The 49223-nt window shown below is 41.5% G+C and carries 34 protein-coding genes and 1 pseudogene; 17 read left to right on the forward strand and 18 right to left on the reverse strand.

All coding sequences use genetic code 11. The annotated features are described in order from the left end of the window. Window positions 1-104 precede the first annotated feature (104 nt). From ACZM60_RS05970 to ACZM60_RS05985, 4 genes are all read left to right on the forward strand, one after another. Entirely contained in the window at window positions 105-1739 is a 1635-nt protein-coding gene (locus tag ACZM60_RS05970) for a DUF6377 domain-containing protein (RefSeq protein ID WP_489521039.1), read from the forward strand. Window positions 1740-2243: 504 nt separating this feature from the next. Beyond that, a complete protein-coding gene (locus ACZM60_RS05975; protein WP_340318744.1) occupies window positions 2244-5216 on the forward strand; it encodes a SusC/RagA family TonB-linked outer membrane protein in 2973 nt (990 codons plus the stop codon). Window positions 5217-5233: 17 nt separating this feature from the next. Next, window positions 5234-6913, forward strand: coding sequence for a RagB/SusD family nutrient uptake outer membrane protein (locus ACZM60_RS05980; RefSeq protein ID WP_489521040.1), 1680 nt, complete (start codon window positions 5234-5236; stop codon window positions 6911-6913). A gap of 2 nt (window positions 6914-6915) precedes the next feature. Beyond that, a complete protein-coding gene (locus ACZM60_RS05985; protein ID WP_489521041.1) occupies window positions 6916-8193 on the forward strand; it encodes a histidine phosphatase family protein in 1278 nt (425 codons plus the stop codon). 60 nt (window positions 8194-8253) lie between these two features. Here ACZM60_RS05985 and ACZM60_RS05990 read toward each other — a convergent pair whose 3' ends face one another. Then, window positions 8254-8958, reverse strand: a complete 705-nt coding sequence (locus ACZM60_RS05990; protein ID WP_489521056.1) for a M48 family metallopeptidase — start codon at window positions 8956-8958, stop codon at window positions 8254-8256. A gap of 307 nt (window positions 8959-9265) precedes the next feature. Here ACZM60_RS05990 and ACZM60_RS05995 point away from each other — a divergent pair, with 307 nt between their 5' ends. Beyond that, a complete protein-coding gene (locus ACZM60_RS05995) occupies window positions 9266-9574 on the forward strand; it encodes a hypothetical protein (protein ID WP_340318741.1) in 309 nt (102 codons plus the stop codon). Between the two features lie 184 nt (window positions 9575-9758). On the opposite strand, the gene ACZM60_RS06000 is transcribed toward ACZM60_RS05995, so the two are convergent. The 9 genes from ACZM60_RS06000 to ACZM60_RS06040 form a co-directional block, all read right to left on the reverse strand. Further along, window positions 9759-10223 carry a hypothetical protein gene (locus ACZM60_RS06000; protein ID WP_021970899.1) on the reverse strand — a complete coding sequence of 155 codons (465 nt, stop codon included), beginning with the start codon at window positions 10221-10223 and terminating at the stop codon, window positions 9759-9761. Beyond that, window positions 10213-10722 (reverse strand): RNA polymerase sigma factor, encoded by a 510-nt coding sequence (locus tag ACZM60_RS06005; RefSeq protein WP_340318740.1) that lies wholly within the window; start codon window positions 10720-10722, stop codon window positions 10213-10215. Before ACZM60_RS06005 ends, ACZM60_RS06000 begins: the two co-directional genes overlap by 11 nt. Before the next feature lie 64 nt (window positions 10723-10786). Further along, complete coding sequence (gene argB, locus ACZM60_RS06010; protein ID WP_340318739.1) at window positions 10787-11560, reverse strand: acetylglutamate kinase; 774 nt, start codon at window positions 11558-11560, stop codon at window positions 10787-10789. A 20-nt stretch (window positions 11561-11580) separates the two neighbouring features. Continuing rightward, on the reverse strand, window positions 11581-13473 hold the full coding sequence (gene speA / locus ACZM60_RS06015) for a biosynthetic arginine decarboxylase (protein ID WP_340318738.1): 1893 nt from the start codon (window positions 13471-13473) through the stop codon (window positions 11581-11583). A 28-nt stretch (window positions 13474-13501) separates the two neighbouring features. Continuing rightward, entirely contained in the window at window positions 13502-14029 is a 528-nt protein-coding gene (locus ACZM60_RS06020; protein WP_021971635.1) for a shikimate kinase, read from the reverse strand. Then, window positions 14029-16359, reverse strand: a complete 2331-nt coding sequence (gene topA, locus ACZM60_RS06025) for a type I DNA topoisomerase (RefSeq protein WP_489521042.1) — start codon at window positions 16357-16359, stop codon at window positions 14029-14031. The genes ACZM60_RS06020 and topA overlap by 1 nt, the downstream gene beginning before the upstream one ends. A 227-nt stretch (window positions 16360-16586) precedes the next feature. Next, a complete protein-coding gene (locus tag ACZM60_RS06030) occupies window positions 16587-18251 on the reverse strand; it encodes a TonB-dependent receptor (RefSeq protein ID WP_489521043.1) in 1665 nt (554 codons plus the stop codon). Beyond that, window positions 18248-21271: a tetratricopeptide repeat protein gene (locus tag ACZM60_RS06035; RefSeq protein WP_489521044.1), complete on the reverse strand. Its 3024-nt coding sequence runs from the start codon at window positions 21269-21271 to the stop codon at window positions 18248-18250. The genes ACZM60_RS06030 and ACZM60_RS06035 overlap by 4 nt, the downstream gene beginning before the upstream one ends. A gap of 29 nt (window positions 21272-21300) precedes the next feature. Further along, the gene (locus ACZM60_RS06040) at window positions 21301-21828 is read right to left on the reverse strand and encodes an NUDIX hydrolase (RefSeq protein ID WP_021971639.1); all 528 of its coding nucleotides are present in this window, start codon (window positions 21826-21828) and stop codon (window positions 21301-21303) included. A 197-nt stretch (window positions 21829-22025) separates the two neighbouring features. On the opposite strand from ACZM60_RS06040, the gene ACZM60_RS06045 reads away from it, so the two are divergent. From ACZM60_RS06045 to ACZM60_RS06055, 3 genes are all read left to right on the forward strand, one after another. After that, window positions 22026-22433 (forward strand): hypothetical protein, encoded by a 408-nt coding sequence (locus tag ACZM60_RS06045; protein ID WP_489521045.1) that lies wholly within the window; start codon window positions 22026-22028, stop codon window positions 22431-22433. 114 nt (window positions 22434-22547) lie between these two features. Further along, window positions 22548-23006, forward strand: a complete 459-nt coding sequence (locus ACZM60_RS06050) for an Lrp/AsnC family transcriptional regulator (RefSeq protein ID WP_021971641.1) — start codon at window positions 22548-22550, stop codon at window positions 23004-23006. 7 nt (window positions 23007-23013) lie between these two features. After that, on the forward strand, window positions 23014-23331 hold the full coding sequence (locus ACZM60_RS06055; protein WP_340318733.1) for a DUF4491 family protein: 318 nt from the start codon (window positions 23014-23016) through the stop codon (window positions 23329-23331). Window positions 23332-23439: 108 nt separating this feature from the next. Here the strand turns inward: ACZM60_RS06055 and buk are convergent, their stop codons facing one another. Together buk and ACZM60_RS06065 are read right to left on the reverse strand one after the other, a co-directional pair. Then, window positions 23440-24501, reverse strand: a complete 1062-nt coding sequence (gene buk, locus ACZM60_RS06060) for a butyrate kinase (RefSeq protein ID WP_489521046.1) — start codon at window positions 24499-24501, stop codon at window positions 23440-23442. A gap of 12 nt (window positions 24502-24513) precedes the next feature. After that, window positions 24514-25434 carry a phosphate acyltransferase gene (locus ACZM60_RS06065; RefSeq protein WP_021971644.1) on the reverse strand — a complete coding sequence of 307 codons (921 nt, stop codon included), beginning with the start codon at window positions 25432-25434 and terminating at the stop codon, window positions 24514-24516. Window positions 25435-25514: 80 nt separating this feature from the next. Here ACZM60_RS06065 and ACZM60_RS06070 point away from each other — a divergent pair, with 80 nt between their 5' ends. Both ACZM60_RS06070 and ACZM60_RS06075 read left to right on the forward strand, forming a co-directional pair. Next, a complete protein-coding gene (locus ACZM60_RS06070; protein ID WP_489521047.1) occupies window positions 25515-27269 on the forward strand; it encodes a membrane dipeptidase in 1755 nt (584 codons plus the stop codon). 231 nt (window positions 27270-27500) lie between these two features. Continuing rightward, window positions 27501-28880, forward strand: a complete 1380-nt coding sequence (locus tag ACZM60_RS06075; protein WP_489521048.1) for a FimB/Mfa2 family fimbrial subunit — start codon at window positions 27501-27503, stop codon at window positions 28878-28880. An 82-nt stretch (window positions 28881-28962) separates the two neighbouring features. On the opposite strand, the gene ACZM60_RS06080 is transcribed toward ACZM60_RS06075, so the two are convergent. From ACZM60_RS06080 to rnhB, 6 genes are all read right to left on the reverse strand, one after another. Then, on the reverse strand, window positions 28963-29544 hold the full coding sequence (locus tag ACZM60_RS06080; protein WP_489521049.1) for a DUF3109 family protein: 582 nt from the start codon (window positions 29542-29544) through the stop codon (window positions 28963-28965). A 210-nt stretch (window positions 29545-29754) separates the two neighbouring features. Beyond that, window positions 29755-31260: a PH domain-containing protein gene (locus ACZM60_RS06085; RefSeq protein ID WP_489521050.1), complete on the reverse strand. Its 1506-nt coding sequence runs from the start codon at window positions 31258-31260 to the stop codon at window positions 29755-29757. Continuing rightward, window positions 31244-31762, reverse strand: coding sequence for a PH domain-containing protein (locus ACZM60_RS06090; RefSeq protein ID WP_489521051.1), 519 nt, complete (start codon window positions 31760-31762; stop codon window positions 31244-31246). Before ACZM60_RS06090 ends, ACZM60_RS06085 begins: the two co-directional genes overlap by 17 nt. A 316-nt stretch (window positions 31763-32078) precedes the next feature. Continuing rightward, on the reverse strand, window positions 32079-33593 hold the full coding sequence (gene gpmI / locus ACZM60_RS06095; protein ID WP_489521052.1) for a 2,3-bisphosphoglycerate-independent phosphoglycerate mutase: 1515 nt from the start codon (window positions 33591-33593) through the stop codon (window positions 32079-32081). A 219-nt stretch (window positions 33594-33812) separates the two neighbouring features. Then, window positions 33813-35246, reverse strand: a complete 1434-nt coding sequence (locus ACZM60_RS06100; protein ID WP_489521053.1) for a calcineurin-like phosphoesterase C-terminal domain-containing protein — start codon at window positions 35244-35246, stop codon at window positions 33813-33815. A 196-nt stretch (window positions 35247-35442) separates the two neighbouring features. Beyond that, entirely contained in the window at window positions 35443-36045 is a 603-nt protein-coding gene (gene rnhB / locus ACZM60_RS06105; protein WP_340318727.1) for a ribonuclease HII, read from the reverse strand. 174 nt (window positions 36046-36219) lie between these two features. Here rnhB and ACZM60_RS06110 point away from each other — a divergent pair. The 7 genes and pseudogenes from ACZM60_RS06110 (at window position 36220) to ACZM60_RS06140 (ending at window position 48931) form a co-directional block, all read left to right on the forward strand. After that, window positions 36220-37835 (forward strand): annotated as a pseudogene (locus tag ACZM60_RS06110) (tetratricopeptide repeat protein). A 309-nt stretch (window positions 37836-38144) separates the two neighbouring features. Then, window positions 38145-41270: a SusC/RagA family TonB-linked outer membrane protein gene (locus ACZM60_RS06115; protein WP_340318725.1), complete on the forward strand. Its 3126-nt coding sequence runs from the start codon at window positions 38145-38147 to the stop codon at window positions 41268-41270. A gap of 30 nt (window positions 41271-41300) precedes the next feature. Next, window positions 41301-42818, forward strand: a complete 1518-nt coding sequence (locus tag ACZM60_RS06120) for a RagB/SusD family nutrient uptake outer membrane protein (protein WP_021971656.1) — start codon at window positions 41301-41303, stop codon at window positions 42816-42818. A gap of 90 nt (window positions 42819-42908) precedes the next feature. Further along, window positions 42909-43187, forward strand: coding sequence for a LysO family transporter (locus tag ACZM60_RS06125; protein ID WP_021971657.1), 279 nt, complete (start codon window positions 42909-42911; stop codon window positions 43185-43187). Then, entirely contained in the window at window positions 43184-43786 is a 603-nt protein-coding gene (locus ACZM60_RS06130; RefSeq protein ID WP_340318723.1) for a LysO family transporter, read from the forward strand. The genes ACZM60_RS06125 and ACZM60_RS06130 overlap by 4 nt, the downstream gene beginning before the upstream one ends. A gap of 19 nt (window positions 43787-43805) precedes the next feature. Continuing rightward, on the forward strand, window positions 43806-46988 hold the full coding sequence (gene lacZ, locus ACZM60_RS06135; protein WP_489521054.1) for a beta-galactosidase, LacZ type: 3183 nt from the start codon (window positions 43806-43808) through the stop codon (window positions 46986-46988). Window positions 46989-47008: 20 nt separating this feature from the next. Then, a complete protein-coding gene (locus ACZM60_RS06140) occupies window positions 47009-48931 on the forward strand; it encodes an MGH1-like glycoside hydrolase domain-containing protein (protein WP_489521055.1) in 1923 nt (640 codons plus the stop codon). Window positions 48932-49223: the final 292 nt, after the last annotated feature.

Below are 49223 nucleotides of genomic sequence, written 5' to 3' on the forward strand. Positions count from 1 at the left end.
TGTTAATTTGTAATTAATTGTTTGTCAGACTTAAATATACAAAATAATTCGGTGATTACCAACTTTTAAAGATACTTTCTTATCCCGAACTCACGTCTTATTGAATGATGAAAAATATTTTTTCCTTTATACTGATAAGCATTATATGTTTTTTTCAGTCTGGATGTTCAAAACATCAAACTGATGATGAAGATCTATTAAAAGAATTGGATTCAGTAATAAAGGAACGTACCCAATATAATCAGGCAATAGAAGAAAAAATAGATAACCTAAATAAAATATTAGATTATTCATCAGATAAGAATCCACAAGCCCAATTTGAATTATTAGGCAAGCTTTTTAACATTTACCGTTCATATAAAGTTGACAAAGCTAAGGAAGTTGCCCAAAAACGTCTACAAGTAGCTAAACAACTGGATAGTGCATGTATAAAAGAAGCATTGATGAATAATGCTGACGCATTATACAAACTGGGCAATTATCACAAAGCCTCCGAAATGTTGAATGAAATTCATCCAGATTCAACGATTTACAGTAATAGCTATTTCCATTATCTACGACAAGCTATACCTCTATCTATTTCAAATGAAATACACCCAAAGAATAATAACAATATTTCCAACAATAAACAATTAACCTATTGTAAAGACGCCATACAAGCCAATAGACCCGGCACGTATGGATATATATCTAATTTATATAAACAAACCTTATCAGAAAAAGATACCATAGGAGCGATACAATTGCTGGAGAAATTTTATACGGAAACAAATCCAGACAGCCTTAAACCCAATAAAGCCAGCATAGAATATGAAATAGCCAATCTTTATCTTCTACATAAAGATACGGTTAAAGCTAAACATTACTTAATATTATCTTCTCTGACAGATATTAAAAATGCCAAGAAAGTATATATGTCTTTACAAGATCTGGCTATGCTCTTATTTTATCAGGGCGACATAGAACGAGCATACAGTTATATATTATGTGCACTGGAAGATATAAACTTCGGACACGCCAGATATCGATTTACAGATATTTTAGCTTATCTCCCCATTATCAGTGCTGCCAATGAAATGAGAGTCCAAAAGAACGAAACGCAATTTGTTATTTTTATATCTGTACTCTCTATTCTTATTCTGTTATTAATTACAGCGTTTATCTTATTAAAGAAAAAAACAGATAAATTGGAAGATACGAAAAATATACTAAAGGAACAAAATCAACACTTAACAGAATTATCTGATAATTTGAGATTAATGAATGAACAGATAAAAGAAAAAGAGCATATACAAGAAGAATACATCGGACTTTTGTTTAACGTTTGTTCAGAACACCTCAAGAAGCAAAATATGCTCTATAAAGGTCTGAATCGTATCACCAGCAATGGACGCATAGCAGACCTGTCAAAATTTATCAGTGAACAACAAAGCAGTTCTGATGATTTCAAGGAATTCATCCACAAGTTTGATAATATATTTCTTAACATTTTCCCAAATTTCATAGAAGATTTTAACCAGTTGCTTCGTCCGGAAGAACGTATACGCCCTAAAGAAGGTGAATTATTAACACCGGAACTGCGTATTTATGCATTAATGCGGTTAGGTATCCATGATAATGCTAAGATTGCCAGTTTTCTGCATTATTCGCTTCAAACCGTATACAACTACAGAATGAAAATGAGAAATAAGGCAATTCCTGAAAAGAGAGATCTTATTTCTCAAGTTCAATCGCTCTAAACACCAGTTACTCACATATTACTTCCGGCCTTTTCACTAAAGGTTATAGTACATTATATATCAACGCATTAGCCTTGACCGTTTTTCATATATACTTACTCTTCTCTTCAAGCCAGAACGAATAAAAACGTTCCAGCTAATTTTGTATGTGTCCAATGGATATAATACCATTCGATTCAACTATTAAAAAACTACCATTATGAAAAACCAGTCAACCTTAAAAAAATGCAATCGGCTTAAAACCTTTACTTTTCCTCGTCAAAAGGATTATCCATTAAAGAGATCTTCTCTCTCATTACTCTTTTCCTCATATTATTTAGCTCAAATCAATGTAAATAACTTATAAAAAAGTTACTTAAAACGCGCTAAGAAGATACGCTAACATTCTATTTACCTGTGCATTACATTTCAGCACATGTTACTTTACAGTTGTAAAAGACACATTGTAAAACCAATGAAATATTCAGACCATACTTTTGTACCAAAAATTTAAAACATCGCATTATGAAAAAAGCAAAGACACGCAGTAATTTGTTAAGGCTGATAGGAACTCTACTGTCTGCCTTATTGCTTTGCGTAAATATACACGCGCAGGGCTTGATTGTAAAAGGCCACATAACTGATGGCAATGGCGAACCTGTTATCGGAGCCAATATAGTTGTAAAAGGAACGACAATTGGTACCATAACTGATTACGATGGAAATTTTACTTTAGAGGCTCCTGATAAAAAATCAATTCTCCATATCGGATATATAGGCTATAAAGAATTAGAAATCCCAGTATCCTCAACTCCCCTGAATATCATTTTGCAAGAAGATACAGAATTATTGGATGAGGTAGTAGTCATCGGCTATGGTACTGTAAAGAAATCTGATGCTACCGGTTCTGTTACAGCAATAAAACCTGATGAATTTAACAAAGGATTACAAACGACAGCACAAGATGCCTTAGTTGGTAAAATGTCTGGAGTAAATGTTGTATCCGGATCAGGTGCACCAGGTTCCAGCGCAACAATACGTATCCGTAGCGGGGCCTCACTTTCCGCTTCTAATGATCCGCTTATCGTTATCGATGGAGTACCCGTAGATAATTCGACAATAGAAGGTGGAGGTAACATTATTGGTGCAATAAACCCCAATGATATCGAAACATTCACAATATTAAAAGATGCCTCTGCTACAGCCATTTATGGATCACGTGCTTCCAATGGTGTCATAGTTATTACAACTAAAAAAGGGACAAGTAATAAACCTCAAATAAACTATTCATTGAATCTGGCAATGAGTGCTACAGCCAAACGTCTAGAAGTACTCAATGCCGAAGAATTCAAAAGTTTTGTTCCTACAGTAACCGGTGTACCTGCCAACCCATCATTTGGAACAGCTTCCACCGATTGGCAAGATGAAATTTACCGTACAGCTTTTTCACAAGAGCACAACTTATCTGTCTCAGGAAAAATAAAGGAAAAAACTCCTTTCCGTGCTTCTGTTGGCTACACAAACCAAGCAGGTGTTATCCGAAACAATGACTACCAACGTGTAACATTTAATGGAGGTGCATCACCCAAATTCTTTGATAATCACTTGACAATTGACTTAAATCTAAAATTATCATATGAAAGCAATGATAAAGTGGACGACAGTGTTGTAAGCAACGCGTTGAGATATGACCCAACACGTCCTGTAAAAACAGGTAGTGCTACTGCTGCAACTGACCCAGGATTAGGCTATTTCATTTGGATGAATGGGAACTCCCCAATGGCTATCCAGACAGATAATCCAATAGCACAACTTGAACTACAGAAAGACAACACAGCTATTCTTCGTTCTATCGGTAACGCAAATATCAATTACCAAGTACATGGCTTTGAAGATTTGCAATTTACCCTTAACATGGGCTACGATATCCTTTCCAGTAAAGAAAACAAGGACGTCCCAGCACTGGCAGGTATGATGTATACTTCTAACATGAAAGATGGGACTGGTTTGGCATACGATGGTAAACAAGAGAAAAAGAATACACTACTCGACTTTTATGGTACCTACTCCCCTGATTTAGGCGAGAAGCATAGTTTCAGCTTTATGGGAGGCTACGGATGGCAACATTTTTGGAGAAAGTTTAATACAACAACCTTATCTCCTGATGGAGCAGAGCTCTTCTCACCTACACATTATGAAACAGAATACTACCTGCTATCTTTATATGGACGCTTGAACTATACATTCAATAACCGTTATATGATTACAGCTACATTACGTGCTGATGCATCATCACGCTTTGCCAAGGACAACCGCTGGGGATATTTTCCTTCCGTTGCATTAGGATGGAAAATCAGTGAAGAAGATTTCTTTAAGGAACAAGATGTGATGACAGATTTCAAGCTTCGTTTAAGTTATGGTCAAACAGGACAACAAGATATTTTGAATGATTATCCTTATATGACTACCTTCAATGTTTCTTATCCTGAATCGTCTTATCTTTTCGGAGATACCTGGTATCGTACTTACCGGCCTAATGGATATGATCCGGATATCAAATGGGAAACAACTACAACCTACAATGCAGGTATCGATTTTGGCTTTCTCAATAACCGGATATATGGCTCTATCGACTACTATAAACGACATACCAAGGACCTATTAAATACAATTAATGTTATTGCTGGAACCAATTATGCACCAGTCTTAACAACCAATATCGGGGCAATGGATAATCAAGGAGCCGAATTCTCTATAAATTTTGTTCCCATAAGTACCAAAGACTGGAACTGGAACGTAGGTTTCAACTATACTTGGAATGACTCTAAAATAACCAAACTGAATATGGTAGACTCCGAAAATAACTTTGTTCAAACTGGCTCAATTTCAGATACAGGGAAAACAGTACAAGTCTTCATGGTAGGTGAACGTCCATATACATTCTATCTCGCCAAACAAGCATATGATGAAGCCGGAAAGCCGATAGAAGGTAAATATATACAACCGGACGGAAGCATTTCTTCCACAGAAACACGTTATGCAACAGGTAAAAGTGCCTTGCCGACATCCTATCTCGGATTTAACACCCAACTGAGTTATAAAAATTGGGATTTCGCCATAAGCGGACACGGCTCATTTGGCAATTATATGTATAATTATGTAGCTGCCGACCAATATTTACAATCCGTATACAGTGACCAAGGAAGTTATTCGAATATCTTGAAAGTAACAAGAGACACCGGCTTCCAAACCCAACAACTTTATTCTGACTATTTTTTAGAGAATGCTTCATTCTTCCGTATAGACAATATTTCATTAGGTTATACTTTCAATAAACTTTGGAATAAATCAAGCTCATTACGACTTACTTTCGGAGTTCAAAATGTAGCAGTCTTTACTGGTTACTCTGGCTTAGACCCCGAAATATATAGTGGAATAGATCGTGAAGTATATCCACGTCCGAGAACTTACTCACTTAGCGCAAATCTTACCTTCTAAATTAAAAGATTATTATTATGAGAAAAATATTATATAGCTTATCTGTTCTATTCTGTCTAATCTTATCTTCCTGTTTTGGAGATTTAGATACCATGCCTTTGGATGAGAGTCAATTGGTTACTGAAAAAGTATATAGCACTGCCGAAGGTTATACCGGAGTACTTGCAAAATGTTATGCATCACTAATTCTAACCGGACAGCAAGGTGGTGATGGTGGTGACGGTGACCTTGAAGGAGCCAACGAAGGTTATTCTGGATACATCCGTTTACTATTTTATCTGGAAGAACTTGATACAGATAATTTTCTAATGCCTTCGACTTCAAATGGATTAAGACAATGCTTAAACCTCCAATGGGACGCAGCAAATGCATCTGTAGTTACATGGACTTATCAACGCCTGTACATGACTATCGCTTACACCAACGAAATTTTACGCGAATGCACTGAAAGCAAACTGCAAGAGAGAGGTGTATGGGATGCTCTGAAAGATGACTATATACACTACCGAGCAGAAGCTCGTTTTATACGTGCTTACTGTTATTCAATGTTATGTGATTTATTTGGCTCTGTCCCTTACATAGATGAAAATACAGGAGTAAAAGATATTCCACAACAATGGAGTAGAAAAGAGATTTTCAATTTTGCACTTACCGAATTACAACAAATAGAAAATGACTTGGCTGCACCAGGAGAGAATGAATACGGTAGGGTTGACAGAGTAGCCGACTGGTTCTTACAAGCACGTATGTATTTGAATGCTGAAGTCTGGACAGGAGAAGAAAATTATCAGAAAGCCTACGAATATGCAAAAAAAGTAATAGACGACGGACATTATCCGTTGGCATCAGACTACCGTCATATATTTCTTGCCGATAATGAAACATGTAGTGAAATCATTTGGCCTTTAGTACAAGATGGTCAACATGCACAGAGTTCAACTGGCACAAACTTTTTCGTAAAAGCTTTTGTTAATGGCCCGATGGATGAACTTTATCAGACTGGAGTCGGTTCACGAGGATGGGGCAACGTACGAGCTAAAACAACATTAGTAGATGCGTTTGATGCCGATGATGTAATATTCAACACAGAAGATACTTGGGGAAATCAAAAGAAAGACAAACGCGCACAATTCATGACAGCACTACCCGGACAAGTAAAAGAAACATGGGATGAAAACATGGCTATGACAAGTACTTTCACTTGCGGATATGGTTATATTAAATGGAGAAATGTAACCAAAGATGACCAGCTATGCGCTGCCGGAGATACATATACCTCAATTGATTTTCCATTATTTCGTACTGCCGATGCTTACCTAATGGCAGCAGAAGCAATTCTCAGAGGAGCTAATGCTCCCAGAAGTACAGCACTGGATTATGTAAATGAAATACGTGAACGTGCATATATGTCTGACAAATATGCTCAAGCAGGAATACGTTCGGATGTATCTGGTAAAATTAACGAATCGGAGCTTAATCTTGATTTCATCCTTGCAGAACGTCAACGTGAATTTGCCAGTGAACTTGTAAGAAGAACTGATTTAATTCGTTTTGGTAAATTCACTAAAAACAACAACTGGGACTGGAAAAATGGTGAACGTACGGGAACAGATGTCGATGATAAATATCTTTTATTCCCTATACCAGAAAGTGAATTAGTAAATAATCCTACTTTAAAACAAAACGAAGGATATTAACAATGAAATTACAAAATTATATTATCACAGCAATAATCCTGCTGACCGGTCTGCCCGCTTTAGGGCAGACTACCCAACAGGAAATGACTGATAACATCAATAAAACAGCAGGAGTATACTACGCGTATCCCATATCCGACCTGCAACCGCAAACTAAAGTTCCTCAAGGATACAAACCTTTCTATATCAGCCATTATGGACGTCATGGCTCAAGATACCTAATAGCTGATAACGACTATAAGTGGGTTATTGACCTTTTTCAACAAGCCAAGCAACAAAATGCACTGACAGAATTAGGGTATGATGCGCTAAAACGGCTTGAACTATTATGGAAAGAAGTTGAAGGCCACGGAAGCGATCTCACACCATTAGGGGTACGTCAGCATCAAGGTATCGCCGAAAGAATGTATCATTCGTACCCAGAAGTTTTCACTGATAATAAAAAGATTTCGGCCCGATCGACTATTGTATTGCGCTGTGCAATGAGTATGGTAGCTTTTGGTGACAAGCTAAAAGAACTTAACCCGAAACTCATCATTTCGTATGAAGCAAGTCCTAAATATATGAATTATCTGAATTATCATTCCGATGAATCTAATATGTTCACTTCTGACAAAACTGGGCCATGGGTAGAAGAATATCGCAAATTCGAATTAGAACATACTCACCCTGAACGTATAATAAACAGTTTATTCAATAACACTAATTTTATACGTAAACATGTAAATCCTCATAACTTGATGTGGGGTTTATATTGGATAGCCAGCGATATGCAAAATGTAGAAACAAAGGTCTCTTTTTATGATTTATTCGAAAAAGATGAATTATTTGACTTGTGGCAATGTATTAATTATCGTTTTTATGTATGTAATGCAAACCATGCAGACAGTAAAGGGATAGTAATAGCAAATGCAAAATCTCTTCTAAAAAATATCCTTGATAGTGCAGAAGAAGCCATCGCTGATCCCTCTATAGCCTCTACTTTACGTTTCGGACATGACGGTAATGTCATTCCGCTTGCAGCTATATTGCATCTGAATGATTGTGATGTATCTGTCAACAGGCCGGAAGATGTATATAAGGTTTGGTCAGATTATAAGGTAGTACCAATGGCAGGAAACATTCAAATTGTTTTTTACAAAAGAAACAATAACAATGAAGATATCCTTGTAAAATTTCTTCTCAATGAACAAGAAGCAAAAATTCCTCTGAACACAAATATATTTCCGTATTATAGATGGAAAGATGTCAAGAGCTACTATACCCAGCTGCTTATGTAATAATAAAATCCTCTTATACAAACCATAAGAGGATTTTTCATATCATTTTAAAATCACTTGCTAAAAAACAGGACGATATGCATGTAATTCCTTACGTAGTGCTAAAGCCTTGCCATCTGTCATCTGATTTAATAATTCCCAAAATCTCGGACCATGATTCATCTCACGAGTATGTGCCAGCTCATGCAAAATAACATAATCCATTAAGTGTACAGGCAAAAGCATCAGGTAAAACGACAGACTGATATCTTTTTTCGAAGAGCAACTTCCCCAGCAAGAACGAGCTTTCGAAATACTTACTTTATGATAAGGTAGTTCAAACTGACGGGACCAATATTGTACTAACGGAGGAAGATAATCTTGCGCTTTCTTTCTCATTGCACGCATCACTGCATTCTTCACTAAAGCCTGAACCCTGTCAGTCGTAAAATCAGCAGTAACGGGACAAGCTATGACGACCGTTTCGTCCTTTAGCTTTACCGTAAAATTCTTTAAAGGAGAAGCCTCTAATCTCAATCGGAAACATTCTGCTTCAATAGAAAAACTTAAATCAAAAGGTCGAGGCTTTATCTCTGCACATGCATGAAGCAATTTCTCGCGAAAAGGAGCAATAGCATTAAGTAAGGCTGTTATACTCCGATAAGGAGGAGTCGTTACATGTAATCCATTCTCCTTTACCCTCATTGTTATATTACGAGCTGAGCGGCGGACCATAAAATGAATCTGCCCAAAATCTTTATCGGGAATAGTTTGTTTCTTACTTATCATACAGCAAACTTACGGAAAAAACCTCATATATCCTCTATCGTCATACTGCTTTTAGCTTTCTACTGTCGCCTGGTATATATCTTTTCAATAGCTTCTTAACCTTTTCTCTGTAGATTTTTCGTGGCTTTCACATTTCAAGCTCTACATATTCGAGGAACAATTCCTCAATACGTTTCGGTACCATAAAAATTAATCATATAGCAAAGCCCATAAAATCAATTATTTAAGAAAAACTTTGCCTTTTGGCACGCTACTTGTCTTTACATTTACAGAAACAATTGTCTAACTATAAAAAATAACGATTATGAAAAAGATTTTTGTAGCAATAGCATTAATAGCAAGTTTAGGAACATCCGTTTCATTTGCAGCAACAGAAACAGCAAACGCAGTCAGCATCGAACTAAGTGCAACTGATTATACTCCGATTGAAGTCAAAGATTTACCACAGGCTATACAAGAAACTCTGGCGAAAAATCTCAGTGAATATACAGTTAAAAGTGCAGCTTATCAACAAGATGAAGATGGAGTGAAAACTTATCTGGTAACACTTGTTGATGCCGAAGGTTCAGAAGCCAATGTACTTTTTACAGAAAATGGTGAAATCATAGAATAAGGACATCGTCGTTCATTTCATACTATTAGTGGGTACACAAGAAAAGGATTACTGCTCACGCGGTAATCCTTTTTTATTGAGTTAGTAAATTTTAATGTGAGAGAATTGAAACTTCACAGCCTCATCAATGATTTTTCTTAAATAAGCACTAACTATTTATATAAAAGCAAATGAAAATGTCAATTTACTGTTTTTCCAAATCAGGCTGCTCTGAAACTTTCATCGGAGCCTTTACCGAATCAGCCTTATAAGCTACCTGCGGATCGTGTGTGTTATTTTCAAACTGATCGTAAACATACACGATACCACCTTTGGTTCCATCCATGGAATGTTTCACCACTCCGCCCACTGTAAATAAAAGAGCCATTACCGCAGCTGCCTTGAACAAAGGCATAAAACGTGTACGTAAAGTAAGGCGTTTAGCCTTCACTACCGGTCTTTCAATTTCAGCCAGAATACGTGAATCAAAGTCATCACCCAACTTTACTTCCTTTTCAGCTTCCTGATAAGCAAACAAAGGCTTATAACGAAGTAAATGTGCCGGAACTTCTTTCTGATGGAAGAAAGAACGAAGAATCTGCTCTTCTTCTATGGAAGTTTCGCAATTCCAGTACTTCTCTAAAAGTTGTTCAATGTACTTATAGTCCATAGTTGTCTATCTCGCTATATTTTAATTTAATCCGCTGCCTTGCTCTAAACAAATTTACCTTTACCTGTTCTTCTGTTAATTGCAAGACATCAGCAATTTCCTTATAACTTTTCCCTTCTACATCCCGAAGTTGTACGATAGTCCGTTGTTTCTCTGGAAGCTCGTTTATCAAACGATGTACCAGCTTGATTTGCTCGTCCTGTTCATATTTTCTATCGGGCGTCAATGCATCAGGCATTTCCTGCGTTTCTGGAGTCAACTCCATATTCTGAGCTTCCAGTTTCTGGCTGCGGTCGATTGCAAGATTTCTTGCGACAGTCAAGCAATATGCTTCAATCGAATCGAACTGCGACCATTCATCTCGCTTGTTCCACACCTTAATCATAGTATCCTGCACGATATCCTCTGCTTCGGCACTATCGAAAGTGATCCGGAGTGCCAGCCTGTAAAGTTTGTCTTTCAGCGGCAATATATCATTTCGGAAACTAATTTCTCGCATTGCTTTCTATAATAATGACGGGTGAGTTACACAAAAGTTACACCCACCCGCCTATTTTTTTGAATTATTTTTTTATTACTGTACCCGACTTACCGTCAATGGCTGATGCTAAGGTTATTACGACCTGGGAAACTCCGGCCTCAACCGCCGAAAAAGAGTTCTCAAGTTTAGGAATCATGCCTCCTTGTATCACCCCTTCTGACACATATTTTTTAAACAGCTCAGGAGTTATAACCGGAATGACACTATCATCGTCTTCGGCATCACGCAAAACACCCTTCTTCTCGAAGCAATAAATCAAAGTAACATCAAATGCTTCAGCCAGTGCCTTTGCTGTTTCACCCGCTATCGTATCAGCATTGGTATTGAGCATATTACCTTCGCCATCATGAGTAAGCGGAGCCATAACAGGCACTACTCCCCGGCTAATCAGAGATACAAGCACCTCAGCATTGACATGTTTTACATCTCCGACAAAACCATAATCTACCTCTTTAACAGGACGCTTTACCGAACGAATCACATCCATGTCTGCGCCTGTCAGTCCGACTGCATTTACGCCTTTCGCCTGGAGTCCGGCTACAATATTCTTGTTTACCAGTCCTCCATAAACCATCGTAACAACTTTCAATGTTTCGGCATCAGTAATTCGGCGTCCATCTACCATTTTACTTTCGATACCCAACTGCGCCGCGATTCTGGTAGCCGAACGTCCACCACCGTGCACCAGCAACTTATAACCGGGAATGGCCGAAAAATCGGAAAGCAACTGATTCAAAGTAGCAGCTTCCTCTACTATTTTTCCACCTACTTTTACAATAGTCAGTTTCTCTTTCATCGTATACTTATTTTGTATTATTATTCCAAATATGTATATCCGTACAACCCAGAACGATAGTTGGCCAAAAATTCTTTTCCTTCTTCCAACGAAATTTTACCCTCTTTTACAGATTTGGTAACCCATGTTTCGAGCGTACGAACCAGTTTTTTAGGATTATACTGTACATAGTCCAGCACTTCTGCCACAGTTTCACCATCAATAACCTGGTCTATCGTATAGCCTTTTTCATTGACAGTCACATGCACAGCATTCGTATCACCAAACAGGTTATGCATATCACCCAAGATTTCTTGATAAGCTCCTACAAGGAATACACCTATATAATAAGACTCTTTCGCCTTAATGGAATGTACCGGCAAATCATGCGATACATTACGCGTAGACACGAAATTGGCAATCTTGCCATCTGAATCACACGTAATATCTTGTAAGGTAGCCGTACGATCCGGACGTTCATCCAGACGCTGGATAGGCATAATCGGGAAAATCTGGTCTATCGCCCACGAATCCGGTAAAGACTGGAACAGAGAGAAGTTACAGAAATATTTATCTGCCAACAGTTTATCCACATTACGGAATTCATCAGGAGCGTGTTTCAAGCCGGATACAATATGATTGATTTCACGACAAACCGACCAATATAAACGCTCAATCTGTGCACGCGTCTTCAAATCAACAATACCATGGCTGAACAAATCCAGCGTTTCCTCACGAATCTGCTGTGCATCATGCCATGCTTCCAGCATCCTACTCTGGTTCAAGTTATCCCATATCTGATATAATTCCTGAACCAGTTCATGATCGTTAGGACTAACCTCAAAGTCTTCATCCATTTCTGGTAAAGAAGCCGTTTCGAGTACCTCAAAAATCAAGACAGAATGGTGTGCCGTCAATGAGCGTCCACTTTCAGTTATAATATTCGGATGTGGAATATTGTTCTTATTGCTGGCATCCACCATAATAGAAATTGAGTCGTTTACATATTCTTGAATGGAATAGTTTACGCTACTTTCACTATATGAAGAACGTGTTCCGTCATAATCAACACCCAGTCCGCCACCTATATCGACAAACTCCACCGGAAAGCCGAGCTGGTGCAACTGCACATAAAACTGAGAAGCCTCACGCAAGGCCGTCTTGATACGGCGAATCTTGGTTACCTGACTTCCAATATGGAAATGAATCAACTTAAGGCAATCTTTCAAATCTTTCTTTTCGATAAAGTCAAGCGCTTCGAGCAACTCGCTGGATGTCAACCCGAACTTACTTGCATCACCCCCACTTTCTTCCCATTTTCCACTTCCAGAAGAAGCCAGTTTAATGCGAATTCCTATATTAGGTCGTACATTCAACTGCTTGGCTATCTTGGCAATCAGACGGAGTTCATTCAGCTTTTCCACTACCAGGAAAATACGCTTACCCATTTTTTGCGCCAACAAAGCCAGTTCGATATAACTTTCATCCTTATATCCGTTACAAATGATCAGCGAATCAGAATCCGTATTAATGGCAATAACAGCATGCAATTCGGGCTTCGAACCAGCCTCCAGTCCCAGATTAAACTTCTTACCATGACTGATAATTTCTTCGACAACCGGTCGCATCTGATTCACCTTAATAGGATAAATAATAAAATTTTGAGCTTGATATCCATATTCCTCAGCAGCAATAGTGAAACAGTTGGATATCTTTTCGATACGGTTATCCAGAATATCAGGGAATCGGACAAGCATCGGAGCTGTGACATCCCTTAACTGAAGTTCGTCGACCAATTCTTTTAAGTCGACGGCCACACCGTCTTTACGCGGAGTTACTACTACATGACCTTTGTCATTAATACCAAAGTATGAAACACCCCACCCAGTAATGTTGTAGAGTTCTTCAGAATCTTCAATACGCCATTTTCTCATTTCACAACATAAAGTCTACGTTTATAATCTATTTATCTAATAATAATTTCAGTTGCGCTACTGATTCGCCAATTTGTTCATGGCTTTCCAGCCGTTCAGCATTAAACTTATATTTAGCTTGTTTATAGAAGCACATACGTTTCTGCAAAGCTGTATTTATGACATCCATCAATTCTCCATCTGTTTTATCAGCCAACAACGGCCGCTTTGCCTTAGCTATTTTCAGACGGCGGAATAATACTTCAGGACAAACATCCAGAAAGACAGTATCACCTGCACGATTCATATAATCCATATTATCGAAAAAGCACGGTGTACCCCCTCCGGCTGCAATCACAACATTTTCAAACTCTCCAGCTTCATGCAGCATATTCCTTTCCACCTCACGGAAACCACTTTCCCCCCGCTCGGCAAACAAGTCCTGCACTGTCTTATGAAAACGTTCCTCGATATACCAGTCCAGATCAATAAACTGGAGTTGCATGGCCCGGGCAAACGCTTTTCCCAATGTCGTCTTACCCGATCCCATATAACCAATCAAAAAGATTCTCTTCATTATTTCTTTTTTACACCGCCACGCACCTTGCGAACCTCAGCTTTTTCCTTCTGCAATTCAATTACCTTGAAACAAGCATCCAGTGTCAAATCGGCCGCCTCTACATTCTCAGGAATCTTATAATTCTTTTTCTGATATGCGATATACGGTCCATAACGTCCATTCAAAATCTGCATATCCGGATCGGCATCAAAAGTCTTGATAACTTTCTTGGCAGCTGCATCCTGTTTCTCACGAATCAACTTCTCTGCATCATCCAGTGTAACAGCCATCGGATCCATATTCTTAGGAATGGAAACGAATGTATTATTATAACGTATATACGGTCCGAAGCGTCCTGTACCAACGGTAACAACAGCTCCTTCCAACTCACCCAGTGTACGAGGAAGTTTAAACAAATCGAGAGCTTCCTCCAATGTTATAGTTTCCAGTGAATATTCTTTCTTCAACTGAGCAAAACGAGGCTTCTCCTCATCATCGGCAGTACCAATCTGAACAACCGGTCCATAACGTCCGATTTTCACCGAAACAGGTTTTCCGCTTACCGGGTCTACCCCCAGCATACGTTCACCCACCTTATGTTCCGACTTGGCAGCCATTGTATCTTCTACCAACGGGTGGAAACCATCATAGAAATGTTCCATCACATCCGTCCATTTCTTATCTCCTTCCGCAATCTCATCGAATTCCTTTTCCACGCTTGCCGTGAAATTATAATCCATAATTTGCGGGAAATATTCTTTCAGGAAGTCATTGACTACAATACCCACATCCGTAGGAATCAGCTTAGCCTTTTCGCTTCCCGTTATTTCAGTCTTGGTACTTTCTGTAATTTTATCATCCTTCAGCCGCAAAATTTCATAGCTGCGTTCCACTCCTTCACGATTACCCTTCTCAACATAACCTCGCTGCTGAATAGTAGAAATAGTAGGAGCATAGGTAGAAGGACGACCGATACCAAGTTCCTCCAACTTACGCACCAAACTGGCTTCCGTATAGCGCGGAGGAGCCTGTGTAAAACGTTCCATGGCGATAATCTCCTTGCAATCGAGTGACTGTCCTACCTCCAAAGCCGGAAGCAGACGACTTTCATCCTCCTGTTCCATATCTTCATCGAACGACTCCTTATATACACGCAAGAAACCGTCGAAAGTCACAACTTCTCCCACGGCTATAAACTTATCTTCATGTCCGCTTATCGCAATGGTGGCAGTCGTCTTTTCAAGTTCAGCATCAGCCATCTGTGAAGCCAATGTACGTTTCCATATCAAATCATACAAACGCTTTTCCTGAGAAGTTCCTTCTATTGTTTCGTTCGACATATACGTAGGACGAATAGCCTCGTGAGCTTCCTGCGCCCCCTTGGTTTTAGTCGTAAAATGGCGTGTATGTACATACTTTTCCCCCATCAGTGAAAGAATTGTATCACGGCTCGTGCTTAAAGCCAGATCCGATAAATTCACAGAGTCAGTACGCATATAAGTAATCTGTCCGTTTTCGTACAACCGCTGTGCCAACATCATAGTTTGTGCTACCGTATAGCCCAACTTACGTGCAGCCTCTTGCTGCAAGGTAGAAGTGGTAAACGGAGCAGCAGGCGATTTCTTTATCGGACGAGTAGTAATATCTTCTATTTTAAATCCGGCATTTTTACAACTCTCCAAAAATACCTTTGCTTCTTCCTTAGTTTTAAAACGCTTTCCTAAATCAGCCTTAATTTCAGCTCCCTTGTCATCGGTAAAAATAGCGGTAACTTTATAAGAAGCTTCACTTACAAACGCATGTACATCACGCTCACGTTCCACAATCAGACGTACAGCGACCGACTGTACACGTCCAGCCGACAAAGAAGGCTTGATTTTCTTCCACAATACCGGGGAGAGTTCAAAACCTACAATACGGTCAAGGACACGACGAGCCTGTTGTGCATTAACCAAATCAACATTAATGTCACGCGGATGCTCAATGGCTTTCAGAATAGCAGTCTTGGTAATTTCATGGAACACGATACGCTTTGTCTTTGCCGGATCCAGTTCCAGCACCTCAAACAAATGCCATGATATAGCTTCTCCCTCACGGTCCTCATCGGATGCGAGCCATACCATATCGGCTTTCTTCGCTTCCTTCTTCAATTCCGTAACCAGTTTCTTTTTATCTTCCGGCACTTCGTATATCGGAGCGAAGTGGTTCTTTATATCGATGCTGAACGCCTTCTGTTTCAAATCGCGAATATGTCCGTAACTTGAAAGTACTTTATATCCCTCTCCCAAGAACTTTTCAATGGTTTTTGCCTTAGCAGGGGACTCAACTATTACCAGATTATTTTGCATAACTTCTGTAATCCATTTAGTGATTTTGGGACAAATGTATGAAAAAACCTGAAGTACACCATATAATAAGGTGTGTTTTTCTAAAATTCTTCCTTTTTTAGATCATGAGGCCCATTAAATACGAAAAGGAGAATACATTTTACTCCAAACAATTTTTACAGCCTATCATAAAAAAAGCCTGTAACGGAAATAGGTCCGCTACAGGCTTTGCTCTGAGTATACTGTTATCAGAACCGGAAACTTATACCAGCCAAAGCATTAAATCCTTGAGAAAGATAACCTGACTGAGTAATATAATCGCGATTCAATACATTATCGAAACGGGCAAAAACATTCAGACAATTGAAAAATTCATAACCTGCCGAAAGTGACAGATTATTCATTGCATCAGCTCTCTCCAAATTACTTACTTTGACACGGCCCTCATAACGATAATCTGCCGAGATCCAAAATTCATTATACACTTTCGCACGTGCCGAAGCTTCCAGTACAAACTGAGGCTTCAGATAGAGAAGCGCCTCCGCCTCATCTTTTACATTCCAGCCATAATAAGTTCCGTTGACTGAAAAGTCGAAAATATCCTTATAGCCATAAGCCACTTTCGCACCTCCATAGCCAACCTTTGCCTTTTCCTGCAACAACAGAGAATAGCAATACGGAAAATGTTCCTCCAGAGCTCCTGGAATCAGAAAGATTTCATCCTTTGTAACACGATACCCTCCAAACAGTTGGAAGCCAAGTCCCGGTATTGGAGAAGCCTTGAATCCCGCCTGAATATCAGCCGGAGTATACGATGTGCGCATCTGGCTAATTTGTCCCCAATAAGGAGAAATCTCATTCAGTTGACGAAAATCGTTCAACTGAGTACCTCCTGTAGCATGCAAATAAACCACATATGTATCAGAAAAAGTATAATCAACCTTTACATCCGGAGCAGCCTTTATGCCACTGCCATTAGCCGACTGCCAATCGACATGCGCTCCCACGCGCAAGCGTACATCATCATTTTCCAACGTATAATAAGGATTCAGCTTCAGCAATGTATAGTCAGTTTGTTCCACATCGTGAATCAAATTATCCATACCCAATGCTATACCTACCCGCTGCTCCTCGTTCAAAGCTCCGGCAATAAATCCAACCGTATGGAATATATTTTCCGATCCATGTCGCATGTAAGGAATATCATACTTACGGCTAAAGCTACGCAAGCCTGTCTGTATAGAAAACTCTACAGGAAGCTGATCTTCTACAGAAGCCACCCCTACATATCCTTCGCCTAATGTATAATGCTGTCGGGTAGTTTCATACATATTCTGAATTTCTTTTGCTTTCCCCGGCATATAGTTGAATACCTGTGAAGTAAAAGCCCCTCCCAATGTAAGTGAAACCTTCTGGAAATCATGTTTGTAATCCAGTGCTACATCCGTACGGTAAAAGCGAGATTTCCAATCCCCCTCCTCGGGTAGTAAAGAAGAAATACTACCATACATACCATATAAGGAACCCATGAACTGCAAACGGTCACGACGGGAAATACCCCACAAATACGATGCTTTCAGGTCGGCATTGTTCCGGCTACCATAAGCTCCTCTGATATATCCTCGAGGAGCATCCGGCTGTTTCTGTTCACTGGTAATCGGAGCCATCGGCGAAAAATTCCATGTTGTGAGCGGACGCACCGAAGTTGCATAGTCAATATGCTGTTTTGCCACAGCAGGCTCCTCCACTTTTGGCAACACATTTACCTTAAAGGCATCCATCACTTCGGGATTATATTGATTCTCCACCACTACGGTACGGTTTAATGTAGAATCTTTTGCCTGCTCCTGTGCATAACCTTTTACTACAGGCAGCAGTGCAACTCCCATTATAATAGCAGATATATGTTTCATTGTTTACTTCCCTTATTTAGTTTAGCCAATCGAGTTTCTATCATGCCAGCAATGTCATCGTCTGCCTGATAGTTCTGCTGTAACGACAGCAGGTATTGTCTGGCATCCAAGTCACGTCCAAGTTTCATGTATACGTCCGACAACAACACGAAACTTCTTGCCAGCCAATAAGCATGCGGCGTACTGACTTCAATATAATCGAGTACTTCCTTTTCAGCCTTATCAGTCTGTCCGGCATTGAAATATAGCTGTGCAAGCAAATATTTAGCCTCCGCTCCATAGACATTACGAGTATCCTTCGACAAGAAGCTCAGGTCACTCATCGCTTCTTTCGACTGTCCCTCGGCAAGCAAAGCCTTTGCCCGATAATAATAAGCTTCATTTTTCAGTTCCGGAGTCAGCTTACTTTCAGCAATCAAGCCCGAAGCCATAGCCACAATTTCCTGATAATCCTTTATCATCCAGGCACTGCGCATTGCCCCCGTACGAGCCTGTACACGTTCTTCCTGCGAAACAGCCCGGTCTGCCATACGCTTATAAAGTCCTAAAGCCTTTTCATACTCTTTTCCTTTGTAAGCCATATCGGCACATATAGCCATTGCTTCGCCCGAGAATTTATTGTCAGGATATGCAACCACTTTATCCAAATGCGAAGCTGCACCTGTATAATTTTTCTCATTATAATCTATCAATCCTAAATAATAATGTGAATTTACGCTGAATGCTCCCTGCGGGAACGATTGCAGGTAACGAACAAAACTGGCCTTGGCCTCAGCAATATTGCCACGCATGTATACACGTTCGGCAGCCACATAGGTCAATGAATCACGTTCATTCACATCGAAATTAGCTCCACCCGGAATAGTAGAGGCAAATGCCATATAATCATCTACTCTGTTCAGGTCGATGTAGATTGACTTCAAGTCACGCTGGGCCAAACGAGCTTCTTCACTACCTGGATAAGTAGAGATTACTTTCTTATAAGCAGCTATCGCCTCATTATATTTATCATCCTGATAATACAACAAACCGATTTCATTGGCTGCGCGACGCGACAGCGGACTTTCCGGATAGCGCTGTACCAACAAAGAATAACGTTTAATAGCATTGGCATTATCTTCCATCTGTACAAAAGCACGTCCCTGTTCATAGAGTGCATCATCTATGTATTGAGATTCAGGGAATCCGGCAATCAGACGGTTTAGCAAATCAATCTTCTTTCCATATTCGCGCTGTAAGCCCTTAATGATACTTTGCTGGAACAGCGAATAGTCCGACAACGACATGGAATAACCGGATGCCTGAGCATACTGCGCATCGGCCGCATCAAACCGTCGTGCATAGAAATTGCAGTCACCCATTCGGTTATAGACATCAGCCACAACATCATTTTCCAGACGGATACCCGACTCGGAACAGCGTGTAAACCAAGTCAATGCCTTGTCATACTGCTTTTGCTTGAATGCGGTATAACCTAAGTTATACAAAGCCAGTCCATACTCCGTACTACGCCGGTCGGGAGCAAATTCCAAGAATTGACGATAGTCGGATGCCGCAGCATTATATTGCTCCAAACGATATTTCGATTCACCTCTCCAATAATAAGCGTCTGCCTGAGTCTGCTGATTATAGCGTCCTAATTGAAGGGACTGGGAAAAATAGTCAATGGCATTTTCAAAAGCAGCCTGTGCAAAAGCTTGTGTTCCCAGACGGAACAATAATTTCTGCTTAGCTTCCAAAATACGATTTCCCGGATGACTGATCTTAGCTATCGAATTCAGTGCAGCCGTATAACTGCGTGTATTCATATAAACCTCAATCAAGTAGTCGTTGACCTTTTCTGTATATGCCGAATTAGGAAACTCATTCAAGAAACGTTCGAACACAGTGACCGACTCGGCAAAAGGAGAATAAGACGTTTCGTGTATGCACAGAGCATAATTATAAAAAGCCTGTTCCTTAATACCCCGATCGTAGTTCATGGCCGAAGCCTGCTCGAAAGCCATACGTGCACGGTTTCTCTCCTTCAACTGCAAATAAGCGAGTCCCATATGTAAATACGCATTCTGGCTCAATGCATCTTGCCGTGTAGTAGCCTCTCCCAGCATAGCAGCAGCTTCCGAATACACTCCGGTATTAAAATAACTCATACCCAGCTTATACAATGCATTACGATCTGCACTGGTTTCGGTTTCATTACGATAAGCCGACAGGTAACTGATAGCGCCAGCATATTGTTTCAATCCGTAACATGCCTCGCCGCAAATACGTTTCATCTCTACCGCCTTCTCCTGACGAGGATATGCTTCCAGATAAGTAGAAGCAATCTGCCGTGCTTGCTGATAATTACCCCCAATCAAATAAATGTCGGCAATATAATAAGGTGCCAGTGCTGCATACTTTGGAGTAGCCCCTGCTTCACGAAATCCCTGCAAAGCCTTATTGTACTGTTTCTGTACATAGTCGATATATGCAAGATAATAAACAGCATCTATGCGATATTCGCTACTGACTTCTTTCAGAATATTAAGCCATACAGAAGCCTCGTCCAAGTTTCCCATTTTCAAGTAAGCCGTTCCCATACGCAAAGTACAGGCATCACGCTCCTCGTCAGCAAGCAAGTCGAACAGACAAGCCTTAAATGTAGCAATCGCTTCCGGATATTTTCCCTGAAAGAAATAAGCTGAAGCAATGAGCGACTGTACCCGGTTCGTATAACGCGAATCAGGATATTGCTCCAGATAACGCTCCAACTGCTGAATACAGTCGGGAGATTTCAGCTCATACGACGTACATGCAAGCATATAAGCGGCCTCATCGGCCAGTGAAGCTTGCGGTTTCTGTTGTACATAGCGAGACAACGTTTGCCACGCCGCCGCATAGTCACGACGAAGAAATAACTCCTTGCCGTCGTCAAACAGGCGGCGAGAGTCTGTCAGTGGCTCAACCTGCTGTGCCATCGCCATGAACGGCAACACACACATGGCTCCTGCCACCCATACATGTTTCTTGTTCTTCATATCTATATCTTGATAGAATATTATTGTTCTTATTTATTTTTATGCTCTTTCAGGAAACGAGCAACGCCCTTACGTACGGAATCAAGTCCGAATTCTTCCGGATTTATCTGATCCAAAGGCATCCAGAACGAGTCGGCCACATCATCCATTGCCATCAACCGGCTGTCGTCTGCTACCCGGCAAAGGAAAAACAAATCGAGGGTATGTACTAAAAATCCCGAATACAAATAAGTATTGGGAAGAGAAAACAGGTAAGTAGCCTGTACCACTTGTAGTCCGGTTTCCTCACGTACTTCACGAGCAACTCCTTCCTCTCCGGTTTCTGCCATGTCAATAAAACCACCTGAAAGGTCGAGTGTTCCCTTTGCAGGATCCTTGCCTCGACGGCAGACCAAAAGTTCATTTTTACCATTCAAAATAAAAGCTACTGTAGCAGCACTCGAATTAAAATAATAAGTAAAGCCGCAGTCAGCACACTTTTTTGCTTTCTCGTTCCGTATTTCGAAATGAGAAGATCCGCACTTGGGACAATATTTAAACAAATCCAGCGGGTGCATGTTTTAAAAGATTTATAAAATTTAACTCCACAAAGATAGAAGAAATGAGAACATGACGGGGAAAGTTAACACAAAAAAACACGACTACAAGGCTCATTTCGAGAAGGATTTCCAAACATTGCCCCAAAGAAGAACGTCCGTCCGGAAAAACTATCTATCTTTGCCCTGCCAATTACGATATAAAAATAGAGCAGGATATGTTAGAACGAGATTACATTATGCGATTAATCAGACAGTTTTTCGAAGCATTGGAAAAACTGAAAGAAGAGAAAGCCACCAAGCCGGTAGAAACATTACGGATAGATATCCACAGTATGTATCGTGCCTATTTCCGTCAACCTGAAAGTTTCTTCTACGAACAAGGTGCTGAATACATACTTTCTTATCTACAAACAGAATTTCCGGAGAAAGAATTCCTGCATCGCATAGAAATGCTTTCCGACTTGCTATGTTACGACGCCTCTATCCAGCAGTCGCCTCAAGAAAGAAAAATCTTATACCAGAAAGCATTGTTTCTGATGAACTATCTGGATTCACACAGTGATACATTTTCCTTCGAAAGAAGACGAAAAATAGCAGAAATCGAAGAACTTATATACCAATAGCTACTATTTTTTGTTCTTTTTAGTAAAAAAATTATGTTTTTCGTCGGTTTCTATAAGACTTATAAAAAAGTTTTTCTATATTTGCTTACAAAATGATAATATAGATTGCTTATTATGGAAAAAATTGATAACCTAGACAAACAGATTCTGGAAATTATTTCTCAGAATGCTCGTATTCCGTTTAAAGACGTTGCCGCCGATTGCGGAGTTTCGCGCGCAGCCATCCACCAACGTGTACAGCGACTGATAGACTTAGGGGTCATTATAGGCTCAGGCTACCATGTAAATCCCAAGAGCTTAGGATACAGCACTTGCACCTATGTGGGAATTAAACTGGAAAAAGGTTCTATGTACAAAAGTGTAGTAGCAGAGCTGGAAAAGATTCCTGAAATCGTAGAATGCCACTTTACAACAGGACCGTACACAATGTTGACTAAACTATATTCTACAGACAACGAGCACCTGATGGAATTACTGAACTCAAAAATACAGGAAATACCGGGTGTAACTGCAACGGAAACATTGATTTCACTGGAGCAGAGTATCAAAAAAGAAATTCCTATCCGCAAATAATTAAGAGATGGAATGGCTTTCAACTCTCCACTTTGAAGGAATCGTGATAGGTATATGCACATTCCTGATTATAGGATTATTTCATCCGGTTGTGGTTAAAGCCGAATATTATTGGGGAACGCGTTGCTGGTGGTGGTTTCTGCTACTGGGCATTGCGGGAATCATTGGTTCACTGCTCGTCAGCGACCTGTTGATTTCTACTCTATTGGGCGTATTCTCCTTTTCTTCTTTTTGGACAATTAAAGAAGTATTCGAACAACGTGAGCGGGTTCTGAAAGGATGGTTCCCAATGAATCCTAAGCGCAAACACGAATACGAATCTTGACGGGAGAGCAATCCCTCAACGATAGCAGTCCCTTCACACCGCTTCCATCGGCCTGACCTGATATTTTAATCAGTCAAGACCGGTGGAAGCGGTGTTTTCTATAAACTTTCAGGGATTATACTCCTGCAATGGCAACTCTCCTCTCAAGGCTCCCAGCGCATTCATGGCAAGTGCTCCCATTTCATCCTCGCCCGGAATGACAACGATACGCGCGATACCTTCCAGCCACTCGCGCAGCAAGGACACACAATACTTATTATTGGCAATTCCCCCCGTCAGAATGACGGCATCTGTCTGCCCGTGTAAAGCGACATGCATGGCTCCTACCTGCTTGGCAACCGTATAAATCATGGCTTCCAGCACCAGTTTATGTTTCTTATCGCCTGCGTGTGCCCACCGGACAATAGTTGGAACATCCGTTGTACCTAAATGTGCCAGTAAACCTCCCCTGCCATTCAGCATCTTACGTATCTCCTGATAAGTATATTTTCCGCTGAAGCACAAATCGACGAGCTGCCGTGCCGGAATAGTACCCGCACGTTCCGGACTGAACGGTCCCTCACCGTTCAATGCATTGTTCACGTCGATAACCTTACCATGATGATGCGCACTGACCGAAATGCCCCCACCCAAATGAACGACAATCAGGTCGAGTTCTTCATATTTCCGGCCTATCCGTGCCGCATAATTACGGGAAACTGCCCTGCTGTTCAGCGCATGGAAGATAGAGATACGAGGAATCTCCGGAATACCGGTCAGACGTGCCACGTCACAAAGCTCGTCGGTGACAACCGGATCGGCAATGAAAGCCGGACATCCAGCCGAAGCAGCCAGTTCGTCGGCTATCAAGGCAGCCAGGTTCGACGCATGTTCCATATCCGCATACCACAAATCATGCTTGATGCGTTCATTGATCCGATATACTCCTCCCAGTGTAGGTTTGAGCAGCCCGCCACGTGCAATGATGGCATCGAAGCATAAGGGAATTCCCGCCTTCTGTAAAGCCTCCGTCACATGCCGGCGACGATATTCATACTGTTCATTGATATGATGAAACTCCGACAAATCTTTAGCAGAGTGAAACACACTTTCTCTCCACACCTGCTTGTCATCTTCGTACACGGCCAGCTTGGTAGAGGTTGAGCCGGGATTTATAACAAGTATTTTCATATAAGGTCAATATTAATCGTTTTGAGAACCAGCCAGACACGCCAGTGCAAGGCTATAAAACTTAGAGTTTCCCGAATCGCTGCGCGAAGGAACTACCACCGGGGCAACGGTACCTGTAAGCATGCCGGCCATGTTCGCATCACCAAACAGCGAAAGGGTTTTATAAAATGTATTGCCAGATTCAATATTCGGGAAAATCATGATATCCGCATTTCCGATAACCGGCGAACTCAGTCCCTTTATCTCCCCGCTATGGCGGTCGCAGGCTGTCTTGGCATCCATGGGGCCGTCGATGAAAGCAGTACCAAATTTCCCAAGTCTGGCCTCTTCTTTCAGTTGTACATAATCCAGCGTATGAGGAAACTTTTCGTTTACTTTTTCCGAACAATGTATCAGCGCCACCCGAGGCTCTTCGTTGCCCAACTTACGGCACAAGGCGATATCATTGGCTATCATCGCCCGAAACTGCGCCAAACCGGGACGAGGAATGACGGCAGCATCCGAAAACAACAGCAGTTTATGATAAAGAGGTATCTGTGCTATAGCTACATGACTTAAAATACCTCCTGGAGGCAACAGACCTTTTTCTTTTTTCAGCACAGCACGCAGCAGGTTGTCGGTATTAATAAGCCCCTTCATCAGGATGTCGGCCTCACCGGTTCGCACCAGTTCCACAGCAAGAGCAGCCGCTTCATCGGGGGTGGAAGTAATATATATACGGACAAAATCGGGAGAAGCTGCATGCAGGCTATGTGCCACTTCAGCATGCGCCTCATCGGTGACCAGAAGATATTCTGCTATTTCTTCACGCAGACTACGAATGATAACGTATTCCGTATGGGGGTCATTGGGACATACTACTGCAACTCGCCGGCGGATGCCAAGCGAACGCAAATTATTCACCAACTGGGTAAGGGTTCGAATCAATTCCATACCATTAGATTTTTAGCAAATATGAAAAATAAATCTGAATTTATCTCTATATTTGTTCGGTTTCTACGAAATATTAACTTATGAAAACGTTTCAAACATTTGACATCGAAGCGGACTACAAGGTACTCCACAGCCGATTTCCAAATCATAAAGATGCACCGGTCATCGGAATTACCGGTAATTTCAGTGACGGAAACTTAACGCTTGCCCCTGGATATTATACTTCCATTCTGAAAGCAGGAGGTGTTCCGTTCATCATTCCTCCTTTCGAAAATACTGACATTCTGATAAGCTTACTCGACAGTCTCGACGGACTACTTCTGACAGGAGGAGGAGATATAAATCCGCTGTTCTTGCACGAAGAGCCGGTAAAAGAATTACACAGCATAAACCCTTACCGCGACCGTCAGGAACTACTTCTTACCCGACTTGCAGCTAACCGCCAGATTCCGATATTAGGTATTTGCCGGGGTATGCAGATCATGAACGTAGCACTTGGGGGAAGCATCTATCAGGATATTCACGTACAAATGGAAGGTACGCGCATCAAGCACAGTCAGGATATGGACCGTGCCTTCGCATCCCACACCATACAGATAGAAGACGACAGCCTGCTGGCACGAATCATGAAGACAACCTCTCTGCCAGTCAATTCGTTCCACCATCAGGCAGTAAACGAAGCGGCTCCGGGATTCCGTATTTCGGCCCGCGCCACCGACAACGTGGCAGAGGCAATAGAAAGTACAGAATATAAGTCGATGCTGGGTGTACAATGGCATCCCGAATGCTTTATCCTGAACGATGATGAATACATGATGCCGCTCTTCGAATGGCTGTTGCAGGAGGCTACTTCTTTCCGCCAGGCAAAACGGATGCACCACCGCATACTTACGCTGGACACGCACTGCGACACACCGATGTTTTTCGGGCAAAACATCAACTTTGCCACACGCGACCCTAAGATAAAGGTCGACTTACACAAGATGACCGAAGGACGTCAGGATGCAACCATCATGGTGGCTTATCTGGCACAAAAGGAACGTACCGACGAAGCCTTACTGGCTGCGACAGCCAAAGCCGACCAGTTGCTGAATGAAATAGAGCGTATGGTTGCCATGAACTGCACGGCGGTAGATATTGCTTACACACCCGCCGACCTCTATCGCTTGAAACGGGAAGGTAAAAAAGCTATCATGCTGGGAATAGAAAACGGATATGCCATCGGAAAAGATTTGACGAATGTAGAGCGCTTCCGCAAGCGCGGAGTAGTATACATGACACTCTGTCACAACGGTAACAACGATATCTGCGGATCGGCACGATACAATGACGAACATATCGGTGTAACGCCTTTCGGCGAACAGGTTATCCGTGAAATGAACCGTACCGGTATGATGGTCGACTTGTCGCATGCAGGCGAACAGACCTTCTACGATACGCTGGAGATAAGCAGCCAGCCGGTTGTCTGCTCCCATTCTTCCTGCCGCGCACTGTGCGACCATCCGCGCAACCTGACCGACGACCAACTGAAAGCCATCGCCCGCAAGGGAGGAGTCGTACAGGTTTGTCTGTACGGCGGTTTTCTCCGCTCGGACGCACCGGCAACTATCTGCGATGCCATCGAGCACCTGCATCACATGGTCAACATCATGGGAATAGAACATGTGGGTATCGGAACCGATTTCGACGGCGACGGAGGTATCATCGGCTGCAACGATTCTTCGGAACTGATCAATCTGACACGCCGGTTACTTTATGAACGCTACAGCGAAGCCGACCTCCACCTGATATGGGGAGGAAATTTCCTGAGAGTAATGGAAGAGGTACAAAAATAGCTACATCTTACGTTTATAGAGATGTCCCGACGTTTTCGGATACTCCAAACTTTCTTTCCGAAAAAACTTCGGGACATTTTTTTATTTTTTGTACAAAAACTTCGAAAATTTGTACAAATTTTAGTTCTCTCCCAGCGAAGAAAAATCTCCATCCTCCCGAAAAAAAATTCATCATACGGTACATTTTTTCATCAACTTGCGTTAGTAAAGAGAAAAAGCAATAAGCTATCTATGGAAACGATGAAAAATATCTTTTTTACTACCTGCCTGTTTCTGCTTTGTGCCTGTGGAGAATACCAGTTGGAACAAGAAGAAAACGGAACAACCGGAGAAACCGAAAGCGAAGTTACGTACACCTTGCAATTGAATATCGGCAGTCAAGACAACGCTAAAATAAATTATCCGCTGTCGCTCTATATGTTCGACGACAAAAACAACTGCATTTCGCAGGAAAGCATCTCCGAAGAAACCAGTGAATACAGCGCGTCGATGCCGAAAGGGAAATACACACTTGTATTATTGTCGGGACTGACGGACGACAACTATTCCTATCCCCTCGAAATCATTCCCGACAGTTACATCACGCTGAACAATAATAACCGGTCGGATAAACCGTTACAAATGGGAAAGGCCAGTATCAATCTGACTCAATCTACCCGAATTTCTGTAACTTTGTCGTATGTGGTAGCTTCGCTTACGTTTACACTTTACGGAATCCCCGACAATGCCATCACGACAGAGGTCAATGTATCTCCGGTCAGTTCAGGCATCTCATTCAATGGAGATAACAAGAACGACAAACGCCAATGTACCGTTTCATGCCGGAAAGAAGGCAACCGCTGGATAAGCGATGCGGTATATATCTTCCCGAACGAGAGTTCGCAGACGCACCTCTCGATAAACATAGAGCTGCCCGACAGCAATGAAACTTACGGCTATACGTATCAAGCCAATCTGAAAGCAGGATATCCCTATCATTTTACCGGATATTATAAAGGAGGCGTATCGCTCGACGGAGAATTTCAGGCTGAAGGCTGGCAACCGGAAGTAGATTGTGAATTCGGATTTGATGAAATTCTTCCCGACGAAGGCGGAGATGATCATACAGACGGTGGAACAGGAGGCAACGGTTCGGGCAATACCGACGATACGGAAACACCAGATGATACAGAAGAAACCGATACATTCATCGTCCCAGAGCTACCAGATGCCGATACGATATGGGGGTATTTTTATGTCTGGCAGGTCACATCACTGTCGGCTACCGAAAGCAAGGCTATCCTTATTGCACCCGACCAATGGTATACACTGGCAGCAGATGCTCCCGGACTGCTGGAGGCCTATGAAAAAGACGATATCAGTGGATGGAGAATGTTTACAACAGAGGAGGCGACAGCTTTCCGAACTCAATTTCAGGGGACGGTAAATGAACTGAATAAATTCATCTCCGAATACGGATTCGACTGGTTTAAATATACCGACGGAGCGCGTTACCTCTGCAACAACGGACAATCGACTTTCAGTCTGGCAAACAACCGCATTCTCGATGCCGGGAAGACTGTCGATTATTACTTGCGTCCTATAAAAACCGTACGGTTCAAATTAAAATAAGGCATCTTTTCTTATATAAAAAAGGTGCAGAGTAAAACAAGGCATTCCTGCCCCTGCTCTCTCTGCACCAACTTGCTATCTACTAAATAATATGTTGCTTTTCCAATTCTTCCGCTACGTTTTCCAGCTCGGCATACCATGCTTCGCCAAATTTACGTACCAAAGGCTCCTTCAAGAACTTGTAAACAGGGGCATTCTCTTTCTTGCCTAACAAAACGGCTGCCTTACAAACATCCCACCGATGGTAGTTTACTGCCTTATAAGGCCCGTAGTCGCCTACACGTATAGGATATAAATGGCACGATATCGGCTTATAGAAATTACAACGTCCTTCCCGGTAGGCTTTTTCGATTGCGCAGTAACAATATCCCTTTTCATCGTAACACGTAAATACGCAGTCCTTTCCGTTTACGATAGAAGTAACCAGATCACCATCCGAATCGGTATAAACCACTCCTTGTTTATCGATAATCTCACGCGCCTCGGGTGAGAGATCGTCCCATACTACGGGTAATACCTCTTCCAGTTTCTCTACTTCTTCCAATTCTACCGGTGCACCTGCATCACCTTCTATGCAACATTCCCCTTTACAGGCATCGAGGTTACACAGAAATTTCTCGCGGAAAACATCCAGGCTGACTATCACATCGTCTATCTGTACCATTTCGTTATAGTATACCTTTTTATATTATACCGCAAAAATACAAAAAAGTATGGCACAGCAGCCACACAATATACCTAAAAGTAGGTATTACCTGCATAATAAGAGCGTAGTACTTTGTGCTGTAATAGAAAGTGAAGGAATGCAAACTTGCCATTTACCCGATTTTATATCGGACTCACATTTTTTGTCACTTTAGGTTTTGATTGCTTCCTATGACCGGCTATTACCTATCAGATACTCATAGACATCGTTTGCCTCTTTTTCTTTCAAACTTCTTACCACAAAGGAAGTTCCATTAGTAGAAACAATCAAATTCACACGATGAAAGAAAGGAGTAAACAGAGTTTGTCTCAGGCAGGCCACTTCCACATTGGCGTATTTAATGTAGTTCCTGACATCGGCCAACTTACCGTTATGTATTTCAACATAATCATCTTTCAATGTGATACTACTCCGGCGAGCTGCCCAAACTCCCTTTACCAAAGATATAAGCATATACGCAACAGGTATTGCCAACCACGGATATAATTTGCAATAACATAGTACGGCACAAACAATCAGTGAAACAGGAATATCAAACCGCACGGTATAACCAATCACTCCTTTCCCTGATTTCGCCGACAGAATCGTTTGCGAAGAAGCATAATCCTTACCCAGCCACCAGTTCAGGAAATGCCCGGAGAAATTCGAGCCGTATATCTTTACATCGCTCTCATCCTTTTTTTCAGTAGCATTGAATGCCTGTTTCAACATGACAGTACAGCATCCCAGATATTTCTCTATAATATTTTGTTTTACATAAACCGTGCACACCTTATCGTACGAAAAGCGACTACTGAACCGTGTAAACAAGCCACTCTCGAAAAAGAGCTGGGCCTTATCCATATGTATCTCCATGTTATAATACCGCATAAATACTTTCACGATCCATAATACCATTACAATAACATACAATATGAGAAGAAGCATAACGAACACCGTGACCGAGAGGGAAGTATAATCGGCATGTTCACTGACATAATCGATGAAGAGATTCAAGATTCTATCGCTTGCCGAGAGTATTTTATCGTAGAAAGTAAACAGAATACCCAACAGCACAACCATTCCCTTAAAATGGTTCTGACAAAAGGCTCCTTTTATCAGATTCAGATTACTCAGTTTCAGAATACATTTATCATTGACAGACTTCGATTCCTTGGTCATCACATTCTCTTCTACCGATTGCTTATCTTCCTCCGGCACCTGTTCCTGTTGCTCAATCTTTTCGAGCAACATATTCCAGTCTTTATAATCCAGAATCAGTTCTACTTCCGCTGTTTTCGAAGCAAGCGTATCGAATGAAACTCCTTTCATATCAAACAACCGATACATAAAGCCCCGTCGGGTTCTCAACGACTGTACCTTATGCAAGGGTATGATTGTTTCATTTTTAAATAATCCATAGATAAAAATCAGATTTCCGTTCTTAATATAATATTTCTTGTAATAATAACTGATAAAAGCCACGACTGTTGCAAGCAGCAGATACCCAACAGATACATACAACAGTGCTTCCATTGTTTCCATGAAGGAACGATGTTTTTCAGGATCGAACACATAAAGAAGCATCAGAATAAGAAACAGACTGATATAACGGCGCAACTCCTTTACAAAAAATATGGCATAGGCGCTCTTGCTCATTCTGCGTGGCGCAGAGAAATCACCGGATCTTTCCATGTTGTATGTACTCCATTATAATTGTTTTCATTTCGTTTGCTCTTGCTTCTGTCAGTCCCGGAATAACCGTTTCTGCCTTAAACTGTGCGCCGTTTACGATAGCAATCGAATACAAACCGAATAGCTTACTGACAGGATTCTGCCGTATACTCACTTGTTGTACCTTACCCAAAGGAATCGTTACGACAGAAGGGAAAAAGAGTCCGGACCGGTAGGTGATGTCATGCTCACGAAAAGCAAATCCTTTATAGGCATACGCTTTAGGAAGAAGCATCAAATTGATAACAGCAGCACAAAGCAACAGACATTCCACACCCCCAACAATGAAAATACGATAAGGAAGTTCTTCCGCAAAAAGGAAGAACAGGGAAAAAAGCATAAGGCATATATAAGTCAATGCAGTTCCTACAACCTGTACTCTAATGTATTTCTTTTCCAAAGGTTCGTATGTGAGATTTTCCACTCTATGGATATGCTCAAAATCCAATTGCCGGTTCGTCATAAGTATATTTCATAAGTTCGATTCAAGATGAGTCAACCGACTGCCAACTACAGCTGTCAAGGTAGCCAATTAATAACACCAGACATAACAAGTAAAAGGACAGTCATTACCCTCAGAGCCTAAAATTACAGAATTTTATCATATAACAAAAAATTATTGCAAGGAGTTTACCTATACACAGAGAAGCAATAATACGAAGAAATGTCCGAGAGTCCGATTCGGAGAAAACGGGAAGCAAGCTGTTTCAATCAAAAAAGGGGAATAGCCCAACAAGCTATTCCCCTTTTGATATAAAGAATATAAAGGAACTTATCAATTACTTAATCAAGTCTTTACCGGTCATTTCAGCAGGCTGAGCCATACCCATGATGTGCAAGATAGAAGGAGCGACATCGGCCAATACACCGTTTTCCACCTTTGCGTTCTTGTTTGCTGTTACATAAACAAACGGAACCGGATTCAAAGAGTGAGCTGTATTCGGAGTGCCGTCCTCATTCAATGCATGATCTGCATTACCATGATCGGCAATGATGATGACTTCATAGTCATTAGCCTTGGCAGCTTCTACAGTATCTCTTACACAGTCGTCGATAGCCTTCACAGCTTTTTCGATAGCTTCGTAGATTCCAGTATGTCCAACCATATCACCGTTAGCATAATTTACTACGATGAAATCGTATTTCTTGGTATTGATAGCCTCAACCAGTTTATCTTTTACTTCGTAAGCACTCATTTCAGGCTTCAAGTCGTAAGTAGCAACTTTCGGACTCGGAACCAGGATACGATCTTCGTTATCGTACGGAGTTTCGCGACCACCATTGAAGAAGAAAGTAACGTGAGCATATTTTTCAGTTTCAGCGATATGCAACTGAGTCTTTCCGTTGGCAGCCAAGTATTCGCCCAATGTATTCTGTACATTTTCCTTGTCGAACAAGATGTGAACGCCCTTGAATGAAGCATCGTACGGAGTCATACAGTAATACTGCAATCCCGGAATAGTCTTCATGCCTTCTTCCGGCATATCCTGCTGAGTCAGCACGATAGTCAATTCCTTAGCACGGTCGTTACGGTAGTTGAAGAAGATAACTACATCACCTTCCTTGATAGTACCATCGAAGTTAGCGTTTACGATAGGTTTGATAAATTCATCGGTTACACCTTCATCGTAAGATTCCTGCATAGCCTGAACCATATCGGTAACCTTCTTACCTACACCGTTTACCAGCAAATCGTAAGCTTCTTTTACACGAGCCCAACGTTTGTCACGGTCCATTGCGTAGAAACGTCCGATGATAGAAGCAATCTTACCTTCAGACTGTGCACAGTGAGCAGTAAGCTGTTCGATAAAGCCCTTGCCACTCTTCGGGTCTGTATCACGACCATCCATGAAACAATGAATAAATGTATTTTCCAGTCCGTATTCTTTAGCGATGTCGCACAACTTGAACAGGTGATCCAGTGAAGAGTGTACGCCACCGTTTGAAGTCAATCCCATGAAATGGATATTCTTTCCATGTTCCTTAGCGTAAGAGAAAGCAGAAACGATTTCTTTATTCTGCATGATGCTACCGTCGGCACAAGCACGGTTGATCTTCACCAAGTCCTGATAAACGATACGTCCGGCACCGATATTCAGGTGACCTACTTCAGAGTTACCCATCTGACCGTTAGGCAAACCTACGTTTTCGCCGCTGGCCTGCAGCTGTGAGTGCGGATATTCTGCCAGCAAACTGTCCCAGTACGGAGTAGGAGTATTAAAGATCACATCATCTTTCTTGTGGTCGCCACATCCCCAACCATCAAGAATCATTAAAAGAGCTTTCTTAGCCATAATATTATTTTGTTTAAAAGTTGATATATCGAGTGCATGCTTTACAACATGCAAAAGTACAAAATATCCCTCGTATTAAGAATAAGTTTTCACTCTTTTTATGTATCGCAGCAACCGGATAATGAACTCTTACAGACAGGACTGCCGGAAAAAACAATCCCCCTTTCTATCTTCACGCAGACTGAAAGGGGGAATAATCAAAATAAAAAACAGGTATTTCTACAATTCTACTTCCTGTGTAAAAATTTTGCCAAACCTATTCTTAACCTCAACCCTTATTTTCTTTGCCTGTTTGGAAGGGCATGCACGGAACAAATGGCGGGTATGATAACCGGTACGCTTACCATTTTCCATATTCAGATAATCCTGATCTTCATCATCGAACTGTTGCATGGCACCTTTCAGCACACCGTCTTCGTACCAGTTTACAGTGTATGCTATATCCCAATCCCAGATATTGGCTACAACATATTGTTTCTGAGTTTCAAATTCCCCCGGTTTGTAAAGACGGAACTGATAATCTGCCGGACGCCCTGTTGCCTTATAGCGCCATTTTACATCATCCCCTTTTACGGTTACTACCAAGTATCCGTTAGGAGCACCGCAACGGTTTACGTCACCTGCCCACCAGGCTCCGCAAGCTGCTCCTATATTATGCTCATATATGGCTGCTGCGGGTAGCGTATTTTCATAGAAATGTGTATGGCCGGAGAATATATGAACCTTATAAGGTCGTAAGATACGGAACAAAGCATTGGCATTGCGTACATTATCTCCACCTTCGACTGTAGTATTCGCCACCGGAGCATGAAGATTCAAAAAGACAGTAGTTCCTTCGGGCACATAACTTAAATCTTTTTTCAACCATTCAAGTTGTTCTTCAGTAAAGCGTTCTGTGTACTTCTTACCACCTTCATAATCGATATCTTTCATAGCAATAACATGCACCTTTCCTACATTGAAAGAGTAATCCGTAGGACCGAACATTTCATAATAGTTCTTCTCTCCGTATCCTTTCGCAGGTTCTGCCGTACGTTCCATATCGGCATACTGCAAGTTAAAGTCATGGTTTCCCATTACCTGAAACATGGTCAGTCCCAGATTCGAGATGGTAGTCCGATAAGGCTTATATAAATTCATGGCATCCCATACCAAATCCCCCAGTTGCATACCAATCGTTTCGGAAACATTCAGCGAATCAACTGTATGAACCAAATCGGGAACTGTTTCTGTGTGGAAACGTTCCAATTGCTTTTCTGTTTTAGCCTGAGGATCAGATATCGGAATAAAGACAAACTCGTCTGTTCCCTTTTCTCGCTTTTGAAGAATAAAATCGCACTGATTCTCTGTTTTTCCTGCATCCTGATAACGATAGAAGCCATCAGCTATTCCATTCTTTTCAGGAAGTACATAGTCGGCCGGAGTCGAAATATATACCATCGGCTGACGAAGCGGATCGGTATCCAGCAAATACATTCCCAAACTATCGGTTATCGTCATATTCTTTCCATCCGTTACAACGACTCCCTTTATAGGATTGCCCTGCATATCTTTAACTGTTCCTTTTACCACAGCCTGATTTCCGGCGGCCTGTACTGTCATCTGACAAAGCAAAGCAGTCAGGAATAACCATTGCCTGTACATTTTTCTCATATATATTATATTGGTTTATTTTTTCGGGGCAAAATAACAGAAACAGTTTTAAGAATATGCGACAGAGCTTTTAATATAGAGCGACAATTCTGTTTCAGCTTTATTACATAGCCTTATAAATATGAACAGCCTGTTAATAACCTCGAAGTTATTAACAGGCTGTTCATATTTATGGAGCAAAAGCTACAAAATTCTTTTAAAAATCGAATGAAAGTTGTCCGTCTCCCAGTAAATTAAACGACATCCGGTGATAAGGAGTCGTGCCATAATGAGCGATTGCCTCCCGATGCTTCTTGGTCGGATAGCCCTTATTCTTCTGCCAGTCATACTGAGGATATTCTTCGGCAAGCCGGTTCATATAATCATCACGATAAGTTTTGGCCAAAATAGAGGCGGCAGCAATCGACAAATACTTGCCATCTCCTTTTACAACCGTAGTATGCGGAAGATCCTGATACTTGTTGAACCGATTTCCGTCAATCAACAAATGTTGCGGACGTACCTTCAACTGATCTATTGCACGGTGCATAGCCAGAAAAGAAGCATTCAGAATATTTATTTTGTCGATTTCCTGTGGCGTAACAACCCCCACAGCCCATGCTATTGCATCCCGTTCTATCACTTCACGCAATGCGTAACGCTGATGTTCCGTCAACTGTTTAGAATCATTCAACTGCTGGTTTTCATAATCGGAAGGCAAGATTACCGCTGCTGCATATACGGCTCCTGCCAGACAACCTCGTCCAGCTTCATCACATCCGGCTTCAATCAGGTCTTTATGCAAATAAGGCAATAACATATACGTCGTTTTAAATTCGAGGTGCAAAGGTACGGTTTTCTGCAAAAAGCAATATCTATTTATCCCAAAAGTTATCAATCAATTATTTACTATGTTTGTTAATATCCGGTTTCTCGTAGCTTTTTTTCATCATTCTAAGAGTTTTTATAACTTTGTACCAATCAAGAAATGACCATGAAAAACATTAGTTTATATATAACAATAGTAATATTCCTATCTTTTTCCCTCAAATTCATCTATGCAGGCACTCCTCAAAAGACGATAAATGCGCTATTGGAAAAAGCCGAAAAGGAATTATACACTAGCCCCCAGCAGGCAGCTTATTATGCAACAAAAGCCCGAACGGAAACAGACTCTCCACTTTTACGTGCACAATCGCTCTATATTTATGCACAAGCCGAAAAGTTACTGGGCGATTTCGACGGATGCATTCAAGCCTTGTATGAAGCAGATGAGTTACTACCTAAGAACGACAAGAAGTTAAAAGGTCATATTTACAATTTGATGAGCGTAGGATATTGCAATTTAGGGGACTATAGCAAAGCCATTAATCTAAGTGACAAAGCCATCTCATTATTTAAAATGGAGTCTGATTCATCAAATCTTGCTTCATGTTATAATAATAGAGGCATCATCCATACATATCTTAATGAATTTCAACAGGCAGAACGCTTCCTGAAGCAAGCATTGGCAATAAATCGTTCCTCAAAAAATCTAAAGAGCATAGCCAGCAATCTGAATAACCTATGTCTTTTCGAAGGGAATATTGACAAGCAACTGGAATGGATTAATGAAGCAATCATTATCAACAAGCACCTAAACGCAATCTGGTCGCTCGGAGAGAATTACAATAACTTGGGCAAACTATATTATTACGCTCATAAATATCCTCAAGCAATAACCGCGCTCGAGAAGGCCTACCAATTGGCACAGAATATAGGAGCCAAAGGTATTATATGCGACAATTATGAGTATTCGGCACTAGTATACAGCGCTATTGGCAATTATCAAGCAGCCTATGAAAAACAAACCTCACTGTACGCACTAAGCAAAGAAATACAAAGTGAGAATAAACTGCGTACTGTTGAACAGCGCATAGCACAGGAAAAGCTGTTAGCACAACAACAAAAGGAAGAGTTACAGCAGCAAGAATATAAGATAAGATTGCTGCGCCGTAACATCATCACAATTCTTACTGTTACCATCCTCCTTATTACTATAGGGTATTGCAACGTTTCAGACGTAAAAAGAAAATTCAGCTGCTCAACGCTCAATACCAGATTGAACAGTCGGAACACGAAATAGCCAAGCTGAAGATGCAACAGCAAAAAGCAGAATTGGAAAACGTACAACATGCATTAGAAACCAGCAAACAAGAAACCACTAATTTTGCCATTTTCCTTCAAAGTCGAAACGAACTATTGGATAAAATACAAGAACAGGTCCGACAAGGATACCGGATGGAAAAGCAAGAATTAATTCCACACCTGAAAAAAATTAATGCATTTATCAGTCAATATCAGACAACCAACAAAAACAGCAGTATGACATTGCAAACGATAGATGAAAAAATGAAAGAATTTCTTTCGCGCTTAAGCGAACAACATCCCAACCTGACACAAGGTGAAAAACATCTGGCAAGCTTGCTACGTGTAAATCTATCGACCAAAGAAATTGCCATGCTTACTGGTAACACGCCCAAAACAATCAATATGAACCGATATCGCCTACGGAAAGCTTTGGAATTATCACCGGAAGCAGATCTCGTTGCTTACATTCAGTCCATTTAATCTTTATAAATATAAAGGATACCGGTTAAATTGATTTCTACAGTTTTACCGGTATTTTTATTTTCTGAGTATTTTAGAACGCCAAATACAGCCCACCTCCATTACACTCCATTTGTAGATACAAGTAGACATAAATACCTATTGGTAATCAAACTATTACAAAAATCAAGGTAGACATTATTTCATCGTCAAATTCCACCTATGTAGACACTTTGTGACCTTTCCAAAAGAATAATCACCCTCCATTTTGAATACATTTGAGCATCGAAAAAATTCAATGACTAACCTTAATACAAACAAAAAACACAAATGGAAAAAAGAAGTTGTAGCAAAGCATGGCAGCTAATAGTTCTGCTTGCTTTATTGTTTCCAATGTCAGGATTCGCACAAGCAATCCAAGTGAAAGGTACAGTGCTCGACGCATCAGGAATGACTGTTATCGGAGCCAGTGTATTAGAAAAAGGAACCACCAACGGAGTAATTACCGACTTTGATGGAAACTTTGAATTAAGTGTATCACCCAATGGTACACTTGTTATCTCTTATGTAGGCTTCCAAACCCAGGAAATCGCTGTCAACAATCAGCAAAACTTTAAAATCACCCTAAAGGAAGATACCGAAGTGCTGGATGAAGTTGTAGTGGTAGGCTACGGAACGATGAAAAAAAGCGATATGACCGGAGCCATTTCATCAATCAAATCCGAAGATTTGATGAAACGTGCTACAACCAGTGCCACAGAAGCCCTACAAGGGAAAGTCGCTGGAGTCAGCGTTTTAAAGTCTGGAGGTAATGCTGGAGCAGGTATCTCAGTAAAAATCCGAGGTATCAAAACAATGGGAGACAATGAACCGCTCTATATCATAGACGGATATCCAGGAGATATCAATACCATCAACCCACAAGATATTGAGTCTATGGAAATATTAAAAGATGGAGCAGCTGCAGCCATTTATGGCTCTGTTGCCGCAAATGGAGTAGTCATAGTCAATACAAAGAATGGCAAACAAGGAGAAATAAAAGTGTCATTCAATACATATATGACCTTCAATCAGCCAGCAAAGAAATTCGAAATGCTGGATGCTGACGGATATATGCAGGTCAACAACATGGCTTATGAAAATGCCAATAAAGAAAAGCCCGGCTATCTGACGTTTAAAGATGCAAACGGAAATCTTAAAAACCCGACAGGCTATAATACAAACTGGCAAGATCAAGTATTAGGCAATGGATTTTCACAAAACTATTATGTAAACCTCATAGGAGGTTCCGAACACGCAAAATATTCTTTATCATACGGTCATTCTGATGAAGACGGCATATTAAGAAGTAACTCATACATTCAGGATAATGCACGCATGAAACTGAATATGTCAAAATACATCTTCGACTTCGATGCTACCTTAAACTTTAAGGCAACAAGAAACAAACAACCTCAGTACTCACTGAAGGAAATGTACTCCTTAAGCCCACTGGTCCCTGTTTACGATGAAAGCCAGCCATCCGGTTACGGATTAACTAACATGACCGTTGATGGTGTTCCTATGGAGTTCCCGACCAACCGTAACATCATGGCAGACGATCATTTCAAGCAATCAAGAACAAACGGATATGACATTACAGGCAATATTGGTCTGACTATCCATTTTGCTCCCTGGCTTACCTTCAAAAGTTCATACACTTACGACGGCCTGTATACAACAACCAAGACACACTATGACGCATATACAGCCAGTTCACAGGAGCCCCGCCTATATCCTTACAATTATGAAGCCAATTCATACTTTTATTCGCATACTTTAGAAAACGTACTGACTTTCAATAAAGAATTCGACAAACATTCTGTTACAGTAATGGCTGGTAGTTCCGTTATTGCAAACAGACAAGACGAAAGCAGCATTTCCGTAGAAGGTAAAAAAACAGTCTATAAAGTAGAAAACGGACAACTGATTTCCAACGAAGAGCCCTCAGGCTTTTTCGATCCGACCTCTCCCACTATCAATGCTGGAAACGGAGGTACATTCAATGGTACAGGTACTTTCTACAATTATAATCGTGCATCATTCTTTGGACGTTTGAACTATTCTTTCGCAAGCAGGTATTTATTGCAGGCTACCGTACGCGCCGATGGTTCCTCAAAGTTCGGAAAAAACAACCGATGGGGGGTCTTCCCATCCGTTGCTGTAGGATGGAGAATCAGCGAAGAAGACTTCTTCCCTAAAAATACAGTCATAAGCAATTTAAAGTTTCGCGCAAGCTGGGGACAATTAGGAAATGAAAATGCCTTGGGATACTATTATGCACCAACTATGACAAACGACAATACTCAATGGATGAGTTATATACAAGGCGGAAATCCATGGATAGGTATGTCAAATCTTTATTTAGTAAACGACGATTTACGCTGGGAAACTACCGATTCGAAGAACATTGGCTTCGATTTCGGATTATTCAACAACCATCTGAGCGGTAGTATCAACTATTATTATAACGTAACCCGCGACCTGCTTATCGAGAAGGTCATGGCCCCTTCCGCCGGTATTTATAACCCGACAGTAAATGTTGGTAAAATGCGCAACAGCGGATTTGAGTTTGAACTAAATTACGCCAACAGCATCAGTGGCTTCGATTACAATATTGGCTTCAATCTATCTACTATCAGCAACGAAATGCTGGAAGCAGATCCTAACCAGGTTCTTTACGGCTCAGGCTGGAAAGGCGATGGCCACTTCGTCACACAAACATTAAAGGGATACCCGGTAGCCAGCTTCTTTTTGTATCGTACCGACGGACTATTCCAAAGCGATGCTGAAGCAGCAGCTTATGTAAACAAAGATGGTGAACGTCTGCAACCTGATGCAAAAGCCGGAGATATACGTTTTAAAGACCTCAATGGAGATGGAGTTATCGATGCCAACGATAAAGAATATTGTGGTTCCGGCATACCTAAAGTAGAAGCGAACTTATCATTCAGCGGTGCTTACAAAGGATTCGACCTTTCTTTCCAGTTGGGAAGCGCATGGGGAGCCAAACTATACAATGCAAACCGTCTGTATTATGAAGCAATGGACGCGGGAATTAACCAGTTTACCACGACAAAAGATGCATGGACACCACAAAACACGGATACAGATATGCCAAGAGCCGTATTGGGAGATCCTAACCAGAACACCAGAGAATCCGACCGTTTCCTGGAAAATGGAAATTTTGTCCGTATGCGCCAATTACAGTTGGGATATACTTTACCGTCCGCACTGGCAAAGAAAGCATATCTCGAAAAATGTAGAATCTATATAAGCGGTGAAAATCTGTTTACCATCACCAAGTATTCAGGAATCGATCCGGAATTTTCATCTGACATTTTAGATACCGGCGTCGACTCGTTTGTATATCCATTTACACGTTCATACGTAATTGGTCTGCAAGTTACATTCTAAATTTAACAAATCTATTAAAAGAACAGAATAATGAAAAAGATTATCTATATAGCATCTATTTTCTTCGCAAGTATATTTTCCGGATGCGATGATTTCCTAACAGTAGAATCTCCGGATTTTTCAACGGATAAATATTGGCGTAACAAAGACGACGTAGAAGCTGGACTGTCAGCCGTATATGGTCAGTTAGAGAATCGTACCGATGCATACGCACTCGGCGAAATCAGAGCCGTAGTAGAAACATTCAGAGGAGATGACATCACAACCGGACAGGATGTCAACAACTATCCGGAGTGGGGACAAATGTATAATTTCACTTATACCAATGAAAACTCCCGCATAAAAAGTTACTGGATGAACAACTACAACGGAATAAACTATGCAAACAATGTCATATTTGGAATAGATAAAGTACAAGCTGGCAATAACCCCATGAATCAGGAAGATTATAGCCACACCATGGGAGAAGCCGTTTTCCTTCGTGCCTACTATCATTTCAAGCTCATTATGAACTGGAAAGAAATTATCATTCGCGACGAGTACCTGACCAGTGAAGCACAAACGCACAAAGCCCTGTCTTCGCGTATAGACTGCTGGGATTTTGTCTGCTCTGAACTTTCACGTGCAGGCAGTATGTTACCCGAAACTCGTCCTTCACAAGAAGCCGGACGTGTAACCAAAGGAGCAGCCTACGCTTATCTGGGATGGGCCTATCTGACACGAGCCTATGAAGAACCCGAACAAAAGGAATTCTTCTTGTCGGAAGCCATGAAGGCACTGAACAATGTTTCCGGTTATGAACTGGTAGACAATTATGAAAGTCTGTTCAACGGTACAAATAAAAACAGCAGTGAAGCAATTTTCGAATTACAATTCACCAATACAACTGCCGACGGGACCTATCACAAACACGTTTTACACTATTGGTTAGCAGCTCCATCAATGGGAGGATGGGATGAAATCAGAATAAGTCCCATGATGTATAATGAATACTTAAAAGAAGGAAGAATTGCAGAAAACAACATGTATGATGCACGTGCATACGGCTCCATGATTTTCGATGACCCGTATTATACCGAGAATCCCAACATCTATGGCATGAAATATGATGAAGTATTCGAAGGTAATCCGGAAGTTTCAAACTGCTTCAAGAAATATTTGCCAGCTTCACTTGAAGAATTCAACCAAAGTGCAGTAGCAACAAACATTCCATTGATGAGATATGCCAATGTTATGTTAATGAAAGCTGAAATATATAATGAACAAAATCTTCAGGATGAAGCAATTCCATTAATAAACAAAATACGTAAGATCCATGGCAGACTTCCCGAAATGACAGGAAAGTCTTATGAAGATGTAAAAGCACAAATAGAACACGAACGGCTCGTTGAGTTTGCATTAGAGAACGTCCGTTTCTATGACTTGCGCCGATGGGGTAAGTTGAAAGAAGCAATGCAAGCTGCCGGCAGAACAAATTTCAACGTTACAGAAGATGAATTCTTACCCATCCCGTTGATGGAAATTCAAAGTAACAATGAAATCAATTAACAAGTCCGGTTCTCTTTATCAAGGCAGACCATATCTCTGCCTTGATAAATAACCACTATCTTTGCTTATAAAAAACAACAAAGAAAGAACATGTTTACAGTTATAGGATTTATGTTAGGAGGTATGGCTATCGGTTTCCTGCTCCGTCGCCAGAATTTTTCGTGGATAAATAAAGTTATAACGTCACTTATCTGGATACTACTTTTCTTGCTCGGCATCGAAGTAGGAGGTAACAAACAGATAATGGAAGGACTTGCCACTCTGGGAGTAGAAGCCTTCGCCATTACGCTTGCATGCGTGCTGGGCAGCTGCATTTTTGCCTGGGGGTTATGGTATATCCTGTATAAGAAGAAAGGAGGGAAAGCATGAAAGGAAGTTTGATTATTGTCGGATTTTTCGTCATCGGAACATTATGCGGATTATTCCATATCATTCCATTCGATTTGACACAAAGCAACATTAGCTTTTATGCCTTATGTGCCCTGATGTTCAGTGTAGGATTAAGTATAGGAAGTGATCCTCAAACGTTGAGAAACTTCCGTTCACTGAATCCCAGGTTAATATTCCTGCCTGTAGCTACCATACTGGGAACCATATCGGCTGCTGCACTGGTCAGCCTCGTATTGCCACACCGAAGTGCAGCCGAGTGCATGGCAGTAGGCTCCGGATTCGGCTATTATTCACTTTCCAGCATCTTCATAACACAATATAAAGGGCCGGAATTAGGAACCATAGCCTTACTCTCCAACATATCACGTGAAATTATTACTTTACTGTGTGCTCCTTTACTGGTACGCTGGTTCGGAAATCTTGCACCAATCTCGGCCGGAGGAGCTACTACAATGGATACTACTTTACCTATCATAACCCGCTACGCAGGTCAGCAGTTTGTCGTAGTTTCCATTTTTCACGGTTTCGTCACCGATTTCAGTGTACCATTTCTTGTAACATTCTTTTGCTCCATTTAAAAACAAATCAACCCATTCTATGAAGAAACACTTTTTTTATATTACATATTTACTTGCCTTTACTGCTACATTGCCGGCTCAGGCCGACAATGTGCCCTGGCAAAATCCACAGATAAACGAAATAAACCGTGAACCGATGCACGCCCATTTTCTCCCTTTCATCGATGAAAATGCAGCACTGGCACAACAAGCTCTTCCCGATTTACAACGTTTCGAAATCAATGCCCGTACCGAGCGCCGCATCTCACTGAATGGAACATGGAAATTTCTGTTTTCAAAAAATAATGATGCTTGTCCGGCCGATTTCCACAAGCCAGGATATAGTACACGTAAATGGAAAGACATAAAGGTACCAGGCAGCTGGGAACTTCAGGGATTCGACACTCCCATCTACACAGATGTGTCTTATCCTTTTCCTTGTAACCCTCCCTACGTTCCTGCCGATTACAATCCGGTAGGAGCATATATCCGTGAGTTTTCCGTACCCGAGAGCTGGAACGGAATGGATATCTTCCTCGATTTTGAAGGAGTAGAATCGGCTTATTATTGCTGGGTAAATGGAGAACTGGCCGGATACAGTGAGGACAGCCGTCTGCCTGCTCACTTCAATGTAACCAAGTTATTAAAAAAAGGAAAGAACAAGCTGGCAGTCAAGGTATTTCGCTACAGCGACGGCTCGTATATGGAAGATCAGGATTATTGGAAATACAGTGGTATCGAACGCGATGTATACTTATATGCCCGTCCGCAAAGCCGTGTAAAAGATTTCAAACTGACCGCAGGACTAATAAACCAATACAAAGATGGGGATTTCGATATAAATATTTTATTGAACCAGCCTCAACAAGGCCAGCATGTCGAATTTAAAATTCTGGATACTAAAGGAAAGACTATTTATACGCAAGAAAAAGAAATAAAAAGCAGCTCCGATACATTGTTATCGGGAAATAAACTTATTAAAGGTGCCCAAGCATGGAATGCTGAAACGCCTAATCTCTATACGCTGGTAGTCAATACGTTCGACAAGCAAGGAAAACCGATGGAATCGTTTGCACACCCGTTCGGTTTCCGCACCATAGAAATGAAAAACGGGCAGCAGCTTATCAACGGAGTACCCGTATTATTCAAAGGAGTAAACCGACACGAACACGATCCTTATACAGGACGTTCCATCGATGTGGCAAGTATGTTGACAGATATTCGGCTGATGAAGCAATTCAATATCAATGCTGTACGTAATTGTCATTATCCAGATCACTACCAATGGTATGCACTATGCGATAAATATGGATTGTATCTGGTAGGAGAAGCAAACATTGAAAGTCACGGAATGATGAGTCACAAAGACGGTACACTCGCCAACTATCCAGAGTGGGAACCTGCATTCATGCAACGGATGAGCCGCATGGTAACGCGCGACCGTAATTGTACCGCCATTGTTACATGGTCGCTGGGGAACGAATCTGGTTATGGAAAACATTTTGAAACAATATACAACTGGACAAAGGAAACCGATCCTACTCGTCCGGTACAGTACGAAGGAGGAGGTTATGAAGCCAAGTCAGACATTTACTGCCCAATGTATCCCCGTATCTGGTCACTCCGCCGTCACATCAACCAACGAGATGCTCGCCCAATGATTATGTGCGAATACGCCCATGCGATGGGCAACAGTGTCGGGAATCTGCAAGATTACTGGGACTTAATCTATAAATACGATCAGCTACAAGGAGGATTTATCTGGGACTGGGTAGACCAGACTTTTGCCAAGAAAGATGAAAAAGGGAAAAATATCTGGGCCTATGGTGGAGATATGGGTTATGTGGGAGTACATAACGATTCCAACTTCTGTGCCAACGGCCTGGTTGCGGCCGACCGTTCATTGCATCCCCATATCTATGAAGTAAAAAAGGTTTATCAGTATATCCACTTCCGTCCCGTAGCTTTTACAGCCAATCGTATCAATGTAACCAACTGGCACGATTTTATTGACCTCTCCGGCTATCGGTTACGCTGGACGATAGAGGCAGACGGAAAGAATATCCAACAAGGCATCATGGACTTTCCAATGATTGCAGCACGGCAAAGCCGGGAAATTGTAATTCCTATGCACGCCATAACAGCAAGTGAAAAGGAATATTTTCTGAAACTGGAAGCTATCACCCGTCAAGATGCCCCTATGATTCCGGCAGGCCATGTCGCAGCAATGGAACAATGGAAATTACCTGTAGAACATACGGCTCAGAATATTGAACTTGTCGACGGAACACTGACAGCAGAACGTACACCCGAAAGTATCAATCTAAATGGGACTAATTTCCGTATCTGCTTTTCTACGACCAACGGAGAAATGACGGCTCTCGAATTCAACGGCAAAAATTTGATAAAAGAAGGATTGCAGGCTAACTTCTGGCGTGGACTGACAGATAATGATGTAGCAAATGGCACTCCGGAACGCTGCCGGACTTGGCAAAAAGCCGGTGAAAATGCCAGACTAAAAGACTTAAATCTAAAAGAAAGTACAGATAAGCATCAGGCCATCGTCTGTGCCTTGTATCGCATGGAAGAACAAGATGCCGACTTGAGCATCAACTATATAATCCGACCTGACGGCGTTGTAAAAGTCACAATGTCGTTTGTTCCAGGGCAGAAAGAATTGCCTGAGATGCCTCGTCTGGGAATGCGCATGGTTCTGCCTGCCGAATATGAAATAATGACATGGCTGGGAAGAGGTCCGCACGAGAACTATTCCGACCGAAAGAATAGCGCTGCAATAGGTTTATATACAGCCAATGTTTGGGAACAGTATCATCCTTATGTACGTGCTCAGGAAACAGCCAATAAATGTGATGTCCGCTGGGTAGCCCTACGCAACCAGCAGGGAGAAGGACTGCTGGTTACCGGTGAAGAGCCGTTAAGTGTAAGTGCCTGGAATTTTCCACTCGAAGATATCGGCTACCGCCCGTTTAACATAGAACGCCGGCACGGAGGCAGCATAGAGAAACAAGATCTTGTATGGCTGAACATCGATCACCTGCAAATGGGTGTAGGCGGTGATAATACATGGGGAGCACAAGTACATCCCGAGTACACTATCACACCTCATGCATGGCAGTACAGTTTTACCATACAGCCTCTGAATGCAAAAACAGATGCTGCCCAACAAGCACATAAAAAGTTTTTTAATGACAACATCCAGTAATTAATATTTATTTATAGCCCATGAAAAAATATACAGTAAAGGCCTTCATGTTATGGGGAGTGATTGCAGGTATTTCTGCCTGCACGACGCTCTCCCGACAAGATGTTTCTCAAGGGAAAGACCGATACGATTTCGGCAACATCCTGAATATTGCAATTACACCCGATTCCACTGTCCGCCGTGTCGGATGTTTTACTGACGCCGGTTCATGGATGGGATTTACCATTCCGCAACGAGATAAATGGATAAATGGATTCTGCGGACCGTTCAGCATAGATAACCGGATATGGTTTGCACAGTCGGCCGTCGAAGCGAGTATCACCGGAGCTACTACAACCATGGTTGCCGACTCTACGTCTTATTTTCCGGGAGAAGTTTACATGTCTGCATCATCCGATGCCGGAACAATCTGCCAACGCCTGAATTTTATAAATGCATCAACTGCCTTACTTCAGGTAGAAAGCAATAGTGACAAAGGACTCAGCTTCACAGCCAGACAATGGAACAACAATGTGTATCTGGAAGCCGACCGCAACAAAGTTACGGCACGCCATGCAAATGGAGAAATTATCACAATTACTTTCGATTCTGACGTAACTCTTACTTGCAACGGACAAAACTATATAGCAAAAACAGCACCGGGATGTAAACAAACCGATATTGCCATTTCATTCTTCGCTTCCGAAAAAGAATTGCCGGCAAGTGAACAACGTATACGGGCATTACTAAACAACCCTTCACAAGACCTGAAAGCAAATGCCGAACGATGGAACGGATACTTGAGCAAGATTCTGCGTAACGATATGAAGCCGGAATACGACCGCATTGCTGTAAAATCGGCTGTTACCTTAATTTCCAACTGGCGCACACATCGCGGAGGATTATTGCACGAAGGTGTCATACCAAGTCATGCAGTCAGCTATTTTATCGGGTTCTGGGCATGGGACAGCTGGCGTTTTTCGGCAGCATTAGCAAGCTTCGCTCCCGAACTGGCAAAAAACAATATCCGGGCTATGTTCGACTATCAGTTGCCCGACGGTATGATCATCGACTGCATCTATACCAATTCTGCCGATAATAATACCCGCGACAGCAAACCGCCTTTGGTATGCTGGGCAGTAGACGAGATATTCACTCATACTCAAGATACAACTTTCGTCAAGGAAATGTATCCACAATTGCTTGCCTACTATAAATGGTGGTATAACAAACGTGACCATAACCATAACGGTATCTGTGAATTTGGTTCAACTGACGGTACCTTGGAAGCTGCCGCATGGGAAAGCGGAATGGACAATGCCATCCGCTTCGATAATACAAAAATGCTGAAAAACGCGGATGATGCATGGAGTATGGACCAGGAAAGTGTAGACCTGAACGCATATCTTGCCTATGAATGTAAACTGCTGAAAAAATTTGCGACACTCATCGGTACACACTTCGACGGACCTGATTATAGTGATCAGATTGCCGATTATTTCTTTGACGACCAAATCGGATGGTTCTGCGACCGCCGGCTAAGTGATGGTGGCTTCATCGAAGAACCCGGTTGTGAAGGATATACTCCATTCTGGGTACAGATAGCCGACAAGAAACAAATGGACAAGGCTATAAAACTACTTACCGATACGACCAAGTTCTCAACCTATATACCTTTCCCTACGGCAGCCGCCGACAATCCTAAGTGCGACCCGAACGGTTACTGGAGAGGACCGATATGGCTCGACCAGACATATCAGGCAATCAAAGGGTTACGTAATTACGGTTACGGGGAACTTGCCGACCAGTACACCGAGCAAGTTTTCGAACGCTGTCAAGGACTGACAAGAGATGCCCCGATACACGAAAATTATGGTACACACAACGGAGAACGTCTTCAAGCTCCTCACTTCAGTTGGAGTTCATCACATTTATTGATGATGTACGAAGATTATGGAAAATAGAATAATTTTTTCATATCACACTTTCATAAAGGAAGGGTATCTCTTTAAATCGGATATTCTTCCTTTTTTATGATTCTTATTTGGCTGTTACAAGTACTTTGTCCACAGTACCTACTTCATTCGAAGGATTTCAATATAATGTCAACAAATGAAGAAGAGGACAACAGGCAGAAGAACTTTGCAAGTAAAAGAACGTGAATTCGACGAATTCAAAACAAAGCAAGCTGTGTGTCAAATGTACGTTGTACATTGATACACGGCTTTTTTGGAAACATGCAGTACGCCGCAATCG

The sequence above is a fragment of the Phocaeicola sp. genome (genome assembly GCF_057861905.1).

Coding starts and splice junctions, on each gene's coding strand:
- ACZM60_RS06100 (WP_489521053.1), bottom strand. CDS start 35,246: ATGAGAAAAATGTACAGGCAATGGTTATTCCTGACTGCTTTGCTTTGT.
- ACZM60_RS06065 (WP_021971644.1), bottom strand. CDS start 25,434: ATGGAATTGATTCGAACCCTTACCCAGTTGGTGAATAATTTGCGTTCG.
- ACZM60_RS05970 (WP_489521039.1), top strand. CDS start 105: ATGATGAAAAATATTTTTTCCTTTATACTGATAAGCATTATATGTTTT.
- ACZM60_RS06120 (WP_021971656.1), top strand. CDS start 41,301: ATGAAAAAGATTATCTATATAGCATCTATTTTCTTCGCAAGTATATTT.
- ACZM60_RS06030 (WP_489521043.1), bottom strand. CDS start 18,251: ATGAAACATATATCTGCTATTATAATGGGAGTTGCACTGCTGCCTGTA.
- ACZM60_RS06115 (WP_340318725.1), top strand. CDS start 38,145: ATGGAAAAAAGAAGTTGTAGCAAAGCATGGCAGCTAATAGTTCTGCTT.
- ACZM60_RS05975 (WP_340318744.1), top strand. CDS start 2,244: ATGAAAAAAGCAAAGACACGCAGTAATTTGTTAAGGCTGATAGGAACT.
- buk (WP_489521046.1), bottom strand. CDS start 24,501: ATGAAAATACTTGTTATAAATCCCGGCTCAACCTCTACCAAGCTGGCC.
- ACZM60_RS06130 (WP_340318723.1), top strand. CDS start 43,184: ATGAAAGGAAGTTTGATTATTGTCGGATTTTTCGTCATCGGAACATTA.
- ACZM60_RS06020 (WP_021971635.1), bottom strand. CDS start 14,029: ATGAAGAGAATCTTTTTGATTGGTTATATGGGATCGGGTAAGACGACA.
- gpmI (WP_489521052.1), bottom strand. CDS start 33,593: ATGGCTAAGAAAGCTCTTTTAATGATTCTTGATGGTTGGGGATGTGGC.
- ACZM60_RS06040 (WP_021971639.1), bottom strand. CDS start 21,828: ATGCACCCGCTGGATTTGTTTAAATATTGTCCCAAGTGCGGATCTTCT.
- lacZ (WP_489521054.1), top strand. CDS start 43,806: ATGAAGAAACACTTTTTTTATATTACATATTTACTTGCCTTTACTGCT.
- ACZM60_RS06125 (WP_021971657.1), top strand. CDS start 42,909: ATGTTTACAGTTATAGGATTTATGTTAGGAGGTATGGCTATCGGTTTC.
- ACZM60_RS05995 (WP_340318741.1), top strand. CDS start 9,266: ATGAAAAAGATTTTTGTAGCAATAGCATTAATAGCAAGTTTAGGAACA.
- ACZM60_RS06070 (WP_489521047.1), top strand. CDS start 25,515: ATGAAAACGTTTCAAACATTTGACATCGAAGCGGACTACAAGGTACTC.
- ACZM60_RS06090 (WP_489521051.1), bottom strand. CDS start 31,762: ATGACGAACCGGCAATTGGATTTTGAGCATATCCATAGAGTGGAAAAT.
- ACZM60_RS06045 (WP_489521045.1), top strand. CDS start 22,026: ATGTTAGAACGAGATTACATTATGCGATTAATCAGACAGTTTTTCGAA.
- ACZM60_RS06085 (WP_489521050.1), bottom strand. CDS start 31,260: ATGGAAAGATCCGGTGATTTCTCTGCGCCACGCAGAATGAGCAAGAGC.
- ACZM60_RS06005 (WP_340318740.1), bottom strand. CDS start 10,722: ATGCGAGAAATTAGTTTCCGAAATGATATATTGCCGCTGAAAGACAAA.
- ACZM60_RS05980 (WP_489521040.1), top strand. CDS start 5,234: ATGAGAAAAATATTATATAGCTTATCTGTTCTATTCTGTCTAATCTTA.
- speA (WP_340318738.1), bottom strand. CDS start 13,473: ATGAGAAAATGGCGTATTGAAGATTCTGAAGAACTCTACAACATTACT.
- argB (WP_340318739.1), bottom strand. CDS start 11,560: ATGAAAGAGAAACTGACTATTGTAAAAGTAGGTGGAAAAATAGTAGAG.
- ACZM60_RS06035 (WP_489521044.1), bottom strand. CDS start 21,271: ATGAAGAACAAGAAACATGTATGGGTGGCAGGAGCCATGTGTGTGTTG.
- ACZM60_RS06140 (WP_489521055.1), top strand. CDS start 47,009: ATGAAAAAATATACAGTAAAGGCCTTCATGTTATGGGGAGTGATTGCA.
- ACZM60_RS06000 (WP_021970899.1), bottom strand. CDS start 10,223: ATGGACTATAAGTACATTGAACAACTTTTAGAGAAGTACTGGAATTGC.
- ACZM60_RS06050 (WP_021971641.1), top strand. CDS start 22,548: ATGGAAAAAATTGATAACCTAGACAAACAGATTCTGGAAATTATTTCT.
- rnhB (WP_340318727.1), bottom strand. CDS start 36,045: ATGTTATTGCCTTATTTGCATAAAGACCTGATTGAAGCCGGATGTGAT.
- ACZM60_RS05985 (WP_489521041.1), top strand. CDS start 6,916: ATGAAATTACAAAATTATATTATCACAGCAATAATCCTGCTGACCGGT.
- ACZM60_RS06075 (WP_489521048.1), top strand. CDS start 27,501: ATGGAAACGATGAAAAATATCTTTTTTACTACCTGCCTGTTTCTGCTT.
- topA (WP_489521042.1), bottom strand. CDS start 16,359: ATGCAAAATAATCTGGTAATAGTTGAGTCCCCTGCTAAGGCAAAAACC.
- ACZM60_RS06055 (WP_340318733.1), top strand. CDS start 23,014: ATGGAATGGCTTTCAACTCTCCACTTTGAAGGAATCGTGATAGGTATA.
- ACZM60_RS06080 (WP_489521049.1), bottom strand. CDS start 29,544: ATGGTACAGATAGACGATGTGATAGTCAGCCTGGATGTTTTCCGCGAG.